Here is a 57,671-nt window from a genome sequence, read left to right as displayed (position 1 = left end):
TGCCGGCTCCGTCGATTCTGCGCGCTCGTCGGACGGGCCCAGCGTATCGGCAGCGCGATCGCGCTGCGAAGGCTCGAAGAAGGCCTGCCGACCGTGGATGGCCGTTGCGGCACTCGGTTGCGGAGCCGGCGGCAATTCCTTGAACCATTGCACCGGCCCGGGCGGCTCGAATACGTAACCGCTCTTGGCCACCGTGCGGATCCAATTCTTGCGCTCTTCTCCCAGGGCCTTGCGCAGCAGCCACACGTTCTGCGACAGGTTGGTGTCTTCGACGATCGTCCTCGCCCACAAGCGGTCGAACAGCTCGGTGCGGGTATGCAGGCGGTTGGGCTCGCTGAGGAACAGCAAGCACAGGTCGAACACCCGCTGCGGCAGCTCGAGGCTCTGGCCGGAATGGATCAGCCGGCGAAAACGCAGATCGATGGTCAGATCGGCCAGTTGCAGGTACCAGGCATCCGCGGGCCATGGCGTCGTCATCGAGTTCTTTACCTTGGTGTCGCCGTTGTGCGGCGCAAGATCGTCAGGAACGTTGGACGCGGGTACCGGAGTAGCTCGCGCATCGCCGTCTTGGCCATCCGAGCGGCCGTTGGCGGTAAAGATGCTGAACAATCATGCGGCCGATATTCGTGCTCGGCAAGTCCCGCGGTGCATCGGCGCTCGGGAGGCGCCGAACGCCTTCCCGAAGGTCGCTGCCGGGGCTCAGCCGAGGTCGCGCGAATGCAAGTCCGCCCTGCTCAGCAAGCCAGTACGACGAAGTCGCGCGGGTCTCGCCGGTTCACGCACTCGGTCACAGGACAAGTGTCGTACAGGCGTTCCCGGCAAATCCAGGTCGCCCCGGTCACGCTGATCCGCACGCTCGCACCGCCCTCTCGCGCGCTGCTCGCAAATATCGCTCGCCGACCAGGTTCGCTCGTGGGCAGGCGACTGCGCAGGCTGGACAGAGGCGGCCTTCACGGCCGGGCCGTTCGACGTCGAACCGCTGTCGACGAATTCGATGCCGTCGATGGCCGTGGCGTGAGCATCGCCGATGGAATACAGAGCAAAGACGACCAGGGCCAAGTAAAGAAAGCTGGAGACGGCGATTTCTTCATGGGTGGTTTTCGATCGATCAAATTGTCGCTTCGCGCAGCGCCCGATCGGTGGCCGAAGCATCGGCGGCTACCAGATCCGGCCAGGCCACGAAAAGAGCGTCGAACCGTCCGCGAACTGCGAGGGAGGGATCGGCCCGACGCAACACTGCAAAGCGGCCCGCGAGCCTGGGGGCCGGTCGGGGCGCCGCTGAACGCCGCACGGGGTTGCGGCATACCGAGAACACCGAAGGCGTCGAACCTGGCTCAGCAGGCCTTCAAAATTCCCCAGGGCCTGGCAATGCCGCCGAGCTCGCGCTCCGCGTCGGACGTCGCCGCCGACGATTTGGTCCGCTTGCGACGCCAGCGATTGCTCGCGCGATAGCGTTCGACGCGCTCGCGCAGGCTGGCGGCCAGGCGGCTGTCCATGCCGATCGCCCGCTCCACCGCGATCCAGTGCTCGCCTTCGCACCAGCGCAGGAAACGCACGTAGATCGCCCGCCACGAGCCGTATCCCTGAGGAACGCTGGTCCACGGCGCATTATTTTCAACCGCCCACAGCACCGCCTCGATGAAGGCGCGGTAGTCGCCGGTGTTGTTGATGATCCGCGCCTGATATTGGCGGGGAAGATACGAGGCGACGATGCGCCATTGTTCGTCGGTGAGCTGGAACTGCCGCGATTCGACCAAGGATAAGGTCATACCGAAAACTCCGATGGAAGGTATTGCGGGTGCGCTGCGAAGGCAGGGCAACACCCCGCGCCGCAAGTTCGCGGCGCAGGTGGAGCGAAACGCCGTGCCGGCCGAGCCAGCGGGCGGCAACCGGCCCGCCTTGCATTCGACGCAAAACGGGCCGAAACGCGACCTGCTCAGTCGCCGAGCACGCCGCTCACGCCGATGTAGGCGCCGATGCCGTCGCTGTTGCTCGACGCTCCGCCCTCCAGGCTCCAGCGACCGTTGTCTGCGGTGCGCCGCAGGCTGACGCCGAACGCCGCTTCGCTCTTGTAGGCGCCGAAGCCCGCGTAGTACGTCGTCCTACCGGCCACGTAGGGCGCCGGCTTGATCGCGATGGCCGTGGCGATGCCCGAGTGCATGTTGCGTTCCAGGCGACGGACGTCGGCATCGAGCTTCCACACGTCGTTGCGGACGGTGGCGATCTGGCCGTCGGTGTAGCTGTTGGCGGTGACCACCGCCTGGTCCAACTGGCTGACGTTGACCGCATCGGTCGGAGCCTTGCCGGCCGCAACGTTGTGCAGGGTGGTCTGGCCGGTGCCGTTCGGGTTGAAGGTCAGGCTGTTGGTGTTGTTGCTGCCGTCGGCGTTCTTGTCGTACTGCAGTCCGCCGGTGGTGAAGCCCTTCAACTGCGCGACATTGACCGCGTCGGTATCGGCGCTGCCGGCCGCGACGTTGGTCACCCGGCGTTCGCTACCGACCGAACCGACCGAGACGGTGCCGTCCTGGTTGGCCACCGAACCGGCGCCCAGGGCCACGGCGTTGTTCGCCGAGGCGATCGCACCGCTGCCGAGGGCGGTGCTGCCGGTGCCCGAAGCCACCGCACCCGCGCCGCCGGCCGAGGCATTGGCGCCGCTGGCGGTCGGGGCCGTGGTGTTGTCCTGGCTCACCTGGAACAGACCCGCCGAGCCGTTCTTGACGTTGTTGACGTCGCCTTCGACCGCGCTGATGCGGTTGTCGTACTGAGCCACATTGCCGGCGATCTGGTCGACGCGCGTGTCGGTGTAGGCATTGGCCTGGGTCACCGCATCGCTGACGCCGGCCTGCAACTGGGCGACGTTGACCGCGTCGTCGGCCGCCGAGCCCGCGGCCACGCCGCCGATGGTGCGGCCGCCGACCTGGACTTGGCCGGTCGAGTTGCTGCTGCCGACATAGGCCGCGTTGTAGCCGCTCTGCGCACCGGCGGTCGTCGACGAGCCGGCGCCGAGCGCGACCGAGTTGGCATGGCCAGCGACCGAATCGCGCCCCACCGCCACGGCGTTCCCGGCCGAGGCGGTGGCGTTGTAGCCCACCGCGCTCGCACCCGCCGCCTGCGCATGCGCATCCGCCTCGGCCAGGCCGGTGTCGTTGGTGCGCGCATAACGCGTACCGCGGCCGTTCTGACTGATGTAGGTCGCATCGTTCGGGCCGGCGACGTTGTAGAGCTGGGCGCCATTGACCGCATCGGTCGACGTGGCCGACACCTCGCCCTGGGCCAGGTTGGTGATCTTGCTGCCGCCGGTCACACCGCCGTCGGTGCTGGTCAGGCCGGCCAGGGTCGCCTTGCTGTAGTCGACTTCGCCCGGGTCGATCTCGCCGTCCGCATCGAGGTCGTTCCAGTCGTACTTCACCGAACGCTGCTCGGCCTGGGTGGCGCTGGTCGCCACCGCCTTGAGCTGGCCGACGTTGGCCGCATCGGTGTCTTCCGAACCCGCGGCGACCCCGGTCACGCGGCGGTTGCCGACGTTGACCTCGCCGGTCGCGGTGCCGCCGACCAAGTAGGCCGCATTGCCCAGCGTGCTGCCGTTGGCGACCGAACCGGCACCGAGCGCGACGCTGCCGGCGTGGCTGGCCTGGCTGTTGCGGCCGATCGCGACCGCATCGGCGGCCGAGCTGGTGGCGTTGTAGCCGACTGCGGTCGAACCGACGCCCTGGGCGTGCGCATCGTCCTCGGCCAGGCCGGTGTCGTTGGTGCGCGCATAACGCGTACCGCGGCCGTTCTGCTGCAGGTAGGCCGGATCGGTCGGGCCCATCTGGTTCTTGATGTTGGTGATGTCGCCTTCGTTGGTGGTCACGCGGTTGTCGAGGTTGGCGATGTCGCCTTCGTTGGTGGTCACGCGGCTGTCGAGCGCGGCCACGTCCTGGTTGGTCTGGAACAATTGCGAACCGTTGACCGCATCGGCGCTGGTCGCGCTGAGCTCGGCCGGAGCGACGTTGACGATCTTGTTCGGGCCGGTGCCGAGGTGGTTGGCGTTATACGCACCGGCACCGCCGTTCGCGGTCGGGTCCCACAGCAGCGAGTCCTGGCCCAACGAAGTGATCTTGCTGTCCACCGCCTTGAGCTGGCTGATGTTGGCCGCGTCGGTATCGACCGCGCCCGCTGCCACGTTGGTCAGGCGGCGTTCGCTGCCTACGCTGCCGATCGACACTTCACCGACCGGCGCCGTGCCGGCCACCGCGTAGGTCGAGGCCGGCGGCACGTAGGCGGCGGTGCCGAGGGTAGCGCCGTTGGCGATTGCATTGGCACCGAGCGCGACGCTGCCGGCGTGAGTAGCCTGACTATTGACGCCGAGGGCAACCGACGAATCCGCCGCGGCGTTTGCTTCGTTACCCACGGCCGTCGATCGGAAACCCGCGGCGGTGGCGAAGGTGCCAAACGCCGATCCGAGCGAGCCGCTGGCGTTGGCGCCGGCGCCAACCGCCACCGCCTGTCGGCCGGCTTCGGCTTGGTCGCCCATGGCCAGCGCGAAATCGGCGCTGGCCCGCGCGTTATCGCCGAAGGCAATGGCGTACTCCCCGGTCGCCTGCGCGCCGGAACCGATCGCCATGGCGCTGAGCTGGTTGGCGAGCGAATTTTCGCCGATCGCAAGCGTCTCTTCGGCCGAAGCCTGGGCGTTATAGCCGACCGCGGTGGAGTTGGCCCCGGTCGCGAAGGCATCCGACTCGGGCAAGCCGGTGTCGTTGGTGCGCACATAACGCACGCCGTGGCCGTTGGCGTCCTGGTAGGCCTGGTCGGTCGGGCCGACCACATTGTTGAGCGCGGCGATGTTGCTCTCGTTCGTGGTAACGCGATTGCCCAGCGCCACGGCGTCCTGGTTGGTCTGGAACAGTTGCGAACCGTTGACCGCCTCGGTGCTCGCCGCGCTCAGATCGGCCGCGGTGACGCCGCTGATCTTGCCGGTGCCGCCGTCGTTGACGATGATGTTGCCGAACTTGGGCGAATCGGCCAACTGCACGTTGATCGCGCCGGTGGTCGGGTCGGTCACCGTTCGGATGTTGTCGCCGCTGTAGCTACCGGCGGCGGTCGCGTCGCCGCGGATCGACAGGGTCTGGCCCAGGTCGCGATGGACATCGCCGGCGGTCGCGTCGTTGCCGGTGAAGTTCATGCCCAGCGTCGTGGAGCCGCCGGCCACGGCATCGAGCTGGCTCTTGTTGACGCCGTCGGTCCCGGCGACGCCCGCGGCGACATTAGTGATGACCTGACCGCCGGCATCGATGCCGGCCGCGGTCACGCTCGGGCCGCCGGCGATGGTCAGGCCGGTGTTGTTGAGCGTGGTGGCACCGGCGGTGACGCTGTTGACGGTGATGTCGTCGGCCAGGTCGAAGGCGACGTTATCGTCGGCACCGGTCTTGCTGACCACGATGTTGCCGTCGCTGTTGTTGAAGTCGACGGTCTCGCCCGGGGCCACGTTGGTGGCGTTGGCGCCCTGCGCGGAGACGTTGAAGCCCGCGTTCGCGGTCGCACCGACCGCATCGAGCTGGCTCTTGTTGACGCCGTCGGTCGCGGCGACGCCGGGAGCGACGTTGCTGATGACCTGTCCGCCGGCATCGATGCCGGCCGCGGTCACGCTTGGGCCGCCGGCGATGGTCAGGCCGGTGCTGTTGAGCGTGGTGGTACCGGCGGTAACGCTGTTGACGGTGATGTCGTCGGCCAGGTCGAAGGCGACGTTGTCGTCGGTGCCAGTCTTGCTGACGACGATGTTGCCGTCGGTGTTGTTGAGGTCGACGGTCTCGCCCGGGGCTACGTTGGTGGCGTTGGCGCCCTGCGCGCTCACATTGAAGCCCGCGTTCGCGGTCGCGCCGACCGCATCGAGCTGGCTCTTGTTGACGCCGTCGGTCGCGGCGACGCCGGGAGCGACGTTGCTGATGACCTGGCCGCCGGCATCGATGCCGGCCGAGGTCACGCTCGGGCCGCCGGCGATGGTCAGGCCGGTGTTGTTGAGCGTGGTGGCACCCGCGGTAACGCTGTTGACGGTGATGTCGTCGGCCAAGTCGAAGGCGACGTTATCGTCGGCGCCGGTCTTGCTGACCACGATGTTGCCGTCGCTGTTATTGAGGTCGACGGTCTCGCCCGGGGCTACGTTGGTGGCGTTGGCGCCCTGCGCGCTCACATTGAAGCCCGCGTTCGCGGTCGCGCCGACCGCATCGAGCTGGCTCTTGTTGACGCCGTCGGTCGCGGCGACGCCCGGGGCGACGTTGCTGATGACCTGGCCGCCGGCATTGATACCGGCCGTGGTCACGCTGGGGCCGCCGGTGATGACCAGGCCGGTGTTGTCGAGCCTGCTGTTGCCGGCGGTGACGCTGTTGACGGTGATGTTGTCGGCCAGGTCGAAGGCGACGTTATCGTCGGCGCCAGTCTTGCTGACCACGATGTTGCCGTCGCTGTTGTTGAAGTCGACGGTCTCGCCCGGGGCCACGTTAGTGGCGTTGGCGCCCTGCGCACTCACATTGAAGCCCGCGTTCGCAGTCGCACCGACCGCATCCAGCTGGCTCTTGTTGACGCCGTCGGTCCCGGCAACGCCCGCGGCGACATTGGTGATGACCTGTCCGCCGGCATCGATGCCGGCCGCGGTCACGCTCGGGCCGTCGGCGATGTTCAGGCCGGTGTTGTTGAGCGTGGTGGCACCGGCGGTGACGCTGTTGACGGTGATGTCGTCGGCCAGGTCGAAGGCGACGTTATCGTCGGCGCCGGTCTTGCTGACCACGATGTTGCCGTCGCTGTTGTTGAAGTCGACGGTCTCGCCTGGAGCCACGTTAGTGCTATTGGCGCCCTGCGCACTCACATTGAAGCCCGCGTTCGCAGTCGCACCGACCGCATCCAGCTGGCTCTTGTTGACGCCGTCGGTCCCGGCGACGCCCGCGGCGACATTGGTGATGACCTGTCCGCCGGCATCGATGCCGGCCGCGGTCACGCTCGGGCCGCCGGCGATGGTCAGGCCGGTGCTGTTGAGCGTGGTGGCGCCGGCGGTGACGCTGTTGACGGTGATGTCGTCGGCCAGGTCGAAGTTGACGTTGTTGTCGCCCGCGATCTTGCTGACGGCGATGTTGCCATCGGTGTTGCGCAGGTCGACTGCCTCGCTGGGGTCGACGTTGGAGCCGTTGGCGCCCTGCGCGGTCAAGCCGAAGCCGGCGCCGGCCGCCTGCACCGCCTGGTTGGTGGCGAACAACTGGCTGCCGTTGACCGCGTCGGTGCTGGTGCCGCTGAGGCGGCCGGCAGCGACGTTGGTGACGGTGCGTTCGGCACCGGCCGTGCCCACGCTGACCGTGCTGGTCGGCGCGGTGCCTGCGAAGTTGTAGGTGGTGCCGCGGATCACGGTGCTGGCGGTACCGACCGCGGCGGCGGTCGTCGAACCGCTGCCTAGTGCGACGCTGCGCGCGATGCCGGCCGAGGCGCCGTCGCCGATGGCGACCGCGCCGGCGGCGCCGGCCGAGCTCGAATTGCCGAGGGCCACCGAGCCCTGCCCGGTCGCGGTGTTGAGGTTGCCTAGGGCCACGGCGCCCTGGCCGTTGGCGTTGTTGTCCGCACCTACCGCCACCGCGCCGGTGCCGGTCGCGGTATTCGGATCGCCGATGGCGACCGCACCGTTGCCGTTGGCGGTCTGGGCGCGGCCGATGGCCACGGCGCCGCCGATGGCGCTGCTGCTGTTGGCGGTGGTGCCGGTAGAACCGATGGCGACGTTGCGGCCTGTTGCGCCGGACACGACGCCATCGCCCTGGGCGATACCGAAGGCACCGTTGACGGTGGCGCCGCGGCCGAGGGCGATGCCGGAGGTGCCTGCAGCCGCGACCGAAGATTGACCGCCGATGGCCAGTGCATTGCTGGCTCGGGCGCGGGCGCCTACAGCCGTTCCGTCGCCACCAATAGCTACAGCGCCGGTCGCGCTGGCCTCGGTATCGTTGCCGAGGGCGACGCCCCCGATGGCCGCTGCGGTCGTCATCGCCTGGCCACCGATGGCGATACTCAGCACGGCCTTGGTTTGCGCGCCGCGGGTGCCGTCGGAACCGATCGCGATCGAGCCCGACCCCTCGGCACGGACCGCATTCGCTGCGGTGTGCGGAAGGTTGGCGGAACTGATTGCGCCACCGATCGCTACGCTATTGGATCCGGTCGCGAAGCTGCCGAAACCTGCTGCGGTCGCCCCGATTGCAGTGGCCGCGCTATCGATACCTAATGCCGTACCCCATTGACCGGCCTTAGCTTGAAACCCAAACGCGCTTCCGCCATGCCCGGTGACACTCGAGCCCCCGCCGAACAGTGTGACCGCGTTGAACCCGCCTCCGTTGGCGTTGCAGCCGGTAACTATCGAGTAATCGCCGCTGCCGTCGGTTATGCCGTTAGCAACGGTAAATCCCGGATCACGGCCTGGGGTGCTGGGCGTATAGGTGCTATCGACCGCAGCGCACCCTGATGGGGTCAGGGTGTCGGCGAATGCATTAGATCCAGCCAAAGACAGCAATACAAAGGAAGACACAAGAACGGCGCCGACGGTTTTCTTGCCGCCCTTGGCTTTCTTGCCGCCCTTCGCCAATTCCGAAGCGACCACCCAGGTCCCCAGGCTCTTGCTCCACACCTTGCAGTAAATAAAGTTCATCGGTCATTCCCCTTCGCCGTCCCGGCGAATCGATTTCAAAAGTTGAATATCGATTTCGAACCGATATTCGCCCGCGGTTGACACGCCCGACTAAGAGCGAACCGTGTAGTGGAGGGTTTTGAATGCCGATGTGTTGCCGTTCGATCGCTCGAACCGGGCCGCCCGGGGCGTGGCCGATGGCGAGGCGCCATCGAATCCCGCCGGGCAGCCAGCCAATCGGCCGCGTCGCTTGTCCCTGTGGCGGCCAGACTAGGCCGGCCGCTCGAAGCGGGCATCTAAGGAGATATATTTTTTTTATGATTTCTTCGCCGCCTGCAGACGGCCTGCTCGACCACAAAGCTGAACGCAGCCGCGCCGCAAGCCCGGTCGCTCAAAGCTTTGCGGGACAAGCCTTGCCGCAGGCAGACATCGGCGAGCCCAGCAGGAAAGCGCTTGAAAATAGTGACTTCAGTCACACGGAAACGTGACCCAAAACCACTGGAGAGATCGCCGAGAAAAAAAATTGATGTTTCCCAACAAGCGTTACGTCTCGAAATGAACGCTACTAGGCGACGGGCGCTGCGCCTAGCGTGACCGCCCGCCCTACCCCGTTACCGCCCCACCGGCATGCCGGCCTTCACGGCCAGCGTCGGCTCGCTTTGCAGTTGCTGACCGGAACCTTCCGCCGCCGCCCGGCCGTGCACGCGCGCCCATTACGAGACCGTCATGACCGAAGCCGAGTTCGAGATATTCATGGATTCACTTCGGGTGCCGGGCTCGATCCATATATCGCCGAAACGGGTGATCGCGGCGCTGGGTATCCGGGCCAAGGACCTGAACGCCATATCCAACCCGCAAGACCGCATGGCCGCTAAAACCCAGCAAGGCTCGGCCCGGCTGCAGACGGCCCTGCGCAACCTGGTGCGGATACTGTCGGCGGCCCGGGCCAACCATGAAAATTCCGAGCAGATGCTGTATTGGTTCATGAACTATCCGCTGGCGCAGTTTTATTACCGCACCCCATTCGAAATGTTCGCCGACGCGCGCGTCGAGGAATTGCTGTCGCTGCTGTCGGTGAACGCCCAACGCCAGCCGGTCGAAGAGGTTCCGCACCGGCGTCCTCGCTGAGTGCTGCAGCGGCATGCCGCGGCTACGTCGCGATCGGTCCGATCAGACGTCCGAGCGCCTTGACTGCTCAGCCGCGCCCCTCGAGGGGCCGGCCGACGCGAAACCGGTGCAGCCGAGCATGGCGTCAGCGCGCCGCGGCCTCGCCGACGCCCGGCTTCGCCTCGGCGCCATCGATGTCCTTCTCGCCAGCGGAGGCCGTCGCGGTATGGCGTTTATCGGCGGAGCTTGTCTGATCGAAATCGCCGGCGAGGTAAAAGCTGAACTGTTTCGGCTTGAGGTATTTGCGGATCGCGGCATTCACCGCCTCGGCGTTGAGCGCGGCGATTTTTTGGTCGTACTCGACCAGCAAATCCAATCCGCGGCGGTAGTACATGAGACTAACGAGCAGTGCCGCCAGGTCGGCGTCGCTCGCGCGGGCTTGCTCCTGCTCAGCGCGCATCGTCACCGTCACGGCGCGCACCTCATCGTCGCCCACGCCTTGGAGCAGCAGGCGTTCGAGTTCTTCGCGCACGCCGCGCTCGACCCGCGCTAGATTCTGCGGCGCGGCCGTCGCATGAATCGTCCAACTGCCGGCATCGTCGCGGCGGTCGAGGCCAAGCGGAGGGTCGAGCATGCTGGCCACGCTGTAGCTCAATCCTCCCCGGTCGCGAATCCGCTGCCCCAGACGCGAATCGATCGTGTGGCCGCCGAGAATCCGGTTCGCCACCCTCAGCGCGTACGCGTCGTCGGTGTATTCGACCAAGGGAATATTGACGCGCGCCAGCAGCACACCGCTGTCCTTGTCGGGCGTGGCGAAAACGCGATGCTCGGGCGGGACCGCAACGTGGCGCATGGGGGCCGCCGCGTGAGCGTGCGGGGCCTTCCAATCGGCGAACAGGCGGCGCAGCTCCCGCTCTGTCGCGACCGGATCGAAATCGCCGACCACGCTGATCACTCCGTTCGCGGTGCCGTAGAATTCCCGATGAAACGCCCGCACTTGTTCGCCGGTGAGGCCGCGAAGCGCGGCCAGCGATCCATCGGCATCGACTCGGCGCAGCGGATGACCGGCCGGCCAGGGTTCGAAATGACGCGCCATGGCATCGCCGACGATACGGTTCGCGTCCTGTCGGGCGGCTTGCAGGTCGAGCGTCGCGCGTTGTTTGTAATGCTCGACCTGAGCATCGCTGTAGCGCGGCGTCCGTATCAGGCGTTCGGCCAACACCAGGGCTTCGCGCAGTTGCCCCCGATGCGTGTTCAGCGACAGACTCGCCGATTGCAGGCCGCCGCCGAGTTCGATCGTGGAATTGAGTTTGCCCAGTTCCACCGCCAGATCCGCGGAGCTCATGGTGGAGTGTCCCTGACCCAGGAGTTCGCCGGCGGCCTGTGCCGCCGCATCGCGCCCGCGCAGCCTGTCGAGATCGCCGAAACTGAAGTAGGCCTCTACCACCACTTTGTTGCCGCGGCTCTTCTTCGGCAACAAGGCCAGGCGCAATCCGTCGCCGGAACCGGTGTCGATGTGCACGAACCGGGTACGTTGCCGGATATGGGCTGGCGATGTATCGAAGCGTTCGGCCGTGCCGGGCCCGGCCTTGCCGCTGTAGTCCGACAGCAGCGATTCGAGCGATGGCGCATCGGGAATGACGACCCGCTGCGGCGAGTCGGTCGCCAGCAGGCGCCCCAGGGTCCGGTTGGCTGGCCGCAGGTAAGTCCGCGCAACCCGGTTCACCTGTTCGGCGTCGACCTTCTCCAGGCTGTCGCGATAACGGAAATACAGGCGCCAGTCGCCGACGCCGATCGCGGGGGTAAGCGCCATCGCCAGTCGGCCGACGTCGCTGAGCTCGCGAGCGAAATTCTGTCGCAGCAGTTGCTTGGCCGCCTCCACCTCTTCGGCGCGTACCGGCCGCTGGCCCAGCTCCTCGACTTGAGTCAACAAGAGGCTTTCGGTAGCGACGATGTCCGATTCCTTCGCCAGGGTCGCGTAGGCCATCCACAATCCCGGGGCCCGCAACCATTGCGTGCTCGCGCCCGTACCGACGGCAGTCCGACTGCCTACCACCTTAGCAGAAAGGCGCTCGCCGACCGGCCCTTGCAGGATTTCACCCAGGATCTGCAAGGCCGGGGAATCGGCGTGGGCCGCCGCCGGCACGTGATACGCCGCCAACAGCTGGCTGTAGTCGCCGACGCGTCGCACCGTGACCTCGCGCTCGCCGGCTTGCGCGGGCTCGACCGTATACAGCGCCTGCATAGGCACGCGGGGCCGGGCGATCCTGCCGAAACGGCGAGCCACCGAGTGCAAGGTTTGCGCCGGATCGAAACCGCCGGCGATCACCAAGGTGGCATTGTCGGGCCGATACCAGGCGCGATAGAACGCTTGCAAGCGCTCGATGCGTACGTTTTCGACGTCGCTGCGCGTGCCGATGATTCGTTTGCCGTAGTGGTGCCACTGATAGGCAGTGGAGGCCACGCTTTCGTAGAGGACGGCCGACAGCTCGTCGTCGCGGTTTTCCATCTCGTTGCGGACGACGGTCATTTCCCGATCGAGGTCCTCGCGCGCGACGCGCGAATGAACCATGCGATCGGCTTCCATGCCGAGCAGCCAATCGAGTTTGGCGGCGTCGGCGGGGAACGAAGCGTAGTAGTTGGTGTGGTCGGTCGACGTGGCGGCATTGGCGTCGATGCCGCGCCTGCCCAGTTCGGCGAAGATGTCGCGGTGAGTGGGCGTACCCTTGAACAGCATGTGCTCGAGCAGATGCGCCATGCCGGCTTCGCCATAGTTCTCATGCGCCGAACCGACGCCGTAGACCAGGTTGACGGTGAGCTTCGATACGCTCGCATCGGGAAGCAACAGCACGCGCATGCCGTTATCGAGCCGGTACTCGCAAACGCCTTCGATGCAGGCGCCGGCGGACGTACCCTTCGGCACCTCGATCGTGGCTGCAGGCGCGGCGAACGCGGGGGACGACAGGCCGGCGAACAAGTACGCCGCCAACAGCCAGGATTTATTCGATGACATGGGCTTTCCTAAAATCTAACGAGACGCCCGGACCGTGCGGGCGAGGTTCGCGATAGACGGAAAGCCATCGGGGATAGTTCCCGCGCCCAGGCCACCACAACTGTGATTCCATAGGCGGGACATTCAGCCACGCAACGCGTGGTAACCGATATTTAACGGCCGGCATCGACGGCCCGGCGATGAAACCGTTCGAGGTGCCGCGACGCAGCCCTGGCTTCAGGACTGCGCCTGCGCCGTCGATGCGCCAGGGCATCGGCAACGCGATGATTCAAAAACACGGTGCTCGAGCGCGATGCTTCAGAACACTTCGCGGATATCGGTGACCTTGCCCTCTACGACCGTGATCAACACGCTCTTGCGGGGAAGGTAATACTCGAAGCGTTCGGCGACGGTCGCGCCGTATTTGTTTTGTATCGGCACGATGCGGTCCGGCTTGCCGGCGACTTGCTGGACCGTGCCGACGGTGTCGCCGACGTTGATCAGTTTGCTGCCGAAAGAGACCGACTGGGCCCAGGCCGGGGCGGCCAGGCAGGTGGCCAATACCAGGGCGATGACGAGGCTGCGCATGGAAACTCCCTTTCTCGTGGGGGAAAGCCGAACCGTGTCGGTGCGGCCGGGATTAAACCGACGACCCTAACGCAATGCGGCCCCGGGCCGTCGTTGGATTTTGTAAAACTGCGACACGGTCCGCATACAGGCCTCGCGCGTCCCGGTAACCGGCATTGACGAGCGCCGGAGCCGATCGTAGGCGCGAGTCGATGAATGCCTGCTCCAATCCCGAGCCCCGACCGACAAGTCCGACTCCCGACTCCCGACTCCCGAGTCCCGAGTCCCGAGTCCCGAGTCCCCAGAATGATCAAGTCCGGCGCCGCGCCAGCCGCCGCCGGTTCGCCGATACCGTGCGCGCGACCGGCGCGAGCCCGGCCGACAGGATGCGCTCGCCGCTCTGGGCGCCGCGCACCCACCAGTCGGCCGGCGACGGCACCGACCACGGCGTCCAGGCGCCGCTCATGGCATTGAACCAAGCCTCGCAGTAGGCCTCCCACACGGCGCCCGACATCGCCCATGAACCCTGCACGGCGGCGGTCCATTTCTCGTCGAGCATGCGCTGCCATTCGCGTTGGTCGAGGGCCGAAGGGTTCGGACCGGCCATGGCGAAGCGCAGCAGGCGGTCGGCGATGACGAAGGGCGCGGCGTACGCGACCTGGGACAGTTGCGTGGTCGAATGCGATCGGCGCGTCATGGCTCTTCCTGGCGTTGCGAGAACCCCAGTCTGCCAGGGCCATGCGTTGCTTGAGTGACGGCGCTTCGCATTCCCGACGCCGGGTGCAGGCTGAACGATTCAGCCTCACCGCGTTTGGTTTCCGCTCCTGAAAACCAAAAAAAAGCCCGCCGTTGCCGGCGAGCCCAAGGAAACGAGAGAGATGAGGAGGACGGCGGACGACGGATTACGCGGCGGGCCACTGCGGCTCGTCGGAGCCGTCGACACGATTGAACAGGTGGTCCACGCGCTGGAAGAAATCGGAAATGCTCTCGAACACTTCATGACGCAGCACCAGCCCGGTGTCTTCGCGAGTGAAGTACTTGAACACCCATCCGTTGTCGGCGCGCTCGAATTCGCCGGTCTTTTCCGCGGGGGTCGGGGTCATGTCGGTCTCCTGGCAGTGCCGGCATCCATCCCTGCCGGCGGGGCGTAGGCGTCGGGCCCGATGCAGTATCGCAAGCCGCCCTCGCACCGCCTGAGATGGCCGAAAACGCGAAAACCCCGGCTTGGGCCGGGGCTTCGGAGTCGTTGCGTCGTGATGCGCGAGGATCTCATGGGCTGGCCAGCGCCTGGGAGCTGCGGCCGGAGACGGGCCGGATCAGCGCACCATGCGACCGCGGAACGCCGGCACCAGGGCTCCTTCGGCCAGCTTGCCGTTCGGCTTCCAGACCACGGTCTGGCTGGGGAAGGATTGGTCCTTGGCATAGGCCGCGGCTTTGCCCGCGAGCAATTTCGCCGAGCCGCGCGCGGCAGGATTCCAGGCGAACACGCCCTCGCGGCCGTACCAGACCACCGGCGTCTGCGAATCCAGCCGGCGGTCCGGGCACAGAGTGTAGTTGCGCTGCTCGATCACCCGCAGGGCGGCCACGGGGATGCTCTTGATGCCGGGCCCGGTGCGCTCGGGCGAGTGGTCGGGGCATATGCGCGATGCGCGCGCGATGGCGGCCTCGTAGACCTGGCGGTCGCCCGGAGCCGCCTGCGCCGCGGACGCCGCGGCCATGGCCAGCCCGAAGCCGGTTGCGAAGATCTGCGATTGGCGGTTCATGCGGACTCCTTACGTTTAACGATTGCGGTGCAGCGTCTTGCGGCCGGCAGAAAACGCCGGCCATGCAGAGCATAGCAACCGCAAATGGCCCTTCGATGCAGTACCAATGGCGGATGGACTCCATCGCAAAACAACGCGGAACAGCCGCGATGCAGGCCCTGCGGACGGCACGGCCGGGCGCTGCGTCGGTCGCGACGACGCTACCCGAAGAATCGGGCGCAGCATGTGAAACCGGGGTTTCGAGCGCCGGCCGCGGGCTCGCCGAGCCGTCGCTCAGCCGATGAAGCGGCGTGCGATCAATCTACGGCGCAGCCGTCTCAAGGCCTGCGCCCTCGCTCGCGGCCGCATCGATGTCCGGCACGCGTTTATCGGCCAGGTAGATGTCCGGGACATAGCGCTCCATCAGCGTGTGCGGATGACGCGGCGTAGCGAAGCCGAAACGGGCATACAGGCCGTGCGCATCGGCGGTCGCCAGGGTGAAGCGGCGCAGCCCCTGCAACTGCGGGTGCGCCAGTACCGCCTCGACCAGTTGCTTGCTGTAGCCCAGGCCGCGGCATTCGGGCAACACGAACACGTCGACCAGGTTGGCGAAGGTGGCGTAATCGGACACCACGCGCGCGAATGCGACCTGGCGGCCGCCGAGGAAGCCGCCGAAACACAGCGAGTGGGCGATCGATTTTTCGACGACCGTCAGGGGAATGCCCCGGGCCCAAGTGCTGTGCTCGGACAAGAACCGATGCACGAACCCCACGTCGATGCGTGCGCGCTCCGAGCTGATGCTTAATTCGTTCATGCCCCCGCCTCTGCAGAGGATCGCCGCAGCGACCCGATGACCGGACATTTTGCCGCAACGGCCGCAACGGCCGCATCCTGAGCTCTATTGCGGATACCAAACTCCGACGACCGCCCGACTCCGGCACCGGCCCCGGCACGGCGCCACTTGTGACGGCCGTCCAGTTTTGTGCTAAAGTGAGTCCCGATCCAGACAGAGCTCCGCCATGAGCAAAGCCGCCAAGAAGCCCTCGCCGGCCAAGCCGCTCGCCAAGCCGGCCGGCCGCGCGCAATCGAGCGTGCACGAAAGCAAGCTGGGCCTGCAGGAATCGCAGGCCTACCCGGCCTCGCAGCGCCCGCGCGGCCTGTCGGTGAAGGAACCTGCGCTGGAAGTCCATGGCGCGCCCGCCACGCTCAAGGGCTACGTCAGTTATCTGCGCTCGGCCACGCCGCTGCAGCGCGTGGCGGCCGAACGCCAGGGCGTGCCGGCTCAGGTCGTCAAGCACATGGCCGCGAGCATGGAGCTGCCGGCGGTGCGCATGTTCAACATCCTCGGCATCGCCAAGGCCACCGCCGAAAGCAAGGCCGCGCAGCAGGCGCGCATCGCCGGCGCCAGCGGCCAGGCCGCGCTCGGCATCATGCGCCTGCTCGGCATCACCGAGGCCATCGTCGATGCGAGCACCGCCGAAGGCGCGCGCGGTTTCGATGCGGCCAAGTGGCTGGGGCGCTGGATCGAGCAGCCGCAGCCGGCGCTGGGCGGCCGCAAGCCGGCCGACCTGCTCGACACCCCGACCGGTTTCGACGTCGTCGCGCGCTTGCTCGGCTCGCTCGAAAGCGGCTCCTACCAGTGACGCCCGGCGCAGCCGCAAGGACGAGGCCGGGCTCATGAAACTCTGGCGCATCGCCACCGAAACCCGTGCCTATCGCGCCGACGATCTCAGCGGCGCCGGCGCGGCGGCGCGTCCGGGGCGCTGGAACGACGACGGCCAGCGCGTGCTCTACACCGCCACCTCGCTGGCGCTGGCGGCGCTGGAAACCGCGGCCTATGTCGACGCGCACGGCCTGCCGTTGAACCGGCACGTGGTGTCGATCGAGGTGCCCGCCGCGGTGTGGAAGGCGCGCCTGCAGTTGTCGCCGCAGGAATTGCCCGGCGCCTGGGACGCGGTGCCGGCCGGCATGGCCAGCGTGCGGGTGGGTTCGCAATGGCTGGCGAGCCAGGCCTCGGCGATCCTGCTGGTGCCGTCGGTGATCGTGCCGGAGGAATACAACGCCCTGATCAATCCCGAACACCGCGACGCGAAGAAGCTGCGCGCGACCACCGGCCGGCGCTTCCACTACAACGTGTTGTTCCGGGTGGCCTGAGCCGCCTGCCTGGGACGCGGCGCTGCGCGATCCTGGCGCGGCGTCCTGCCCGCGCCAGGCCGTCCATGGCCCCTGCACCGTCCTTGTCGGCGCATCCCTGCGCCCTCCCCGGCGTGTCCTTCGCCGCTCAGCCCCGCGCCGCTTCCATGCGCTCGAAGGTTCCGTCCTGATGGAACAGCGGTCCGAACCACGGGTGCACGACATCGATCGTGACTTCGAAATGCGCTGCGTCGAGGTCTCTATGCACTAGAACGAAGCGGCCCGGCCAGAACGGCCGCGGCAGCGGCAAACGCAGGCCGCGCCAGTGCAGGAAGAACCCCTGGTCGACGAATACCAATCGGTTCGGCAGCACCTCCAGGCGCACGCGCATGCCCAGGCCGCCGCCGAAATGCTCGAGCAATTCGCCGTTTTCCCCGAGAATCATGCGAGAGCGGAAACTGAACACCTCATCGATGAAGTGATAGGTGCGGGTCTTGATCCAGCCCAGGCCGTTGCGCACGGGCTGCACGTCGAAACGGAACGGCACCTCGTCGGCGTTGTGGTGCGGCAGCACGCGCGCGTAACGGATCAGGCGCGCGAACAGACCGCCCAGCCGGGTGCAGCGCACCTGATGCATGTTGCCGACGTATTCGGCCTGGGTTTCGCCGTCGCCAAGGGTGAAACGCGCCTGGATGTGCGGATGCAGCAGCTTCCAGCGCGCGCCGAGCGCGGCGCGCAGCAACGCGGCGAGATCGGCCGATGCCTCGGGCAAACGCGTTTCGCTGCGCGGACCGGCAAGGCCACGGTCGCCCGCCGGGGCTGCGCTCACCGAGGCTGCGTTGGCGGGCGGCGTCGAAGGCAGCGGGCCGGTGCCGGCCGAATCGAGACCGGCGGGCTTAAAGCAGGCCGGAATGGATGCGGCCGGCTTCATGTCGACCGGCTTCATCCCGACCAAATTCAACAGTTCCATGTTGGTCCCTTGGGTGTTCGTCACCCGAATGAGTAGAACGGCAAGCGCGGTCGCGACCGGCGCTCAATGCGCTGTCCAGGTCGCGATGCAGGAAGCGGTAGCGCTGATCGAGCAGCCGGCGCGGTTCCACCTTCGGGCCGTCGAGCAGCATCGTCGACATTTCGCCGAGCGCGAGCCGCAGCGGCCAGGCCGGTATGCGCAGAAAGGCCGGGCGATGCAGATCGCGCGCCAACGCACGAGTGAACTCGGCCTGGCTGCAGCCGCCCGGCGCGACCAGGTTGTAGGGGCCGCGGGTGCCGGCATGCTCGACGGCTTGTTCGACGAAGCCCAGCACGTCGTCCAGGTGCACCCAGGCGAACCACTGTTTGCCGTCGCCGAGCACCGCGCCGGCGCCGAGCGAGGCCGACAGCGACAGCATCGGCAACACGCCGCCGCTGCGATGCAAAACCAGGCCCAGCCGCATCGTGACCAGGCGCAGGCCCATCTCGCTGACCGGCGCGGCGGCGCGTTCCCAATCGCGGCACAGCTCGCTGGCGAAGTCGCCGGCCTGCGCCGCGGGCTCGCGCAGCTCCGGGCCGCTGCGGGCGTGGGCGCCGTACAGCCCGACCGCGCTGGCCTGCAGCCACAGCGACGGCTTGCGCCGGGAACGCTCGCACCAGGCGCGCAGAGCGTGGGTGGTATCGATGCGGCTCGCGCGCAGCGCGCGCTTGCGCGCCGGCGACCAGCGCGGGCCCACCACCGGTGCGCCGGCCAGATTGACCACCACGTCGATGACCTCGTCGTCGCGCAATTCGGCGGTGTCGGCGATGCAGCGCGCGCGGCCGCCGAAGCGCAAGGCGGCGCGGCGCGGATCGCGGCTGAGCACGGTCACCCGGTGGCCGCCTGCGAGCAAGCCTTCGACCAGGGCGCTGCCGATGAAGCCGGTGCCGCCGCTGATCAGGAAACCGGTCTGCGGCCGGTCGGCGAGCAAGGCGCGCGGCGCCGGCTCGGCGGCGTTGACCCGCGCGGCGAACCCGTCGCGCACGGCCGACAGGCCGATGCCGAGCGCCGCGGCGGTCAGCGCCCACGAGGGCCAACCGTGCGACACCGGCAATAAGGCGCTCGGCGCGCTCCAGTCCTGCGCGGTCGCCAGCGCGTACACGGCGAACATCGCGCCGCCGTTGACCGCGAGGACGGTGTGCAGCACGCGCTCGGTCGGCGGCAGCAGGCGGGTCGCGTCCTCGACCACGAAGTCCCACAGGGTGATGCCGACTTCCACCAGCACCAGGCCCCACACCAGCGCCAGCCACAGGCCTTGCGGATGCAGCCAGGCGAACGCCAGGAACAGCGCGCCGTAGATGAAGGCGCGCGCCGAATGCAGTTTCAGCTCGAGCGCGGCGCTGCGGCGGTTGGCGAGTTTTTCCATCAGTTCGTGATGGGCGATGGTGTCGATCGCGCCGAGCACGACCTGGAGCAACAGCAAGGCGATGAAGACCCGTTGCATGATCGCGCTCCGCTCAGAAGTGGGTCGGGCAATGCCCGTTGTCGCAGCGCGGCGCAGGCTCGTGGCCGGCTTCGCGATAACCGAGCCAGCGCGACACGCGGTGACGGTTCGGCGCGATCCAGCGGTAGGCGCGGGCGGCCATGCGCCCCGCTCCGGGTACGCGCAGCGGCCAGGTCAGCCAGCCCAGGCCGACCGCGCGATAGGCCTCGGCGATGCCGGGCACGCCGATCCGCCATTCGCCGTTCGGCAGGCGCACGTGCAAGGCGTTGCGCAACGCCTCCAGTTCGAACCCCCACTGCGCGGCATCGAACTGCGGCGCGGCGATGTCGACCAGTTGCAGCCGGCCGCGGCGGTCGTGGGCCTTGAGCCGGTGCATCTCGGTGCGGCACAGCGGACAGGCGTGGTCGTACAGGGCGATGACGGCGTGCGGGACGGGATCGTGCTTGCTCATGGCCTGCGCCTACAGTTATTTCGGTAATTAGAGAAATTACTGGGCAAAAAAACACTCAGGACGGGTCGTCTCCGGCGCCTGCACGGCCGGCCCGCGCACGGCCGGCTTCGGGCTGAGCTACTTCGGGGTGGGCTTCGAGGTCGTCGGCCGCCTCGGCATAGGGCTCGACCGGCGGCGCCTGCGGCGGCGGCAGCGGCTTGACCGGGCCGCGCACGTACTGCTGGATGCGCGCGCCCATCTTGAGCAGCTTGATCAGGGTCTTGGGGTCGAGCCGGTTCATCTCGTCGATCCAGCTCGTGCCGGTCTCCATGAAGTCCAACACCTCGCGCATGCGCTCCAGGGTGCGCTGGTCGCGCGGATCGCCCGGGGCGGCTGCGCTGTCGAGCACCGAGCTGCGCAGCATGCTCAGGGTCGGCTCGATCTCGCGCCGGCGGCGCTCCTGGACCACGGCGCGGAAGATGTCCCAGACGTCCTTGTAGGTCTCGAAGTGGTCGCGGCGGTCGCCCAGCACGTGGGTGACCCGGGCCAGGTTCCAGCCCTGCAGTTCCTTGAGACTGGTGCTGACGTTCGAGCGCGCCAGGCTCAGGGTCTCGCAGATCTCGTCGGCGGTGATCGCACGCTCGGACAGGAACAGCAGCGCGTGGATCTGGGCGACGGTGCGGTTGACGCCCCAGCGGCTGCCCATCTCACCCCAGTGGAGGATGAATTTCTCTTGGAGCGGGCTGAGCTGCATGGGGCTTTCTCTTATTTCTGTTTAGACAGAAATTAAAGAACGATCCGGCCGGCGTCAATCTCCGTTCGTCGGGTCGTCGCCGCATTCCCTGCAGGATCGGCATGAGCCGCGACCGCTGGAAGCCGCCGGACACCCGGTCCCTTCGTGATCATTCCGAAGCCTACAGCCCTTGACCAACGACAACCTCCCGCTCAGAGGTCGCGGCTTACCGCTCCTGGGCTTCGTAGCTTCGGCCGTCTCAACCTGCGCGACCGGTCCGACCCAGGCTCGCGCTGCGAGCCGCCATCCGTCGGCCGCTTCGATCAAGTCTTACCGGCTTGTCCATTTGTTACTAAGATTAGTACATGAGCCTGACCGACACCCGCCGCGCCCTCCTCGCCTACCTGCGCGAGCGCATCGCCGCCGATGGCCTGCCGCCGTCGCAGCAGGAGATCGCCGCGCACTTCGGCTTCCGCCAGAACCGCTCGGCCGGCTACCACCTGCAGGCGCTGCAGGCCGAGGGGCTGATCGAGCTGCTGCCGGGCCGCGCCCGCGGCATCCGCCTGGTTCACGAGGCCGGCCTCGACGGCGAGTTCGGCGCGCACGGCTTAGACGACGGCGCCTTGCACGCTCCGGCCGCTCACGATCCGCGCCTGTCGCTGCCGGTCCTCGGCCGGGTCGCCGCCGGCCCGCCGATCGGCGCCGCCGCCGAAGTCGAGAGCCATGTGCTCATCGACCGCCTGCTGTTCTCGCCGCGCCCGGACTATCTGCTGCGGGTCAAGGGCGATTCGATGCGCGAGGACGGCATCCTCGACGGCGACCTGGTCGCCGTGCACCGCACCCGCGACGCCGCCAACGGCCAGACCGTGATCGCGCGCATCGGCGAGGAAATAACCATCAAGCGCCTGAAGATCACCGCCGACGGCATCGAGCTGCTGCCGCGCAATCCCGACTACGCGCCGATCGTGATCGCCGCCGACGCCGACTTCGCGATCGAAGGCATCTACTGCGGCCTGGTACGCCGGGCCTGAGCGCGGCCATGAGCCACATCGTCGCGCTCGACCGTTTGATCGACACCCGCCAGGTCTGGCGCGGGCAGTCGGCGAACCTGGCGCCCTCCTCGCAATCCACCGGCCACGCCGCGCTCGACGCCGCGCTGCCGACCGGCGGCTGGCCCGAGGCGGCGCTGAGCGAGTTGCTGCTGCCGGCCAACGGCGTCGGCGAGCTGGAACTGCTGTGGCCGGCGCTGGCGCGGCTGTCGCAGGACGATGCTCTGCACGGCGGCCGCATGATCGTGCTGGTCGATCCGCCGTTCGTGCCGTATGCGCCGGCCTGGCGCGATGCCGGGGTGGCGCCGGCGCGCTTGCAATGGGTCCGCGCCCAGCATCGCGACGCCTTGTGGGCGACCGAGCAATGCCTGCGCTCGGGCGCCTGCGCCGCGGTGCTGTGCTGGCCGCAGCGCGCCGACGACCGCGCGCTGCGCCGGCTGCAGGTCGCGGCCGAGACCGGGCAATGCCTGGGCTTCGCCCTGCGCGACAGCCGCGCCGCGTTGAACCCCTCGCCGGCGGCCTTACGCATCGCCATCGACACCGCGCCGCGGCAATTGCGCGTGCTCAAGTGCCGCGGCGGCAATGCGCCGACCCGGCCGATCGCGTTCGCGCATCGCACGCGCGAAGCCGCGATCGAGGCCATGGCGGCCGCACGCAACGAAGCGCTTCGCGACGACCCCGAGCTGGGCCGCGGCGCCCCCGTCGCCGTGCAGCCGATCCGCCTCGGCGCGCAGCCGAGCTCCGGCGCGGAGCAGGACCCGTCGCCGCCGGCGCGTCCCGCGCCGGTCCTGACTCTGCGCCCGCGTTGAGCCGGCCGCGATGCGCTGGGCCTGCCTGCTCTTGCCGCAACTGGCGCTGGACGTGGTCCTGCGCGGCCACCCGGAACCCGAGCGCGCGCTGGTCCTGGTCGACGGCCCGCAGGCGCGACGGCGCCTGTATGCGGTCAACGCCGGCGCGCGCGCGCTCGGCCTGAAACCGGGGATGCCGCTGATCGCCGCGCAGGCGATCGCCGACGGTTTCCAGACCGTCGACCACGACCCGCAAGCGGCCGAACAGGCGCGCCAGTTGCTCGCCGCCTGGGCCTACCGCTACAGCTCGCAGGTCAGCACCGTGTTCGCGCATGCGATCGTGCTCGAAGTCGGCCGCAGCCGGCGTTTGTTCGGGCCCTGGCCGCAGTTGCGCGAACGCCTGACCCAGGAATTGCGCGGGCTCGGCTTCCGCCACCGCATCGCCGCCGCGCCGAACCCGCATGCCGCGCGCGTGCTGAGCAACATCGCAGACGGTCTGTGCTGCGACGAGGACCGGCTCGATGCGATGCTGGCGAAGTTGCCGATCGAACGCTGCGGCTTCGACGCCGGCACGGTCGAAGCCCTGCAGCGCATGGGCCTGCGCAAACTCGGCGCGGTTTACGCCTTGCCGCGCGCGCCACTGGCGCGGCGTTTCGGCCAGGAGGTGCTGACTCGCCTGGACGCCTTGCGCGGCGCGGCCGCGCCGCCGCTGACCTATTTCCAGCCGCCGGACGCCTTCGACGCGCGCATCGAGCTCGGCCACGAAGTCGAATCCAGCCTGGCGCTGCTGTTTCCGCTGCGCCGGCTCACCGCCGACCTGTCGGCCTATCTGTCCGGCCGCGATGGCGGCGTCGAACGCTTCAAGCTGATCCTCGAACACGAGCGCCACGCCCACCATCGCAGCCATCCGCCGAGCGAGATCGCGGTCGGCCTGCTGGCGCCGGAACGCGATGCCACGATGCTGTTCGAACTCGCGCGCGGACGTTTGCAGCAGGCGCAGTTGCCGGCTGCAGTGGTCGGCCTACGCCTGCTCGCCGAGGCCTTGCCGCCGTTCGTGCCGGCGCGCCGCGACCTGTTCGACACCCGCCCGCAACAGGCGCTGCCGTGGACGCAGTTGCGCGAGCGCCTGCGCGCGCGGCTCGGCGACGACGGCGTGCAGGGTCTCGCGCCGCAGGCCGACCATCGCCCCGAGCGCGCCTGGCGCAGCCTGCCCGGCGACGTCGCCGCGCGCGCCGTCCCGCAGGCCGGGCAGCGGCTGCGCCCGGGTTGGCTGTTGCCTCAACCCGAACCGCTGCACGACAAGATCGCCCGCGTCCTGGCCGGCCCGGAGCGGATCGAATCGGGCTGGTGGGACGAGGACGACGTGCGCCGCGACTATTACCTGGTCGAAACCGTCAAGGGCCAGCGCGCCTGGGCCTACCGCAGCGCCGGCGGCGACGGCCCGCTGACCCTGCACGGCTGGTTCGCATGAAGACCTCGCCTGCCAAGGTCATGCCCGATGGGACCACGCCTGGCCGCGTCGCGCCCGGCGACGCCCTGCCCGACTATGCCGAACTGCATTGCCTGTCGGCTTTCAGCTTCCAGCGTGGCGCCTCGATCGCCAGCGAATTGTTCGAACGCGCGCAGGCGCTGGGCTATCGCGCCCTGGCGATTACCGACGAGTGCAGCCTGGCCGGGATCGTGCGCGCCTGGCAGGCATCCAGGCAGACCGGACTGGCGCTGATCGTCGGCAGCGAGATCCGCATCGACGACGGGCCGAAACTCGTGCTGCTGGTCGCCGAACCGGCCGGCTACGCCTCGCTGTGCGGCTTGATCACCACTGCGCGGCGGCGCGCGAAGAAAGGCGAATACCGTTCGCTGCGCGAGGATTTCGACGGCCGCTGCGAAGGCCTGCTGGCGCTGTGGCTGCCCGACGGCGACGGCCGCGACGACGCCCATGCGGCCTGGTTGCGCGAGCGTTTCGGCGCGCGGCTGTGGCTGGCGGTGGAACTGCACCGCGGCCCCGACGACGACGCGCGGCTGGCCGGATTGCAGGCGCTGGCCGCGCGCCATGGCCTGGCGACCGTCGCCGCCGGCGACGTGCACATGCACGAGCGCGCGCGGCGTCCGCTGCAGGACGTGCTGACCGCGATCCGCCATCGCACCACCGTCGCCGAGGCCGGCCACCGGCTGTTCCCGAACGGCGAGCGCCACCTGCGCATCCGCAAGGCGCTCGCGGCGATCTATCCGCGCGCGATGCTCGACGAAACGCTGCGGATCGCGGCGATGTGCCGCTTCGACCTCAAGCGCGATCTCGAATACCAATACCCGCACGAGCTGATTCCGGCCGGCCAGACGCCGAAGAGCTGGCTGCCGCGCCTGGTCGAGAAAGGCGCCGCGGTGCGCTGGCCCCTCGGCGTGCCGGACGATGCGCGAAAACAGATCGAGCACGAGTTGCGGGTCATCGCCCACCTCAACTACGAGTCGTATTTCCTCACCGTCCACGACATCGTCGCTTTCGCCCGTTCGCAGAAGATCCTGTGCCAGGGGCGCGGCTCGGCGGCGAACTCGGTGGTCTGCTATGCCCTGGGCATCACCGAGATCGACCCGGTGCGCATGGGCATGCTGTTCGAGCGCTTCATGTCGATCGAACGCAACGAACCGCCGGACATCGACGTCGACTTCGAGCACGAACGGCGCGAGGAAGTGCTGCAATACGTATTCAACCGCTACGGCCGCGAACGCGCGGCGCTGACCGCGGTGGCGATCAGCTACCGCGGCCGCAGCGCGGTGCGCAACGTCGCCGCGGCCCTGGGCATGCCGCAGGACCAGATCGGCGAACTGGCGCGCACGCTCGACCGCTGGAGCGAGGACGTGCCCTTGCCCGAGCACCTGCGCGAACGCGGCTTCGACCCGGAATCGCCGCTGCTGCAACGCGTGGTCGCGCTGTCCTCGCATCTGGTGCAGCACGGCTTCCCGCGCCATCTGTCGCAGCACCCGGGCGGCTTCGTGATCTCGGAACGGCCGCTGCACACGCTGGTCCCGGTCGAGAACGCGGCGATGGACGATCGCACCGTGGTGCAGTGGGACAAGGACGATCTCGACGCCCTGGGCATCCTCAAGGTCGACTGCCTGGCCCTGGGCATGCTGACCGCGGTGCGCAAGACCTTCGCTTCGCTCGAGCGCCAGGGCCACGGCCAGCTCGACATGGCCGGCATCCTCGAGCGCGGCGAAGATGCGGCGGTCTACGACATGATCTGCGAGGCCGACACCATCGGCGTGTTCCAGATCGAATCGCGCGCGCAGATGTCGATGCTGCCGCGGCTGCGGCCGCGCAGCTTCTACGACCTGGTGATCGAAATCGCGATCGTGCGGCCCGGGCCGATCCAGGGCGACATGGTCAATCCCTACCTGCTGCGGCGCAAGAACCCCGAACTGGTCGAATACCCGTCGGAAGCGCTGCGCACGGTGCTGGTGCGCACCCTGGGCGTGCCCCTGTTCCAGGAGCAGGTCATGCAGATCGCCATCGTCGCCGCCGGCTATAAGCCCGGCGAGGCCGACGAACTGCGCCGTTCGATGGCGGCGTGGAAACGCCACGGCGGGCTGGAGCCGCATCGCGACAAGTTGCGCGCGGGCATGCTCGAACGGGGCTATACGGAAGACTTCGCCCACCGCATCTTCGAGCAGATCAAGGGCTTCGGCAGCTACGGCTTTCCCGAGTCGCACGCAGCCAGCTTCGCCCTGATCACCTATGTCAGTTGCTGGCTCAAGCATCACCACCCGGCCGCGTTCGCCTGCGGGGTGATCAACTCGATGCCGATGGGCTTCTACACGCCCGGACAGATCCTGCACGATGCGCGCCGCCACGGCGTCGCGGTGCTGCCGGTCGACGTGCGCTACAGCGAATGGGACTGCACCCTGGAGCCGGTACACGGCCGGGTCGGCAAGCATCCGCATGCGATCCGCATGGGCTTGCGCCTGATCAACGGCTTCGACGAGGCCTCGGCCGAGCGCATCGCCGATGCGCGGGTGCGAGCGCCGTGGCGCGATGTCGAAGACCTGTGCGCGCGCGCCGCGATCGACGCGCGCGTGCGCGCGCTGCTTGCCGACTCGGGCGCGCTGCGCGCACTCGCCGGCCATCGCCACCGCGCGCGCTGGGCGGTCGCCGGCGTCGACAACCAATTGCCGCTGTTCGCCGGGGTCGCGCGCGACGAGGCGCCGGTGTCGCTGCCGCTGCCGACCGCCGGCGAAGACGTGCAGGCCGACTACGCCCTGCTCGGCACCACCCTCGGCCGCCATCCCTTGTCGCTGCTGCGCAGCACCCTGCATGCGCGGCGTTGCCGGCGTTCCTCGCAGCTGGCCAAGACCGAGAGCGGCACCCAGGTGCGTTTCGCCGGACTGGTGACCGTGCGCCAGCACCCGGAAACTTCCGGCGGGGTGACCTTCCTCAGCCTCGAGGACGAGGACGGCACGGTCAACGCGATCGTCTGGCGAGATCTCGCCCAGCGCCAGCGCCGGGTCCTGGTCGAAGCGCGGCTGATGGCGATCGACGCGCGCCTGGAACGCGTCGACGGCGTGCAGAACCTGATCGTCTCGCGCATGGAAGACCTGACCGCCCTGCTCGGCAGCCTGAGCACGCATTCGCGCGATTTCCATTGAGCGCCGCGATGACTTGCATGCCGGAAGGCTGATAGCAAAAACAAAAAAGCAAATCCCCTGCCCCCTTTCAAAGTGGGAACAGCAACAGCGGGGATGGGGCGCCGAGGAGTGCTGCGCCGTGGCCGGCGGCATCGGCCGGCCCGGCCAGATCGGTGCCCCAACGTTCTCCAGGCCTCTCCCCCCTTTGAAAGGGGGCTGGGGGGATTTTCTTGCCCGTCTAACACGCCCCGCCGAACACCCACTTCTGGCGTCGGCTCTCCCATCCGCTGACGACGCCGGTCAGGCGCGTACCCCGCCGACTTCGACGCAGCGCACGGCCGCGCGCGAGACTTCGCTCAGGGCTTGGGGATGCGCAAGGTCTTGCTGATCATCAGCGAGCCCGACAGGGCGAACATCAGCACCAGCGGGTGGAACTGCCAGGGGCCGAGCTTGAACATGCCCAGCCACAGGTCGGCGCCGATGGCGCCCTGCATCGCGGCGACGGCGAGCACGATCACCAGCAACAGGCTGGTCGGGATCGGCGTGCCCTCGAAGTACTTGACCTTGCCCTCGTCGCCGGCCAGCGCTTCGGCGGTGACGTTGTAGCGCGCCAGGCGGCTGACGCCGCAGCCGACGAAATAGCTCAGCACCACCCAGTCCCAGCCGCCCTGCAGGCCGCAGGCGTAGGCCAGCGCCGCCGGCGCGACGCCGAAGGAAATCACGTCGGCCAGCGAATCCAGTTCGCGCCCGAGCGTGGACGAGGACTTGCGCCAGCGCGCGACGCGTCCGTCGAGGGCGTCGAAGATGAAGGCCAGCGGGATCAGCGCCATGCCGATCATCAGGTCGCGCACGCCGCCTTCCTGCAGGAAACGCATCGCGGCGAAGATCGCGCCGGTGCCGCAGAAGGCGTTGGCGAGGGTGAACCAGTCCGCGAGATGGAATTCGCGGAGCATCGAGAAATGACGCGCCATGCGGTGCAGCTCCGTGGCGAACGGCGGTGAGGGCCGTCCAGGAAGGGCGTTCAGCCTGCCAAAGCCGGTGCGCCCGCCGCAAGGGGCGGAGGTCGCAAAGACATCGATTGTCGCCGCCGCATGGCCTCGTTCGGGCGAGCGCGGCCGGCGCCGAGCCGCGCCGGGCCTGGCGTCAGGCCGGCCTCGGCCGCGTTCGCGGTCGACTGGCGCGCAGATGAACGCCGCGATGGCGCTGCGCCATGATGGATCCCGCACACGTACGCCGCTGGCGTATGCGCGGACGAACGCGCGCCTGCCGGCGAGCGCGACGCCGCCACCAAGACCATGCCCCGCGCGGGCCTCAGCGCGGAATCGCCAGGTCGGCGGCCTTCAAGGCCTGCCCCTGCGCGCGCGGCGCGGTCTCGATCAGCGCGTCGGCCGGCAACGGCTGCTCCCGATCGAGATGCGCCTCGACGCGGTCGAGCGCCTCGTAGACATAGGGCAGCAGCGGCAGATAACGCGCGCTCAACGCCGGCAGGCCGAGGAAGGCGTCGAAGTGCTGGACGTTGCGCACCTGCCAGTAACGCACCTGCGCGCCGGCCTCGCGTGCCATCGCCACATAAGGCGCGCTGCTGAAGGCAGGCGGGATCAGGCCGTCGTCGAGGCCGTGCACGACCACGATCGGCAGGTCCTTGCGCGGCGCCGAAGCGCGGGTCGCCTCGATGCCCTTGCGCACGCGCTGCTGCGCGGCGGCGAGCGCGGCGCCGCGCCCGGCGTCTTGCTCGCCGCTCTGTTCGCCGAGGCGTTCGCCGCTCCACAACTCGCGCAGGCCGGCCAGCGGCGCGAGGCGCTGTTCGGTCGCCGCCGCCTCGGGGCCGAACAGATACACGCCCGCGCCGGGCGGAATGCCGCTGGCATCGGACCACCAGGCGGCGCGCTCGGTCTCGCTGGCGGCGCGTGCGCTGATCGGCGCGCCCGGAGCGATCTGGCCGGCGCTGTAGGCGTAGCGGACCCAGGGCTGATCGGGATTGCGCGTGCCCGGCGGCTGCGCGGCGCTGAAGCGGCCGTAGGCCGAGGCATAGGTCGCCGCGACCGCGCGCCACAGATCGAAGTTGACCGACAGGGCGCCGGCGCGCAGCGCTTCGTCGCTCCAGCCGCTGGCGCGCATGCGCTCGTAGGCGGCCTGCGCGCGCACCTCGGTGCCGGCCTCGCGGGCCGCATCGCCGAGCAGGCCGAGGCCGGCGGCATGAGTGCAGAACGATTCGGCGCTGTCGCCGCTGGCCGGCGCCACCGGCATCGCGCCGAGCGGCTTGTGCAGCAAGGCGCAGGGCATCAGCAAGGCGGCTTCGGTGGTGTAGTCGTACAAGGGCCGCGCGCCTTCGACGTAGACGTTCGGCTCGCCGGCCACTACCGCGTCGAGCCAGCCCTGCCCGGCCGCGCCCTCGTCGCCGAGTTCGGCCGCGCGCAACACCGCGCCGCCGCCGTTCGAAATGCCGACCGCGATCACCCGGGTGTCGGCGAAGGTGAAAGGCGCCTGCTGCGGAAAGGCCCGGTCGAGCGCGCGCAAGCCGAATTGCGCGGCCTGGCGCACGTGCCGGCCCCAGTCGGCCTCGGGGTTGTCGCGCGAATGCGCATGCTTGAAGGCGACGCCCTTGGCGGCCTCGCGTTCGCCCGCATCCGGGGCGAACGCCAGCCCGCCTTCGGCGACCGGGCCGGTGGTGCCGTCGGCGCGCACGCCGATGCCGGCGTCGAAATCGAAATAATCGGTGCCCGCGCCCTTGTCGGTGTAGGCCACCGCGCAGCCTTTCGGCAGGCCCCAGGCGCCGGCCACCGCGATCGAGCCGTAGATGCCGCGCGAGCCCGACGAGGCGCTGACCACCAGGCAACGCTTCTTGGCGTCGAACGCGTCGGGCACCTGCACCAGCACGCGATGCGGCTGCCTGGCGCCGCTCAAGGTCGCGAACGCGCTGAACTCGCGCCCGGGCACGCGCGCGACGCTGCCGTACAGCTCGCCATAGCCGCCGCCCGGGGCGAGATCGGCGATGCCGCGCCAGTTCGCCCACAGCGCGCGCCGGCGCAGCTCCGCGGCGGTCGGGTGCGCGGCATCGGCGAACGCCGGCGGCGCCATCGCGCGCAGGCCGTCGAGGCCGAGGCCGGCGCTGAGCAGGTCGTCGTGCTCGCCGCGGTGCTCGGTCTGGCGTTCGGCGCTGAACATCGAGGCGGCTTCCTGGCGGGTGTCCGGGACGGCGGGCTGCGGCTTGGCGGCGAACGCCATCGGCGAGGCCGCTCCAGCCAACAGGACGAGGGCGGCGCTGGCCGCGGCGGTGCGTAGGGATTGGGCGCTCATCCCCGCAGGCTAGCAAGTCGCGCGCGGCGCCTCATCGTACTTTGGTACAGCCGTGCGCGATCGCCGCGGGCCGGCGCGCCCGGCCTGCTAGGCTTGGCGCGATGCCGACCCTGCTGATCGCCGACGACCACCCGCTGTTCCGCGCCGCGCTGCGCCAGGCCGCGGCCGACGCCGTGCCCGACACCGCGATCCGCGAGGCCGGCACGCTCGACGACACCCTCGCCGCGCTCGAGGCCGAACCCGGCATCGACCTGGTCCTGCTCGATCTGCACATGCCCGGCAACCACGGCCTGGCCGGGCTCGCGGCGATCCGCGCGCAATACCCGGGCACCGCGGTCGCGGTGGTATCGGCCAACGACGATCCGCGCGTGGTGCGGCGCGCGCTCGATCACGGCGCCGCCGGTTATCTGCCCAAGAGTTCCGGGCTGGACGAATTGCGCGATGCGATCCGCGCGGTGCTGGCGTGCGAGCAGTGGCTGCCGGCGTCGTTGCGCGCCGCGGTCGCGCGCACCCACAGCGAACGCGGCGACGCCGACCTCGCCTCGCGCCTGGCCAGTCTGTCGCCGCAGCAGTTCCGGGTGCTGAGCCTGGTCGCTCAAGGCCTGCTCAACAAACAGATCGCCGATCGCCTCGACGTGCAGGAACGCACGGTCAAGGCGCATCTGTCGGCGATCTTCGACCGTCTCGGCGTGCGCAACCGCACCCAGGCCGGCGTGGTCTTGCGCGAACTCGAATTGTCCGATCCGGCGCGGCGAATCGAAGACTGAGCGCGCTCGTCGGCTTGGACGCGCGGCGTCCGCCGCGCCCCCTGCAATGCTCAGTGGCGCCTAGCGTCGGACACTCGCGTCGTCAAGACTGCGCACGCCATCGCGGATCGTGATAGGCCTTCGGCCGGGCGCGCGGCGGGAACGCCGGCACATTCAGGCTGTTTATCGTTTTCGCCGCCCGTGTTGTCCACACAGCCTGTGGACAAGCCTGCGGACAGTTGTGTTCGAACCCCTCGCGAGGCGTTGCTACACAAGCATTGCAATAGGGTTGGCTAGAAAATGACCACGGAATTTTCTTGACTTTGCTCACGCTTGGTCACCATCCAAAAGTGGGCGCCGCGACGGCGCTCAGCGCTCGATCGCGCCGGCGGCGAGCAGGCGGTCGAGCACCGATTTCAGGGCCAGCGGCTTGACCGGTTTGGCCAGCAGCGACCAGCCGGCGGCGTGCACCGATTGCCGCACCGCAGCACCGGTGTCGGCGCTCAGCAGCAGGCAGGGACGCGCGCCGAACTCCTCGCTGAGCCGCTGCGCCAGGGCCACGCCGGTGTCTTCGTGGTCGAGGTGGTAGTCGAACAGCCACAGCGCCGCGGGCTGCTCGCGCATCGCCTGGCGCGCCTGTTCGCCGCCGCTCGCGGCGACCACCGCGCAACCCCAGCGCCGCAAGGTTTCGCTCAATGCGCTCAGCGCCTGCGGATCGTTGTCGACCGCGAGCACGCGCAACCCGGCGATGCCGCGCGCCTGCCCGGCCGGCGCGATCGCCGGCGGCGCGGACAGGCACGGCACACGCACGCCGAACGCGGTGCCGCGGCCGACCCGGCTGTGCAGGCTCAGCGGCGCGTCGAGCAATTGCGCGATGCGGTCGGCGATCGACAGGCCCAGGCCGAGGCCCTGCCCCGGCGCGTCGGCGCCGCGGCGGAATTCTTCGAAGATCATCGTCCGCTGCTCCGGCGCGATGCCCGGGCCGCTGTCGTGCACTTCGATCGACAGGCCGCCGCCGCGCCGGCGCACGCCGATCAGCACCCGCCCCTGCGCGGTGTAGCGCACCGCATTGGCGAGAAAGTTCTGCAATACCCGGCGCAACAGCTGCGGGTCGCTGCGCGTCCACGCGCGCGAAGCGACATAGCGGAAACGCAGGCCGCGCGCGGCGGCGATCGCGCCGAACTCCGAGGCCAGCGGCTCCAGCACCTCGGCCAGCGGAAACTCGCGCGGTTGCGGCACCAGGCCGCCGGCTTGCAAACGCGACATGTCGAGCAGACCGGTCAACAGATCGCCGGTGGAATCGAGCGCGCCGCCGATCTGGGCCACGGTTTCGCGTTGCGCCGGTTCGACCAGCTGCTGCGCGAGCGCATCGGCGAACAACTGCGCGGCGTGCAGCGGTTGCATCAGGTCGTGGCCGACCGCGGCGAGAAAACGGCTCTTGGCTTCGTTGGCGCGTTCGGCTTCGCGGGTCGCGACTTCGAGATCGGCCGTGCGCTCGGCGACGCGCTGCTCCAGGGTCTCGTTGGCCTGGATCAGCCCGGCCTCGGCGCGCCGGAACGCGGTGACGTCGGTGAAGGTGGCGACGAAGCCGCCGCCGGGCATCGGGTTGCCGCGGATTTCGATGATGCTGCCGTCGGCGAGCACGCGCTCGGACAGATGCGCGGTGCCGGCGCGCATGAAGGCCAGGCGCCGTTGCAGCGAGTATTCGATATCGGCCTGCATCGGCAGGCGCTGCATCGCCCAGCGCGCGAGATCGGCGATCGGCCGGCCGACCTGGAGCAACTCGGCCGGATAACCGAACAATTCGGCGTAACGGCGGTTCCAGGCGACCAGGCGCAACTGCGCATCGACTACGCTGATCCCCTGGCTCATGTTCTGCAGCGCCGCTTCCAGCAGGCGCTGGTTGAAGCGCAGGTCGGCCGAGGCCTCGCCGACGATCGCCGCGACCGTGTCGAGGTCGCGCCCTGCCTCGCGGCGCGCCGCATCCAGCAGCACCCGCGCCGAGGCCGAGCCGAGCACTGCGGCGAGTTCGCGCTCGACCCCGGCTTCGACCGTCGCGTCGACCGCGCCGCCGGCCGGCACGCCGTCGAGCAATTGCGCGACTCGTTCGCGCGAGAGAAAGCGCAGGCCGGCGTCGCGCAAGGTCTGCGCATCGAGCCCGCGCCGCGCGTGGCGCGGCGATTCGCGCCGCCACAGCGCCATCAGTACGGTCGCCAGGGTGCCGATGAACAGGCTGACGCCGACCGCACGGCCGAGCCGGCTCCAACCGGTCAGACCGAACAGACGCTCCGGCGCCAGCCAATGCCAGCCGAACGGGCCCTCGTGCAGCCACGGCGGCGCCAGGCCGCGCGCCTCGTACAACATCGGCAGCAGCAATACCCAGGCCCAGGCGACAAAGCCGGCGACGATGCCGGCGAAGGCCGCGCGCGCCGGCGTCTGCGGCCGCCACACCGCGAAGGCGAGCGCCGGCGCGAGAGTCGCCAGGGCCGAGAACGACACCGCGCCGACATCGGCCAGCGCTTCGCTGCCTGCGATCAGCCGGCTATAGGCCCAGGCCAACAGCATGATCGCGACGATGCCGGCGCGGCGCAGCGCCAGCACGCGCCCGCGCAGGTCGTCGTTGCGCGCCCAGGCGCCGCGCAGCAGGCCCGGCGCGAACCAGTGGTTGCCGATCATCAGGCTCAGGGTGAGCGTGCTCACCACGACCATGCCGGTGGCGGCGCTGAGCCCGCCGAGAAATGCGAACAGCGCCAGCGACTCGTGCCCTTGCGCCAGCGGCAAGGCCAGCACGTACAGGTCCGAGGGCACCTGGCTGCCGAGCAGGGACTGGCCGAGCTTGGCCAGCGGCAGCACCGGCAACGCGATCAGCAGCAGGTACAGCGGAAACTGCCAGCGCGCGGTGCGCACGTCGGCCTCGTCCCGGCATTCGACCACCGCCACGTGGAACTGGTGCGGCAGGATGAACATCGCCAGCCCGCCGAGCAGCACCAGCGGCACGAAGCCGCCCGCCGGTTGCGCCGGCGCGGCGGCGGCGGTGGCCGCCTGCGGCAAGTCGCCGAGCCCGAACCAGACGAAGGCGCCCAGCGCGAGCATCGCCGCGAGCTTGAACACCGACTCGAACGCCATCGCCAGGACCAGGCCGCGGTTGTGCTCGGCCGCGCTGGCGCGGCGGGTGCCGAACAGCATCGCGAACAGGGCCATCGCCAAGGCCACGTACAGCGCGCTGTCGCGCCAGGCCGGCAGCGCGCCGCCGTCGGTCGCGCGCGTGGTCAGCATCGCGAAGCTCATCGCCACCGCTTTCAGCTGCAGGGCGATGTAGGGGATCAGGCCGAGCGCGGCGATCAGGGTCACCAGCGCGGCGAGCCAGGCGTCCTTGCCCAGGCGCGTGGCGATCAGGTCGGCGAGCGAGGTCGCGTTGGTTTCGCGCGCGAGCTTGACCAGCTTGACCATGAAGCCGAGCGCGAGCGCATAGAACAGGATCGAGCCGAGGAAGGTCGGCGGCAGCGGCCAGCCGTAGCGCGCCGCCTGGGTGACCGTGCCGTAGAAGGTCCACGAGGTGCAGTGCACCGCGAGCGACAGTGCGTAGATATGGCGCCAGTGCCGCGCCAGCACGTTCGGCCGGCGCTCGGCGAACAGCGCGGTGCCGAACATCAGCGCCAGCCAGGCCAGGCTGGCCAGCGCGACGACGGTAAGGCTCAGCATGAGGCGGCGACTGGACGCATCGGCGCAGGATAACGCAGCGGTTCGCCGCGGCGGATGGCGATGAGGCGGGACGGACGCCGGCTACGGCGGTGCGGCGACGGAGCCAGGAGCAGAAGCAAGGGCAAAGTCAGGAGCAAAGCCCCCTCCCCTGGTGGACAGCATGGGTTTCGGCGAGAACGAGCCTCCCTGGAGCACTCCTTCTACGGAACGGCACAAGTCTCCACAGCGGACGACCCCAAGGGCTTCCCCCTTGAAGAGGAGCCGAAGGGAATTTACGCCTTTGTCGTTGCCTTTACGCTCCTCGCTACTTGCTATTCGCTCTTCTCACCCGTTACTCGTTACTAGTTACTCACTACTCGCTATCGGTTACTCGCTACTGTCGCCAACTACCGGCTCCCCACCGTCCGACCTCACGCATCCCCGAAACGAATCCCCGCCATCCCTGGCAGAGGATTCACGCCACAACGGCGGCGTCGTCGGCCGCCGTGGCAACGCTCAGAACGCGTACTTCACCGACAGGGTGTATTGGCGCGGCGGGCCGTAGAAGCCGGTGTAGACGCCCAGGGCCGAGTTGAGGCTGTAGCCGGTGGTGCGGTACTCCTTGTCGGCCAGGTTGGTGCCCTGCAAGGACACCGTCCACGGACCCGGGCTCTTCCAGGTCACGCCGGCGTTGACCAGGCCGTAGCCGTCCTGGGTGATCGGCACCGCGCCGGTGCGCACGATCTCGGTGGTCGCCACCACGTCGCTCTGGTAGCTGTAGCCCACCCGCGCCGACAGGTTGCTGCCGTCGCTCAGGTCGGTGCGGTACTCGACGTTGAGCGCGCCGGAGAAATCCGGGGCGTTGGTGAACTCCTGCTCGTTGGCGATGTTGACGCCGGCGTAGATGAATTCGTCGTACTTGGCGTCGAGCCAGGCCAGGTTGCCCGAGATCAGCCAATGCTCGTTCGGCAGCCACTGGTACTCGACTTCCAGGCCCTGCACCGTGCCGGAACCGGCGTTGGTGAAATCGCCGAAGAAGGCGTCGTTGGTGCCGTCGCCGTTGCTGTCATAGGCGGTGAACACCGACAGCTGGATGTCCTTGTAGTCGTTGTGGAAATAGGCCAGGTTCAAGAACATGCGCTGGTCGAAGAAGGCCATCTTGCTGCCGACCTCGAAACTGTCGACGACCTCGTCGTCGAAGGGCTCGGCCGAACGCGGCACCGCCGCGGCCTGGGCGCGGATGTTGTAGCCGCCGGACTTGAAGCCGCGGGTGGCCAGGCCGTACAGCAGGATGTCCGGCGCGATCTGATAATCGAGCGAGATCTTCGGCGAGGTGTTCTTGAAATTGATCTTGCGGTCGAAATTCGCCGCGATCAGCCCGTTGGGGACGGTGAAGCTGGCGTCGCGGTAGCCGCGGTTGAGCACCTTGGCGCGCTTGTCCTCGTCGGTGTAGCGCACCCCGACGTCGAGCTTGAGCTTGTCGGTGAGGTCGAAGGTCCAATCGGCGTAGGCGGCGATGCTCTCGGTGAAGACCGTGCCCTGGGTGTCGCCGAAACTGGCATTGAAGAAATTGTTGAGCACCTGGCCGCCGGCCTCGCCGTCGAAGGCATAGACGCCCATGACGCCGCGGGCACGGCCGCCGCCGTCGTAATTCGCCTGCAATTCGTGGGTGATCTGCTGGTCGCTGTAGAACGCCTTCACGTCGGCGATCTTGTTCTGCAGGGTGTCGAAGTCGATGTTGGTCTCGGTGTCGGACTCGCGCTTGGCCAGCACGTACTTGAAGCTCCAGTCCTCGCTGGCGCGCCAGTTGACCGTCGCCGAGGCGCCCTTGATGGTGGTGTCGTTGATGTTCGGCATGCCGCTGCGGATGTCGTAGCGCGACTCCAGCGGCGCCTGGCCCGGGGCGAAGCGGTTGGCGGCGAGCATCCTGGCGCCGCGCACGCCGGACTGGTCGTCCATCCAGTCGAACGCGAACTGGATGTCGAGCGCGTCGCTGACATAGGCGCCGAGGCTGCCGCGCAGGGCGAGGATCTCCTTGTCGCTGACGTCCTGGCCGGTGACGGTGTTCTCGCCGAAGCCGTCGCGGTTGAGGCTGGCGACCGACAGGCGGCCGCGCAGGGTGGCATCGCCGCCCTGGGTGCTGCCGCCGATCGGGCCGGCGATCGCCGCCTTGACGTCGAGCTGGCCGTAGTTGCCGACGGTGACCGAAGCGAAGCCGTCGAGCGAAGTCGGCAGGCCGCGCGAGATGTACTTGATCGCGCCGCCGATGGTGTTCTTGCCGTACAGCGTGCCCTGCGGGCCGCGCAGCACCTCGATGCGCTCGACGTCGAACACGTCGAGCAAGGCGCCCTGCGGACGGGCGATGTAGACGTCGTCCATGTAGATGCCGACACCGGGGTCCACGCCCCACAGCGGGTCCGACTGGCCGACGCCGCGGATATAGGCGGTGATGGTGCTGCTGGAGCCGCGCGCGGCGTAGATGGTCAGGTTGGGCACCTGCGCGTCGAGGTCGCTGAGGTCCTCGACGTTGAGCCGGTCCAGCGCCTCGGGCGTGAACGCGGTGATCGCGACCGGCACGTCCTGCAAGGTCTCCTCGCGCTTGCGCGCGGTCACGGTGATCGAACCCAGCGTCTTGGCCTGCGCCTCGGCGGCCGGCGCGGCGTCCTGCGCCCAGGCGGCCGGCGCCAGCAACGCGCCGGCGATGGCCAGGCTCAGCGTGCTGTGACCGATCTTGCTGCGTGTTGGTTTGCCTTGCTTCACGTATGTCTCTCCCCTTGTAGCGGCCGGTCGTAGCGATCGCGATGGGCCGGTGTCCGCACCGCCGCCATTCCGCCCCCACGCGAGAATGGCGGCGGCGGCAGGACGAAGGCCCCCGTCATGCCGCGCAGACTAGGAGGACCCGGTCGGGACGGGCAGCTGTACCTTCGGACAATGCCCCGCCCGCGCGCGCTTGCCGACACTGCGCGCACCGACGGGCCTGGACGTTCGTCACTGGGAAAAAACCGATGGCGTTCGTGATCGTGCTGGCCGCGCTGTGCTTTCTGATGTATGTCGCCTACCGCGGCCACAGCGTGATCCTGTTCGCGCCGGTGGCGGCGCTCGGCGCGGTGTTGCTGACCGACCCCAGCCTGGTCGCGCCGATGTTCACCGGCCTGTTCATGGACAAGATGGTCGGCTTTCTCAAGCTGTATTTCCCCGTGTTCCTGCTCGGCGCGGTGTTCGGCAAGCTGATCGAGGTGTCGGGCTTCTCCAAATCGATCGTCGCCGCGACCATCCGACTGCTCGGGCGCGAACGCGCCATGCTCTCGATCGTCGCGGTCTGCGCCCTGCTCACCTACGGCGGCGTGTCGCTGTTCGTGGTGGTGTTCGCGGTGTATCCCTTCGCCGCCGAGCTGTTCCGCCAGAGCGACATCCCAAAGCGGCTGATTCCCGGCACCATCGCGCTGGGCGCCTTCAGCTTCACCATGGACGCGCTGCCGGGCACGCCGCAGATCCAGAACATCATCCCGACCGCGTTCTTCGGCACCGACACCTGGGCCGCGCCCTGGCTCGGCCTGATCGGCGGCGTGTTCATCCTGATCGTCGGCCTGCTGTATCTGAACTGGCGCCGCCGGGTCGCACTGCGCGCCGGCGAGGGCTACGGCGAGAACCTGCTCAACGAACCGGCGCCGTTCGCCGGCGGCCGGCTCGCCCACCCGGCCATCGCGATCCTGCCCTTGCTGCTGGTCGGTATCTCCAACAAGGCCTTCAGCGTATGGCTGCCGCAGGTCTACGGCGCCCGCCACAGCTTCGACCCGGCGGTGATCGGCGATGCCGCGCCGGTGGTCCAGGAGGTGTCGAAGATCGCCGCGATCTGGGCGGTCGAAGGCGCCTTGCTGATCGGCATCGCCGCGGTGATCGTCTGCGCCTGGAAGCCGGTGACGGGCAGCTTCGCCGAAGGCAGCAAGGCAGCGATCGGCGGCGCCCTGCTCGCCGCGATGAACACCGCCAGCGAGTACGGCTTCGGCGCGGTCATCGCCGCGCTGCCGGGCTTTCTGGTGGTGGCGAACGCCTTGGCCGCGATCCCGAACCCGCTGGTCAACGAAGCGGTCACGGTGACGGCCCTGGCCGGCATCACCGGTTCGGCCTCGGGCGGCATGAGCATCGCGCTCGCGGCGATGGCCGACAGCTTCATCGCCAACGCCAACGCCGCCGGCATCCCGATGGAAGTGCTGCACCGCGTCGCCGCGATGGCCTCCGGCGGCATGGACACCCTGCCGCACAACGGCGCGGTCATCACCCTGCTCGCGGTGACCGGCCTGACCCATCGCCAAGCCTACAAGGACGTGTTCGCGATCACCCTGATCAAGACCCTGGCGGTGTTCGTGGTGATCGCGACGTTTTATGCGACGGGAGTGGTGTGAGCTGGGCGTTCGCTCGCATCGGGACTTCGAGATACGCGAGCCTTCACCCCTGCCCCTCTCCCGCACGCGGGAGAGGGGTTCCGGAGCGTGCCCTCTTTCGCACGCGGGAAAGGGGTTCTGTACCGGTGAAGTGAATCCTCAGCCGGCGCAGTTGTAGCAGACCAGAGCGAAATCCTGGTCGGTGTCGTCGCCGGCGTTCGGCAATGCGTTGGAATTGATATCGGTCGCGCGCACTTCGACGTTCACGCTGCCGCCATGCTGCGAGGCCTGCAGGAACACGCCTTCGCCGTTGTTCCTTGTGTCGGCGCTGCCGCCGGCGACCGACCAGCCGCTGCTGGAGAAGACGTTGCCGAGGTAGGTGCTGGCGCCGGCGGTGACGCGCAGGTCGAGGTTGTTGTTCCAGGCCGGGGTGGTGCCGCCGAGGCCGTGGCCGGGCGCATCGGTCCAGACCAGCATGATCCGGATCGGCTGGCTCGGGTCGGCCGCGGTGAAGCTGCGCGTCCAGCTCTCGCCGCTGGCGTCGAACACCCGGCTCTGGTCGACGTACTGCACGCTCTGCGCCGGTTGCAGCACCGGTTTGATCAACATCCGTCCCCAACCCTGCTTGCTGTCGGGCGCGGTGCCGAGGGTGCCACCGTCGGCGTCGAGCCGGCCGATCAGGTTCTGCGCGACCGCGGTGAAGGCCGCCTTGGTCAGGGCCGGGCTCGGATCGACGCCGAAGCGGTTGCGGTAGTACTGCACGAACAGCGCGCTGGCGCCGGCGACCTGCGGCGAGGCCATGCTGGTGCCGCACATCAGGCCGTGGCCGCTCGCGCTGTTGGCCGAATCGATCGAACACCCGGGCGCGACCATGCTCGGGATGCGCCGGCCGTCGAGCGCCGGGCCGTGCGCTGTGTTGCCGGACAGGTCGTTGATCGCGGTGAGTTGCACCGTGGCCGAGGTCTGGCCCTTGGTCGAGCCGATGGTGAAGGTGTTCTTGGCTTCGTCCGGCGTGCCCTGGCTCTGGGTGCCGCCGTTGCCGTTCATGAACGACAGCACGTAGTTCAGCGGCTGATCGCCGGGTGCATCGGGGTCGGCATCGCGCACGCCGACATCGACCTGGCGGGTGGCGTTGTCGTAGCCGCGTGGCGTACCGGCCGGGCCCCAGCTGTTGCCGGAGATCACCGCGCGGTTGCGCACCGACTGGGTCATCAACAGCAGCATGCCGCCGGCCTGGCTGTAGGTCGGCGAATAACGCTGCTCGACGAGCTTGGCGCCGGGCGCCACGCCGAGGCCGCGACGGAAGCTGCCGTTGGCGGTGCTGACGCTGACGTTGGAAGCGCCGTCGCCGGCCATGATCGCCGCGGTATGGGTGCCGTGGGCGCTGCTCGCCGCGGCGCCGCAGGTGCTGCCTACGCAGGTGGTCATGCGCGCGGCCAGATCGGGATGGGTGTGGTAGATACCGCCGTCGACGTTGGCCATGGTCACGCCGCTGCCGTCGACGCCGATCGAGGTCAGATAGGCGCGATAGCCCGGCAAGGCGAGATTGCTCGCGTTGACGTTGCCGGCATTGATCTGGCTGCTGATCTCGCCGCGCAGGCCGCCGTCGGTCGGTACGCTCTGCACGCTGTACACGCCCGGGGTCTGCGCCAAGGCTGCGATGCGGTCGGCCGACAAGCGCAAGGTCTGCGCCTGCAGGTGGCGGTCGATCGCGCGCGCGTCGGCGCCGACCTTGCTCGCACCGAGCACTGTGAGCGCGGTGACGAAGCCGGAGTCGCCGCGGCGGCTGATGACGTCGACCTCGACCGGCCCGGCCGCGGCCTTGCGCAGTTCGGCCTTGCGCAGTTCGGGCTGCACCCGATAGGCCGGCAGGAAATCGCCGCTCCAGCGTACTTCGGGGCGGCCGGAAAGCCGCGCCAGGGCGTCGCGTCGGCCCCAGGCGACATAGGTGTAGGGGTGGATGTATTGCACCGGTTCCAGCCCGGCGCGGCGCAGTTCGTCGAGCCAAGCCTGACGGATCGGGCCGCCGAACTGGACCAGGCGCCAGTCTTCGCCGTCGGCGCGTGCCCGGCCCCAGGCGCTGCCGGGCTGCACCGGCGTCGAGGCGCGCGGGTCGAAGCGCAGTCCGCCCAGGTCGAGTTCGAAACGCGGGTCGGCGCCGGAGGATGCGGCCGGCGCGGACGAAGCGGTAGCGGCGAGGCCGATCGCGACGGCGATGGCGAGATGCAACAGACGACGGTCGGTCATGCGAGTTCTCCTGAAGTTCCATGGAACGCCGTCGTTGCCGGCGGCGGCTCGGGTAGAGAGTGCTGAAGCGACTGCGGGCGTCCCGGCGGCTGCATCGTGGGACGGCTACCGACACTGCGCCCGTGCCGGGGCGGCGTCCACGCGAATACGAACGGCGTTCCGGCGGCGACGTTGAGTGGCATCACAGAAAGCAAAGCGCGCCGTCGCGGACCCGGAATGCGGCGGCGCGGCCTGAGACGGCGGTCGCGGCTCGCGCAGAGTCGGGATCTTCTGAATGCCCATCTGCAAGCCGGCCAGGTCGGCGTCGGCGGATCCAAAAAAATCCAAACGAATCAAAAAATGTCCGCCCTCGACGCGGCGCCCGCAAACGCAGCCCCGAAATCGCCGGGCTGTCGATGCGTTTGGACGATTTCGACAAGGGCAAAACCGCGCGCCGCCGCGCTGCGGACGCTGTGCGCGGCGCTCGCGGCGCCCTATAGTCGGGCGGTCGTCGCTGCCCTGCTCGCCCATGCGCCTGTGTTTGCTGCGTTCCCTGTTGTCGCTCGTCTCGCTGCTGTCGCCCCTGCTCGCCGCGGCGGCCGATGCGCGACCGGCCCTGAACCCGCGCGCGATCGCCTTCTACTACAACTGGTACGGCAGCCCCAAGCTCGACGGCGCGCCGCTGCACTGGGCCCACGACGTGCTGCGCGAGAACGACCGCGACCGGACCGCCAAGCGCCTGCCCGGCGGCGGCGACATCTCGGCCAACTTCTATCCGCAGCTCGGCGAGTACAGCAGCGCCGACCCGGCGGTGATCGAGCGGCACATGGCGATGATCGCCTCAGCGCGGATCGGCGTGATCGCGGTGACCTGGCTCGGCGTCGACGACCCGAGCTTCAAGAGCCTGCACCCGCTGTTCGAGGCCGCGCAACGCCACGGCGTGCGCATCTGCTTCCAGATCGAGCCGGCCGCGCGCAAGACCGCCGCCGATGCGCGCGCCTCGATCCGTTATCTGGTCGAGACCTTCGGCGCGCACCCGGCCTTCTATCGCGATCCCGACAGCCGGCGCCCGCTGTTCTTCGTCTACGACTCCTACGTCATCGACGCCAAGGACTGGGCGCAGGTGCTGGGCCGCGACGGCGCCGACAGCATCCGCGGCACCGCCTTCGATGCCGACGTGCTCGGCCTGTGGGTCGGCGCCGACGAACACGCCTTCTTCGAGCAGTCCGGCTTCGACGGTTTCTACACCTACTTCGCCAGCCGCGGCTTCAGCTACGGCGCCACCCCGGAGCATTGGCCCGAGCTGCAGCGATGGGCCAAACAGCACGGCAAACTTTTCATTCCCTCGGTCGGCCCGGGCTACATCGACACCCGCGTGCGCCCCTGGAACGCCAAGAACACCCAGGACCGCGACGGCGGCGGCTATTACGACGCGATGTTCGAGGCGGCGATCGACAGCGGCGCGCCGTTCATCGGCATCACCTCGTTCAACGAATGGCACGAAGGCACCCAGATCGAACCCGCCGTGGCGTTCAAGCACCCGGCCTTCGAGTATCTGGATTACGCGCCGCGCGCGCCGGAGTACTACCTCGAACGCACCGCGCATTGGTTGCAGCGGTATAAGCCCACCGTCGAGTAGCGCCGTACCGTTTCAACGGCAGGAGCGGCGCAAGCCGCGATCGCGAATTGCAGCGCGCGGCGCTAACTGGAAACCCCGCGGTCGCGACTTGCGTCGCTCCTACAAGGGCCTGACGACTGCGCGGTTTTCCGGGATGCAGGTGAGTGGCTCCCTGTAGGAGCGGCGTGAGCCGCCACTGCATAGCGTGGCCTGCGGCGCGAGCTGGGAACACCGCGGTCGCGACTCACGTCGCTCCTACAAGGGGGGTTGGCGACCGCAAGCCGCGACAACGCCGCCGCAGAGCCGACGCGACACGATGAAAAGGGTCGGGGCTGGAGCGCTCTCCACCAGACCGGCCCGACGAGGCCGCCCGAAATGGCGCGGGCGCGGCTTGCGCCGCTCCTGCCCTTGGAGCGCGAGCAGTTCGGCTAGCGCTCGCGCACCGGCCGCTTGGCCAGGCGCCGCTGCAGGGTGCGGCGGTCGACCCCGAGCACGCGCGCGGCGGCGGACACATTGCCGCCGCATTCGCTGAGCACGCGCTGCACGTGCTCCCAACCCTGGCGCCGCAAAGATTGTGGGTCGAGCGGCGGTTCCGGCGGCGGCGCTTCCGCCGCGGCCGACTCGAACGACTGCGTCAGCGCTTCGATGTCGAAGGGCTTGGGCAGGTAGTTCCAGGCGCCGCGGCGCATCGCGTCGACTGCGGTGGCGATGCTGGCATAGCCGGTGGCGAGCACGATCCGCGCCTGCGGGCAACGCTCGCGCAGGCCGCGGATCAGCAGCAGGCCGTTGTCGGCGCCGAGCTTGAGGTCGAGCACGATGCCCTCGGGCGCGAATCCGTCCAGCGCCGCCAGCGCGCTCGCTGCGTCGTGGCGGGCCTGCACCTCGACGCCGCGGCGCTGCAGCAGCCGCGCCAGCACTTGGCAGAACGCCAGGTCGTCGTCGATCAACAGCAAGCGCGCGGGCAGGCTCACGGCGCCCCGGTCAGCGGCAGGTCGACTTCGGTGACGCAGCCGCCGCCGTCGCGCTCGAACTGGCGCACGCGGCCGCGGCTGCGTTCGATGCTGGCCTTGGAGATCATCAGGCCGATGCCGAGCCCCGGGCCCTCGGCGTCGTGGCGCGGGCGCGCGGCGATACCGGCCGGGCCCGCGCCGCGGTCGAGAATCGTCACCACCAGCCAGCCCTCGCGTACCTGGGTGCTCACCTCGACCGGCTCGTCGCGGCCGCGCGCGGCATTGGCGTCGGCGGCGTTGTTGATCAGGTTGATCAGCGCCTGCGGCAAGGCCGCGTCGATGCGTACTTCGCGATCGGCCGCGCCGCCGCGGAACACCGCGGTCGCATTCGGCCGCAGCAGGCGCCAGCGGTCGACACAGGCATGGACGAAGCGGTCGGCATCCTCGACGGTGGCTTCGCCGGCGGCGCCGCGGCGCGCCATTTCGGCCAGCGCGCGCACATGCTCGCGGCAATGCGCGAGCTGGTCGCGCAACAGTTCGACGTCCTCGCGCGCCGGCGGCGCCTCGCTGGCGATCCAGTCGTCGATCAGCAGGCTCATCGTCGCCAGCGGCGTATTGAGTTCGTGCGCGGTGCCGGCGGCGAGCGAGCCGAGCGCCGACAGCGACTCGTCGCGGATCGCGCGTTCGCGCGCCTCCGACAAGCGCCGGCGCTGGTCGCGCACGATCGCCATGAAGCGGCTCAACACCACCCCCATGATCCCGGCCGAGAGCAGAAAGTTGACCCACATGCCGGTGACGTGCAGTTCGAAATCGCTGCCGTGCACGTGCGGCAGCGGCACGTGATGCCGCAGCAGCCAGGTGTAGAGCGCCGCGGTCAGCACGGTCAGGCCGAGCATCGGCGCGATTTCCAGGCCGATCGCCGCCATCGCCACCGGCACCAGGTACAGGGACACGAAGGGATTGGCCGGGCCGCCGGAGAAATACAGCAGCGCGGTCAGGCTCAGCAGATCGACCAGCAACTGCAGGATCAGCGCGCGCGTGCCGGGGTGGCGATGGCGCAGCCACCAGACATGACTGACCAGGTTGAAGAGCAACAAGCCGGCCGAAATCGCCAGCAGCGGCCTGGCCGGAATCGGCAGGTTCAGGCGCTCGACCACGTAGGCGACCGTGAGCACCTGCCCGGCCACCGCCATGTATCGCAGGTAGATCAGCAGGTGCAGCAAGACGGTGTCCGTGAACGCGATGCGGCGATTATCGCATCGCGCCAACCGGCCACGCGACGCACCACACCGCCTGGGGGCGAGTTCGCAGCCGCGTGCGTCAATCGGTCGCAGCCCAGGACGGCCCAGCGCCTGTCAGTTCCGACAATCCGCGATCCCGGCCGTTGCCTGCGCGCTATTCTCGGCCGGCCAGAATGGTCTGGCATCTCAGGAACGGACCTCATGAAATCAAAGGGATCGGCTCTCATGAACACCGTGTTCGGCGGCGTCTTCGTCGCCGCCTCCGCCTTCGCACCGGTCGCGGCGCAGCCCGGCGCCCAGGCCATCACCGGGCCGGTGCTGTATTGCTTCGTCAGCCCGAACGATCAGCCGCCGGTGGGCAACTTCGGCCGTTGTACTTCGTTTTATCCGGCCAGCAGCTACACCGCCGAGTTCGAGATCCGCAATCTGCCGGCCGGCAGCTACAGCTATGTCTGGACCACCGAGCTGGGCCTGGTGCTGCCCTGCACCACCTCGCGCTGCAGCCAGCGATACCGCGGCGGCATGGCGATCTCGGACATCGTCAACGTGACCTACACCAACCTGGCCACCGGCGAGGCCAAGACCTTGAGCCGCTCGCTGGCGATCAACGGGCCGTTCTGAGCGCACGCTCGGCTGCATCGGCTGGATGCGAGAAAGCGGGCCGAGGCCCGCTTTCTCTTTGCCCTCGCGCTATCCGCCGACGACGCGCGTCCTGCGCGTGCGCCGGTGCCGCGTCCTCAGCGGAAGCGGTAGTCGAGTTCCAGCCAGAACTGGCGGCCGTAGGGGTCGTAGTTGCCGACCGGATAGAACGGCCAGCCGCCGCCGCTGCGGTCCGCCGGCGGTCTGGAGTCGCGCAGGTTGTTGACGATGAAGGCGATCGAGCCGCGCTCGTTGAAGCGATAGGACACGCTGCCGTTGTAACGCGTGTACGGGGCGATGCGGCCGCTGCCGTCGCTGTTGGGCAGGCTGCCGTAACGCAGGGCGACCAGGTTCGAGGTCCAGGGGCCGATGTTCCAGGTCACCCCGGCGTTGACCTTGCTGCGCCAGTCGGTCGCGTCGAGCGAATCGCGGCGGTCGGTCTTCTCGTCGTCGGAGAACTGCTGGTAGTCGTGCTTGAGTACCAGGGTATAGCCCAAACGGCTGCTGAAATCGCCGTAGCGGCCGGCGCTCCAGCGGAAGTTGCTCTTCAGGTCGATGCCGTCGGTGCGCTCGGAAGCGGCGTTGATCGCGTTGATCAACACGCGACGCACCTGGTTCGGCTGCACAGCGGCATCGGCCGGGTTGCGCAGCACGCGGCTCAACGCGTTGCGGCATAACGGCGAGTCGATGTCGCGGCTCTCGCCGCCGACGGTCGTGCCGAGACGGCAGTCGGCCTCCTCGCGCAGGATGCGGCTGCTGCTGAGATTGGTGACTTCGTCCTCGAGGCGGATGCTGTAGTAGTCGAGCGACACGTCGAAGCGTTCCGACGGCGACCAGACCAGGCCCAGCCCATAGGACTTGCCGTTTTCCGGCTTCAGGTCGCGATTTCCGGCGCTGGTGTAGTCGATCGCCAGGCCCGAGTAATCGCAATCGTCGTAAGGCTGGCCGGCGGTGCGGCAACGCCAGTAGTCGGTCATGCCCGGGTTATAGCCGCGCGTCTCCGCGGCGAAGATGTAGTTCATGTCCGGTGCGCGGAAGCTGGTCGAAGCGCTGCCGCGCAACAGCAGATTGTCGAACGGGCGGTATTCGAGGCCGAGGTTCCAGGTGCCCTTGCCGGATTTGCGCCCGGCGAAGCGGAACTCGTCGTAGCGCGCCGCCGCCGATGCGGTCAGGCGGCTGAAGAGCGGCACGTTGATTTCCGCGCCGATGGCGTAGCGGTCGCGCTCGCCTTCGGCGCGCGTGCCCGAGCTGGTGTTCCAGAAGGTGCCGTTGCCCAGGCGCGCATCGGGACGGTTGCTGTAGCCCTGGTTGCCGGCTTCGAGCACACCGGCGAATCCGACCGTGCCGGCCGGCAACTCGAACAGGTCGCCGTTGACGGTGAAGCTGAGGTTCTGGATCCAGGCCGCGTTCTGGCTTTCGTAGAAGCCGGTCAGGCGTTGGTAGTCGGCCGGGGTCAGCGGTTGGTACAGGCGCGCGGGATCGGGGTTGTACACGCCGATGCCGTTGCGCGTGCCCAGGCGCGGGCCCAGGTAGAACTCGTTGATGCCGCTGAGAAACTGGCGGCGCTTGGTGCGGTTTTCGTAGCGGCCGCGGTTGTAGGCGAGCTCATAGTCCCAGCCCGACTCGCCGAAGCTGCCGCGCAGGCCGGTGGTGAAGGCCCAGGAGCGTTCGAGGAAGCGGTTGTTGTTGGCGTGCGCCGAGCCGATCTCTTCGGGCGCGATGCGTCGGTACCAGATTTCGTTGAGGCCGCTGGCCTGGTTGTAGAAGTAGTTGTTGTCCGAGGTCCAGCTCGGCGCGCGGGTGTTGTTCTCGATGCTGGACACGCCCAACTGCAGGTCGGCGAACACCTCGGTGCGATCGCTCAGGCGCCAGGTCAGCGAACCGTAGGCATCGGCGTTCTTCTTCTGGGTCTGCACCGTCCAGAACGCCGGCGAGGCTTCGTTGCTGCCGCAGTACCAGCCCTGGCGCGGATTGCGCGTGCGCTGCACCGAGCCGTGATACAGCCCGGAGACCGCATCGCAACCCGCTCCGGGGTCGATGAACCCGTTGCTTTGCGCGTTGCGCCGGAACGCCACCTGGGTCGGCAACAGCGCCGTGCCGGCAGGCTGGTCGAGCAAGGAATCCATAAAGTCGCGCTGATCGCCCCAGATCGCCTGGCGATGCAGCAGCTCGATGCCGAACACTGCGTCGAACCGGTCGCCCGACGCGCCGCTGACCACCTGCAGCCGCTGGTTCTGGCCGCCGCCCTGCTCGGTGCCGCCGACGCGCAAGTTGACCTCGGTGCCTTCGAACTTGTCCTTGAGGATGATGTTGACCACGCCGGCGACCGCGTCCGAGCCGTAGATCGCCGAGGCGCCGCCGGCCAGCACTTCGATGCGCTTGATCAGCGCAGTCGGGATGTTGGCGAGGTTGACGACGTTGACCGAGCCTTCGTAGGCGAGCGGGTAGTCGACCAGGCGCCGGCCGTTGACCAGCACCAGGGTGTGGTTGGGGCCGAAGCCTCGCAGGTTGATGGTGTTGGCCGCCGGGGTGAAGGTATTGCCGAAGTCCTCGCCCTGCACCGAGCCGGTGTTCTGGGTCAGCGCGCTGATCGCATCGAAGGCGCTGCGATAGCCCTGCGCGTCGATCTCTTCCTTGCTGATGACGGTGACCGGCGAGGGCCCTTCCAGGGTCGCGCGCGGAATGCGCGAGCCTGTCACCACGACTTGTTCGAGGTCGGTCGCGGCCCGCTCGGCGGGCGGAGCGTCCTGGGCCATGGCGGCGCCGGACGCGGCGATCGCCGGCAGGGCCAGGGCAAGAAGAACGGAAAGCGGTCGGCGTCGCAGCCGCAGGACAGCGTGCATGGGAAATCCTTGGCAGAAGGGGGTGGCAGGCCGCGGGGCATTGCTTTCCCCGGCGTCGCGGCTGGCGTGCGATTCATCTTTGTTGCTCTGCAGCAGACACTGAAATGAAGGCGCTGCATCTGCATATGGCGACCGGGAATTTGCCTTGCGCCGCAGAGCCTGCCGGCCGCGCGGGCACGGCGTTGTGCGCTCGCGCACGAACCCGCTGCGAGCCGCTCGTGAAGACGGCGCCGGCAATTCGACAGAATCGGCAAAACCGCACGCTCTGCGTTCGCACACGTTCTCCTTGCTCGCGTGACGGCTCGCACGTCCATGCCGATAACTGCGCCATCGAGGTGAATTCGTCTTCACGGGTACGCACTCGAACAGTGACGCAGCGCATCCCAGGCCGGAATGATCTGTGACGCAACCGGGACTTTGCCGCTTGCCCGCGGCATAAGCTCGCGCTCCCCGACACGACCACGACAGGAGCGCGCCGATGACCCGCTCGATTACCGCCTCCGAACAGGCCGCGATCCGCGCTCGATTGCAGGATCGGTACGGCACGCTCGGACGCAGCACGCCGTCGAAAGCCGCGCGCGCCAAACTCGAGGCGACGCGCGGCCCCGCGCCCGACGTGCAGGCCTCGCCGATGCTGGTCTCGCCGCTGGACCTGCCGCGTCCGCCGTTCGTGGTGCGCGCGCTCGCCAGCCTCAGCTACGGCGCCACCGCGCAATCGATCAGCGAGTTCAACGCGCTCGGCACCACCGACACCCAGCGCCTGGCCAACTACGTCGACTGGCAACTGGACTGGGCCAACATCGACGACAGCGCGGTCGAGACGCGCTTGCTCAACGCCGGCTACACCACCCTGGGCAAGTCGCTGACCCAATTGTGGGCCGACCACGTCAAGCCGAACCCGGTCTACGAAGTGCGCATGCGCCCGGCCTGGGAAGCGCAGCGCGCCGCGCTGGTGCGCGCAGTGCATTCCAAGCGCCAGCTGCGCGAGGTCATGGTCAATTTCTGGCACGACCATTTCAACGTCACCGCGAGCGACTACGACGCCGGCCCGGTCTACGTGCACTACCAGCGCGACGTGCTGCGCCCGCACGCGTTCGGCAATTTCCGCGCGATGCTCGAGGAAGTCGCCAAGAGCACCTCGATGCTCTACTACCTCGACAACGCCTCCAACACCCGCGCCGGCCCGAACGAAAACTTCGCCCGCGAGTTGCTGGAACTGCATACGCTCGGCGCCGAGCATTACCTGGGCTTCATGGACCCGTTCCAGGTCCCGCCGGATGCCGAAGACCCGACCTATCCGGCCGGCTACACCGACATCGACGTTTACGAAACCGCCTCGGCCTTCACCGGCTGGTCGATCAAGAACGGCCACTGGCAGTACCCGACCGAGAACGACGGCAGCTTCGTCTATCGCCAGGCCTGGCACGACGCCGGCCCGAAGTTCCTGCTCGGCCGCATGCTCTATCCCGAGCAGCCGGCCTTGAAGGACGGGCGCGACGTGCTCGACCGTCTCGCCAGCCACCCGGGCGTGGCCCGCTTCATCTGCAAGAAACTGATCCGCCGCTTCGTCAGCGACACGCCCAGCCCGACCCTGGTGGCCAGCGCGGCGGCGATCTTCCGCCAGAACTGGCGCAGCCCCGACCAGATCGCGCTGACCGTTCGCCACATCGTCCTGTCGAGCGCGTTCGCGCAGGCCTGGGGGATGAAATCGCGGCGCCCGTTCGAAGCCGTCGCCGCGGCGATGCGCACGCTCGGCAGCGACTGGACGATCGCGGTCGGCACGCCGAAGAGCGACGAATTCGCCTGGCGCATGGGCTTCACCGGTCATGCGCCTTACGAATGGCCGGCGCCGAACGGCTATCCCGACACCCAGGCCGCGTGGTCGGGTTCGGGCAGTTACGCGATGACCTGGAAGATCCTCAACTGGATCACCGAAGCCCAGGACGGCGGCGTGCCGATGGCGCCGATCCTGGCGACCACGCGCAGCAAGGTGCCGTCGTGGACGCCGACCAAGCTGGTCGATTTCTGGTGCAAGCGCATCCTCGGCTATCTGCCGACCGCGGCTCGGCGCCAGACCCTGATCGCCTTCATGGCCCAGAACGGCGACCCGCTCAGCTACGTGGTCACCGACACCAACGCCTGGGCGGCGAACGACCTCAAGCGCCACTACAACCAGGACCGGTTGCGCAGCATGGTCTCGCTGATCCTGATGTCGCCCGAATTCCTCAGCCGCTAGCAGGCCGCCGACATGACGCTGACCCGACGCGAGTTTCTCAAAGGCACCGCCGCCCTCACCGCCGGAGCGGTGGGCGGCCCCGCCCTGCTGTTCGCCAACCCCGCCTTCGCCGCCGCCAACGGCCACGACACCGTCGTGCACCTGTTCCTGCGCGGCGGCCTGGACGGCCTCAACCTGGTCGTGCCGATCAGCGGCAACGACCGCAGCTTCTACGAACAGGCGCGGCCTAACCTGTCGATCGCCGCGACCGGCACCTACGGCGCGCTGCCGTTGACGCTCGGCACCGGCGCGGCGACCGGCTTCGGCCTGCACCCTTCCGCGAGCGGCCTGCGCGATCTGTGGAACGCCGGCCATCTCGCCATCGTGCACGGCTGCGGCCTCGCCACCAGCGTGACCCGCAGTCACTTCGACGCGCAGTTGTACATCGACCTGGGCACGCCCGGGCAACAAGGCATCGGCAGCGGTTGGCTGACGCGCGCGATGAACACCCAGCCCAACCTCAGCGGCGCGGAAAAACTGCCGGCGCTCGGGGTGGCCTCGCGGCAACCGGCCGGGCTGCTCGCGTCGGTGCAGGCGCTGACCATGGCCAGCCCGAGCGATTTCGCCCTCAATGCCGGCGCCTGGTCGTGGCAGACCGCGCGGCCGGATTCGCCGGTGGGCTTCCGCGGGGTCAACGAAACCCTGGCCGGCCTGTGGACGGGCACGACCGCGCTCGAACTCGGCGGCCAACGCGCCGACCGCGCCTTGCAGGTGATCGCGCGCCAGTCCTACAGCGCGCCGCCGGCCGGCTGGCCGACCAGCGGTTTCGCGCAACAGCTATGGACCATCGCCCAGTCGATCCAGTTCGACCTCGGCCTGCACTACGCCACCTTGGATCTGGGCGGTTGGGACACCCACGACGGCCAGGGCACCGCCGGCAGCGGCTACCACTACTACCAGAACAAGATCGCCGAACTCTCGCAGGCCTTGTCGGCGTTCTATGCCGCGCTCGATGCGAGCGGACACGCCTCGCGCGTGACCGTGGTGGTGCAGTCCGAATTCGGCCGCCGCGTGCGCGCCAACGCCAACGGCGGCACCGACCACGGCTACGGCAACCCGGTGCTGGTGCTCGGCGGCCCGGTCAACGGCCGGCGTTTCTACGGCACCTGGTCCGGGCTCGATCCGGAAATCCTGTCGCCGCATTTCGGCGATGTGCCGGTGACCACCGATCACCGCCAGGTGCTGTCGGAGATCCTGGTGCGGCGGATGGGAAATACCGACCTCGCCACGGTATTCCCCGGCTACACCGGCTACGCGCCGCTCGGCCTCGTGCGCGACTTCGGCACGGTGGCGAAACCGCTGCCGGAGCTGCGCCGGCTGTACAAACCGGCGGCGAAGCCGGCCGCGGTGGACGACCCGGATCTGCTGGAGCGCTTGCTGCGCTACGTGCGGGAACTGGTGGACTGAGCGAGAGCGCGAGCGCTCGCTGTCTGTTCGCTTTCCTTGTCGCAACCCGAGTTTCCCCTTCCCCCTTTGAAAGGGGCCCAAGGGGAATTGCGGTTGCTCCAAACGACCGACTACGCCCCTGCGAACTTCTCCGCGAACAGCACCGACACCCAATCCACGAACACGCGCACGCGCGGCGACAGCTGCCGGTGCTGCGGGTACAGCACCGACACCGGCACGCCGGCGCTGCGGTAGTCGCCTAGCACTTCCACCAGGCGGCCATCGCGCAGATAGGGTTCGATGTGATGCCGCGGCAACTGGATCAGGCCGCAGCCGCGCAAGGCCGCGGCGACATAGCATCCGGCCTCGTCGACCGAAATCCACGAGCTCAACGCGACCTCGCGCGGCTCGCCGTCGACGATGAACTCGAACGGATAACGCAGCTCGCGATCGCGCGAGAAGAACCCCACCGCCTGGTGCGCCGACAACTCGTCCGGATGCCGCGGGGTACCGAACTGCGCCAGATACTCGGGGCTCGCGCAGGTCGCTTCCGGCATCACCGCCAAGCGCTTGGCCACCAGCGAGGAATCGCGCGGATTACCGGAGCGCACCACGCAGTCGATGCCCTCGCGGACCAGATCGACCAGGCGGTCGCCGCTGCTGATCGCCAGGTCGACGAGCGGGTAGCGGGCGCGGAATTCGTCGATGCGCGGCAGGATGATCCCGGTCGCGTGCGAGCCGTGCAGGTCCAGGCGCAAGGTGCCGCGCGGATGGCTCGCGAGCGAGCGCAGCGCCGAATCGGCGTCGTCGAGTTCGGCGAGCACGTGCACGCAACGTTCGTAATAGGCCCGGCCGTCGAGGGTCGGCCGCACCTGGCGCGTAGTGCGTTCGAGCAGGCGCACGCCCAGGTTCGCTTCCAGCTCCTTGATCGCATGAGTCGCGGTGGCCTTGGGCAGGTCGAGCACGCCGGCGGCGCGGGTGAAGCTGCCGAGTTCGACGATGCGGGTGAACAGGCGCAGGGCCTCGAGACGGTCCATGGCGTGCTCCGATGCGGGCCGTGGCGACGATTGTTGGCGATTATTGAATTGTATTGCCAATCAGGCCTGATTTATCCAACCCTAGCCAATCAGCAGACTGCCTCCACCGCGGCACCTGGCATCCCGCCGCCGCCCATCGGAGCCCAGCCATGTCGACTACTCAGCCTGCCTCGAATCCATCGGCCAAGACCCAGTCGGGGCATACCCGGTCAGCGCTGGTCACCGGCGCCTCGCGCGGCATCGGCCGCGCCATCGCCCTGCGCCTGGCCGTCGACGGCTACGCTGTGATCGTCAACTACGCCGGCAACGCCGCCGCGGCCGAGGCCGTGGTCGCGCAGATCGGCGACGCCGGCGGCCAGGCCATCGCCGCCCAGGGCGATGTCGCCGATCCGGCCGCGATGGAGCGCGTGTTCGCCCTCGCCCTGCAGACCTACGGCCGCCTCGATGCGGTGGTCAACAGCGCCGGCGTCATGCCCTACGTGCCGATCCAGGGCGGCGACCTGGCCGAGTTCGACCGCGTCGTCGACACCAACCTGCGCGGCAGCTTCGTCGTGCTCGGCCTGGCCGCGCAGCACCTGCGCGACGGCGGCCGCATCGTCGCCCTGTCGACCAGCGTGATCGGCAAGGCCTTTCCGACCTACGGCCCCTACATCGCCTCCAAGGCCGGCGTCGAAGGCCTGGTACACGTGCTCGCCAACGAACTGCGCGGCCGCAACATCACCGTCAATGCGGTCGCTCCCGGCCCGGTCGCGACCGAACTGTTCCTCAACGGCAAGAGCGAAGAGCAGATCGCCCATTTCCGCGGGCTGTCCCATTGGAACGGCTCGGCACGCCGGAGGAAATCGCCGCGGCCGTGTCCTTCCTCGCCGGCCCGGACGGCAGTTGGGTGAACTCGCAGGTGCTGCGGGTCAACGGCGGCTATGTTTTCTGAGCGTCCTCGCCGCGGCCGCAGGCGCAAGCCTGCCCGCGGCAGCGCCGTCGCCTCAGTTATCGGGCTTGGACGCGTCGCGCTCGAAGCAATGCTCGCCGGCCGGATGGCGCCAGCTGCGCGGGTAGCCGACGGCCGCGGCGCGACGCCCGGCGTCCTCGCGTCCGGTGTCGGTGGCGAAGGTCGCGCACAACCGGAAGCGGCCGGCCTCGCCGGCAAGATAGCGATACGGCGCGGCGGTGACCGGGTCGACCGTGCTGAGGGCCACGCCCGGCTGGTTCGCCAGGCTCGCCAGGTCCGGCGGCAGGCGCGTGTGCCGTTTCCAATAATCGCGCACCTCATTGTCGATGCGGTCGAGCTCCTGGGTACGACGTTGGTCGAGCCTGACGTCGCGCTGCGCGCCCGGGCCGCCCATGACCGTGACCGCGGCCGTCACCGCCGCCGCGATCGCCACTGCGGCTGCGATCAGCAGCCATCGTCCGACCGGTGCGCTCATGCCGTGTCCTCCTCGCGGCGCAGGTCCCACAGGTAGTAACCGAACACGCTGCCGGCGATGCCAGCGACCACCAGCACCTTCAGCACGAAACGCAGGCTCAGCTCGCCGCCGAGCAGGTTGAAGACCAGCGCGGTCATGTCGCCGATCAACACGGTCGCGGCAATGAATAAGGTCAGGTAGGTCAACCAGCGCCGCACCGGCGACAGCCGCTTGATCGGATGCCGGGCGACGTCCCGCGCGACCCGGTGGGCGACGAAGACGAACACCGGGAAAGCGATCACCAGCGCCGACACCGACCAGCGCAGCGAGTCGTCGACGCTCTTGCGCCAGAATTCGTAGCTGGTGTCGGCGGCGTCGGGCCGGGCGAGGTTGATCAGGTCGAACAACAGGCTGCCCAGGTTGTAGGCGACGAAATACAGGGTGCTGAACATCACCAGGTAGGCGAAGGCCTCGCGCGCCGACAGCGAGGCGCGCGGCTTCGGCACCGGCAACACGAAACCGACGTCGGCATAGGCGTCGAGCGCACCGCGGGTCTGCTCGGCGCTCCAGCCGGCCGCCGCCAGGGCCTGCGCCGTCGCCTCCTTGGTTTGCCCGCGCAACAAGGCTTCGCGTACGAAGTTCTCCAGTTCCAGACTTCCCGAGGCCATGGCCGAGGCTCCTTAGAGGACGGCCGAATGTAGCAGCGCCGCGGCCGCTGTGCGCAACTGCCGACGAAGTAGCGGAAAACGCTACCCACAGGACCGGGCGTCGCTACGCCGAGTGCTTGTCGCCGTGCCGGGCTTCTGCGGCGGCGCGTGCCGCCGTTCGTCGACAGTGGCCACGACCGCGCCGGAATGCGGCTATATTCCGCGAAAGCGCGATCGAAGGCCCGGCGGAACCGCGCCGAGCCATCGCCGCCGCCCGCAGATGCACGCCGACCACCGCACGCCCGCCACAGCACGCCCACCACAGGCCGAGCCATGCGCCATACAGACGATCCAAGGCCCGCACGGCGCTCGATACTGGCAGCGGTACTGGCCCTGTCGCTGCCCTGGTACGGCGCCGCGGCGCAAGCCCTGGCGCTGCCCTCGCCCGCGCCGGAAACGAGCAAGCGCGTGCCCGCGGCATCCATGGAAGACTACGCCGCGATTCGCAAGGTGCTCGAGCGTTACCTCCAGGCCGGCCGCGAGGGCAACAGCGAACTCATGCGCGCCGCGTTCCTGCCGCAGGCGACCATCCATGGCCTCGCGGCCGACGGCAGCCTCAGCGGCGGCCCGATCCGCAGCCTGTTCGACTACATCGACAGCGCGCCCGCGGCCGGGCAACTGCAGGCGCAGATCGTCTCGATCGAGATCGTCGGCACTGTCGCCCAGGCGCGGGTCGAGTCCGACCGGTGGAACGGCGCGCGCTACAGCGACCTGTTCCAACTGTTGAAGGTCGGCGGCGAGTGGAAGATCCTCAGCAAGGTCTACCACACCCACTGAGGGCGGCCGCTCCATCAGGGCGTCGCCACGACACTCTCCTGCAGCAGCGGCGCAAGCCGCGGCCGCGCTGCGACGGCCATCGACGCAGCGATCCATCGCCATCGATCACCGCGGCGGACTTCAGGCGCTGCCCGGTTCCGAAGCCTCGCGATTGCGCACCGGCCGCATCACCTGCTTTTCCACGCACGGCGGCAAGCCTTCGGTCGTCAGCGCCGCCTCGCGCCGGTAGACGCTCGGCGGCATGCCGACCAGTTCGGCGAAGCGCGTGCTGAAGGTGCCCAGCGACGAGCAACCCACTTCGAAGCAAACCTCGGTGACGCTGAGGTCGCCGCGGCGCAGCAGCGCCATCGCCCGCTCGATGCGCCGGGTCATCAGGTACGAGTACGGCGATTCGCCGTAGGCGGCGCGGAACTGCCGGCTCAGATGCCCGGCCGACATGCCTATGCCCTGGGCCAGCGCCTCGACATCGAGCGGTTGCGCGTACTCGCGGTCGATGCGGTCGCGCACGCGCCGCAATCGCACGAGGTCGCGCAAGTGAGTCGCGGTGTCGGAGCCGTTGGTCATCGGCGCGATCGTGCCATGGCGCGCGCCGGTGCGACCAGCGCCGCGAACGCGGCGCGCCATGAGCCGCAGCCGCGACGCGGCGCGCCACGAGCCGCGGCCGCGACGGGGCGCGCCATGAGCCTACGTCGTGGACGAGGCACGCCTGTGAGCCTGCGCCGCGAGCGCAGCACGCCGGTGCGGCCGGCGCGCTCGCCCGCCGGCCGATCGAGCCGCGATCCGAAACTGCGGACGAGTGCTCTTAAATCGTCCCCCGAGCGGGCCTGCCGCCGGCATGTGCGCCCCGGTGCTGCCCTAACCTCGGATTTGGATCGATCTAAACCATTCGATCTCCGCCGCGGCGGCCCCCGCGGTTTTCGGGCCGCCCGATTCGCCCCTCGCCGCGCGACCGTCGCGGCGGCCGATCGTCGAGCCGGCCTCCTTCGCACACTCAAGGACATCCTCATGCCATCGAGATTGAGCGCTCCACTACCCCGGCCGATCCTGCACCCGGCCCTGCCGTTCGCGAGCCTGCTGCTGTGCCTGGGTTTCGCCGGCACCGCCTCGGCCGCCAACCTCGCCTTGAACCGGCCCGCCACCGGTTCGGCCGCCTGCAACGCCAACGAAGCGCCGGCGAAAGCCTTCAACGGCAGCACTGCCGGCGGCAACAGCGACAAGTTCTG

41 protein-coding genes and 3 pseudogenes (2 of these 44 only partly in view) are annotated in these 57,671 nt (G+C 68.9%); 17 read left to right on the top strand and 27 right to left on the bottom strand.

The window, feature by feature from the left end:
* The 5 genes and pseudogenes from AC6CH2_RS01660 to AC6CH2_RS01640 all read right to left on the bottom strand — a co-directional run.
* A protein-coding gene (locus tag AC6CH2_RS01660) for a winged helix-turn-helix domain-containing protein (RefSeq protein WP_498267651.1) crosses the window boundary here: on the bottom strand, positions 1 to 609 show its 5' portion. It extends 2,466 nt beyond the left edge of the window; the window shows 609 of its 3,075 coding nt (coding positions 1–609); the start codon lies at positions 607 to 609; its stop codon lies beyond the left edge, outside the window.
* Positions 610 to 699: 90 nt separating this feature from the next.
* Positions 700 to 1,152 (bottom strand): hypothetical protein, encoded by a 453-nt coding sequence (locus AC6CH2_RS01655; RefSeq protein ID WP_498267650.1) that lies wholly within the window; start codon positions 1,150 to 1,152, stop codon positions 700 to 702.
* Between the two features lie 182 nt (positions 1,153 to 1,334).
* Positions 1,335 to 1,769, bottom strand: coding sequence for a transposase (locus tag AC6CH2_RS01650; protein WP_498267649.1), 435 nt, complete (start codon positions 1,767 to 1,769; stop codon positions 1,335 to 1,337).
* 167 nt (positions 1,770 to 1,936) lie between these two features.
* Complete coding sequence (locus tag AC6CH2_RS01645; protein ID WP_498268186.1) at positions 1,937 to 7,996, bottom strand: beta strand repeat-containing protein; 6,060 nt, start codon at positions 7,994 to 7,996, stop codon at positions 1,937 to 1,939.
* A gap of 525 nt (positions 7,997 to 8,521) precedes the next feature.
* A pseudogene (locus tag AC6CH2_RS01640) lies at positions 8,522 to 8,650 on the bottom strand (ESPR-type extended signal peptide-containing protein); the annotation flags it as partial.
* 296 nt (positions 8,651 to 8,946) lie between these two features.
* On the opposite strand from AC6CH2_RS01640, the gene AC6CH2_RS01635 reads away from it, so the two are divergent.
* Both AC6CH2_RS01635 and AC6CH2_RS01630 read left to right on the top strand, forming a co-directional pair.
* On the top strand, positions 8,947 to 9,117 hold the full coding sequence (locus AC6CH2_RS01635; RefSeq protein WP_498267648.1) for a hypothetical protein: 171 nt from the start codon (positions 8,947 to 8,949) through the stop codon (positions 9,115 to 9,117).
* A 238-nt stretch (positions 9,118 to 9,355) separates the two neighbouring features.
* A complete protein-coding gene (locus AC6CH2_RS01630; RefSeq protein ID WP_498267647.1) occupies positions 9,356 to 9,757 on the top strand; it encodes a hypothetical protein in 402 nt (133 codons plus the stop codon).
* Between the two features lie 124 nt (positions 9,758 to 9,881).
* On the opposite strand, the gene AC6CH2_RS01625 is transcribed toward AC6CH2_RS01630, so the two are convergent.
* The 6 genes from AC6CH2_RS01625 to AC6CH2_RS01600 form a co-directional block, all read right to left on the bottom strand.
* Positions 9,882 to 12,713 (bottom strand): M16 family metallopeptidase, encoded by a 2,832-nt coding sequence (locus AC6CH2_RS01625; RefSeq protein ID WP_498267646.1) that lies wholly within the window; start codon positions 12,711 to 12,713, stop codon positions 9,882 to 9,884.
* Between the two features lie 333 nt (positions 12,714 to 13,046).
* Positions 13,047 to 13,316, bottom strand: coding sequence for a DUF2845 domain-containing protein (locus tag AC6CH2_RS01620; protein WP_435394839.1), 270 nt, complete (start codon positions 13,314 to 13,316; stop codon positions 13,047 to 13,049).
* 289 nt (positions 13,317 to 13,605) lie between these two features.
* Entirely contained in the window at positions 13,606 to 13,992 is a 387-nt protein-coding gene (locus tag AC6CH2_RS01615; protein ID WP_498267645.1) for a hypothetical protein, read from the bottom strand.
* 205 nt (positions 13,993 to 14,197) lie between these two features.
* Positions 14,198 to 14,398: a hypothetical protein gene (locus AC6CH2_RS01610; protein WP_498267644.1), complete on the bottom strand. Its 201-nt coding sequence runs from the start codon at positions 14,396 to 14,398 to the stop codon at positions 14,198 to 14,200.
* 213 nt (positions 14,399 to 14,611) lie between these two features.
* Positions 14,612 to 15,058: a hypothetical protein gene (locus AC6CH2_RS01605; protein WP_498267643.1), complete on the bottom strand. Its 447-nt coding sequence runs from the start codon at positions 15,056 to 15,058 to the stop codon at positions 14,612 to 14,614.
* 301 nt (positions 15,059 to 15,359) lie between these two features.
* The gene (locus tag AC6CH2_RS01600) at positions 15,360 to 15,851 is read right to left on the bottom strand and encodes a GNAT family N-acetyltransferase (protein WP_498267642.1); all 492 of its coding nucleotides are present in this window, start codon (positions 15,849 to 15,851) and stop codon (positions 15,360 to 15,362) included.
* Between the two features lie 205 nt (positions 15,852 to 16,056).
* On the opposite strand from AC6CH2_RS01600, the gene AC6CH2_RS01595 reads away from it, so the two are divergent.
* A complete protein-coding gene (locus AC6CH2_RS01595) occupies positions 16,057 to 16,680 on the top strand; it encodes an Xre family toxin-antitoxin system antitoxin (protein ID WP_498267641.1) in 624 nt (207 codons plus the stop codon).
* A gap of 34 nt (positions 16,681 to 16,714) precedes the next feature.
* Positions 16,715 to 17,191 (top strand): RES family NAD+ phosphorylase, encoded by a 477-nt coding sequence (locus tag AC6CH2_RS01590; RefSeq protein ID WP_031370827.1) that lies wholly within the window; start codon positions 16,715 to 16,717, stop codon positions 17,189 to 17,191.
* Positions 17,192 to 17,318: 127 nt separating this feature from the next.
* On the opposite strand, the gene AC6CH2_RS01585 is transcribed toward AC6CH2_RS01590, so the two are convergent.
* The 4 genes from AC6CH2_RS01585 to AC6CH2_RS01570 all read right to left on the bottom strand — a co-directional run bounded on the left by AC6CH2_RS01585 (position 17,319) and on the right by AC6CH2_RS01570 (position 20,807).
* Positions 17,319 to 17,942, bottom strand: a complete 624-nt coding sequence (locus AC6CH2_RS01585) for a DUF4166 domain-containing protein (RefSeq protein ID WP_498267640.1) — start codon at positions 17,940 to 17,942, stop codon at positions 17,319 to 17,321.
* A 124-nt stretch (positions 17,943 to 18,066) separates the two neighbouring features.
* Complete coding sequence (locus AC6CH2_RS01580) at positions 18,067 to 19,623, bottom strand: TIGR01777 family oxidoreductase (RefSeq protein WP_498267639.1); 1,557 nt, start codon at positions 19,621 to 19,623, stop codon at positions 18,067 to 18,069.
* A 13-nt stretch (positions 19,624 to 19,636) separates the two neighbouring features.
* A complete protein-coding gene (locus tag AC6CH2_RS01575) occupies positions 19,637 to 20,074 on the bottom strand; it encodes a thiol-disulfide oxidoreductase DCC family protein (protein ID WP_435394831.1) in 438 nt (145 codons plus the stop codon).
* Between the two features lie 55 nt (positions 20,075 to 20,129).
* Positions 20,130 to 20,807, bottom strand: a complete 678-nt coding sequence (locus tag AC6CH2_RS01570; RefSeq protein WP_498267638.1) for a GbsR/MarR family transcriptional regulator — start codon at positions 20,805 to 20,807, stop codon at positions 20,130 to 20,132.
* A gap of 344 nt (positions 20,808 to 21,151) precedes the next feature.
* Between AC6CH2_RS01570 and lexA the strand changes: the two genes are divergently transcribed.
* The 4 genes and pseudogenes from lexA to AC6CH2_RS01550 all read left to right on the top strand — a co-directional run bounded on the left by lexA (position 21,152) and on the right by AC6CH2_RS01550 (position 27,261).
* The gene (lexA, locus tag AC6CH2_RS01565) at positions 21,152 to 21,817 is read left to right on the top strand and encodes a transcriptional repressor LexA (protein ID WP_498267637.1); all 666 of its coding nucleotides are present in this window, start codon (positions 21,152 to 21,154) and stop codon (positions 21,815 to 21,817) included.
* Positions 21,818 to 21,825: 8 nt separating this feature from the next.
* Positions 21,826 to 22,449 (top strand): annotated as a pseudogene (gene imuA / locus AC6CH2_RS01560) (translesion DNA synthesis-associated protein ImuA); the annotation flags it as partial.
* Between the two features lie 205 nt (positions 22,450 to 22,654).
* Positions 22,655 to 24,094, top strand: coding sequence for a Y-family DNA polymerase (locus AC6CH2_RS01555; RefSeq protein WP_498267636.1), 1,440 nt, complete (start codon positions 22,655 to 22,657; stop codon positions 24,092 to 24,094).
* Between the two features lie 20 nt (positions 24,095 to 24,114).
* Positions 24,115 to 27,261: an error-prone DNA polymerase gene (locus tag AC6CH2_RS01550; protein ID WP_498268185.1), complete on the top strand. Its 3,147-nt coding sequence runs from the start codon at positions 24,115 to 24,117 to the stop codon at positions 27,259 to 27,261.
* Positions 27,262 to 27,596: 335 nt separating this feature from the next.
* Here AC6CH2_RS01550 and pssA read toward each other — a convergent pair whose 3' ends face one another.
* Both pssA and AC6CH2_RS01540 read right to left on the bottom strand, forming a co-directional pair.
* Positions 27,597 to 28,211, bottom strand: coding sequence for a CDP-diacylglycerol--serine O-phosphatidyltransferase (pssA, locus tag AC6CH2_RS01545; protein WP_435395836.1), 615 nt, complete (start codon positions 28,209 to 28,211; stop codon positions 27,597 to 27,599).
* A 340-nt stretch (positions 28,212 to 28,551) separates the two neighbouring features.
* Entirely contained in the window at positions 28,552 to 30,537 is a 1,986-nt protein-coding gene (locus tag AC6CH2_RS01540) for a 3-hydroxybutyrate oligomer hydrolase family protein (protein ID WP_498267635.1), read from the bottom strand.
* Between the two features lie 101 nt (positions 30,538 to 30,638).
* Here AC6CH2_RS01540 and AC6CH2_RS01535 point away from each other — a divergent pair, with 101 nt between their 5' ends.
* Positions 30,639 to 31,304 carry a response regulator transcription factor gene (locus AC6CH2_RS01535; protein WP_435395834.1) on the top strand — a complete coding sequence of 222 codons (666 nt, stop codon included), beginning with the start codon at positions 30,639 to 30,641 and terminating at the stop codon, positions 31,302 to 31,304.
* Between the two features lie 348 nt (positions 31,305 to 31,652).
* Here the strand turns inward: AC6CH2_RS01535 and AC6CH2_RS01530 are convergent, their stop codons facing one another.
* Positions 31,653 to 34,985, bottom strand: a complete 3,333-nt coding sequence (locus AC6CH2_RS01530; RefSeq protein WP_498267634.1) for a hybrid sensor histidine kinase/response regulator — start codon at positions 34,983 to 34,985, stop codon at positions 31,653 to 31,655.
* Positions 34,986 to 35,480: 495 nt separating this feature from the next.
* The gene (locus AC6CH2_RS01525; RefSeq protein ID WP_498268184.1) at positions 35,481 to 37,667 is read right to left on the bottom strand and encodes a TonB-dependent receptor; all 2,187 of its coding nucleotides are present in this window, start codon (positions 37,665 to 37,667) and stop codon (positions 35,481 to 35,483) included.
* A gap of 302 nt (positions 37,668 to 37,969) precedes the next feature.
* Between AC6CH2_RS01525 and AC6CH2_RS01520 the strand changes: the two genes are divergently transcribed.
* On the top strand, positions 37,970 to 39,367 hold the full coding sequence (locus tag AC6CH2_RS01520) for a GntP family permease (protein ID WP_498267633.1): 1,398 nt from the start codon (positions 37,970 to 37,972) through the stop codon (positions 39,365 to 39,367).
* Between the two features lie 138 nt (positions 39,368 to 39,505).
* Here AC6CH2_RS01520 and AC6CH2_RS01515 read toward each other — a convergent pair whose 3' ends face one another.
* Positions 39,506 to 41,593, bottom strand: coding sequence for a S8 family serine peptidase (locus AC6CH2_RS01515; RefSeq protein WP_498267632.1), 2,088 nt, complete (start codon positions 41,591 to 41,593; stop codon positions 39,506 to 39,508).
* Positions 41,594 to 42,113: 520 nt separating this feature from the next.
* On the opposite strand from AC6CH2_RS01515, the gene AC6CH2_RS01510 reads away from it, so the two are divergent.
* Positions 42,114 to 43,211 carry a glycoside hydrolase family 99 protein gene (locus AC6CH2_RS01510; protein ID WP_498267631.1) on the top strand — a complete coding sequence of 366 codons (1,098 nt, stop codon included), beginning with the start codon at positions 42,114 to 42,116 and terminating at the stop codon, positions 43,209 to 43,211.
* 407 nt (positions 43,212 to 43,618) lie between these two features.
* Here AC6CH2_RS01510 and AC6CH2_RS01505 read toward each other — a convergent pair whose 3' ends face one another.
* Together AC6CH2_RS01505 and AC6CH2_RS01500 are read right to left on the bottom strand one after the other, a co-directional pair.
* The gene (locus AC6CH2_RS01505) at positions 43,619 to 44,161 is read right to left on the bottom strand and encodes a response regulator transcription factor (RefSeq protein ID WP_435395829.1); all 543 of its coding nucleotides are present in this window, start codon (positions 44,159 to 44,161) and stop codon (positions 43,619 to 43,621) included.
* Positions 44,158 to 45,363, bottom strand: coding sequence for an ATP-binding protein (locus tag AC6CH2_RS01500; RefSeq protein ID WP_498267630.1), 1,206 nt, complete (start codon positions 45,361 to 45,363; stop codon positions 44,158 to 44,160). Before AC6CH2_RS01500 ends, AC6CH2_RS01505 begins: the two co-directional genes overlap by 4 nt.
* 243 nt (positions 45,364 to 45,606) lie before the next feature.
* Between AC6CH2_RS01500 and AC6CH2_RS01495 the strand changes: the two genes are divergently transcribed.
* A complete protein-coding gene (locus AC6CH2_RS01495) occupies positions 45,607 to 46,002 on the top strand; it encodes a hypothetical protein (protein ID WP_498267629.1) in 396 nt (131 codons plus the stop codon).
* 116 nt (positions 46,003 to 46,118) lie between these two features.
* On the opposite strand, the gene AC6CH2_RS01490 is transcribed toward AC6CH2_RS01495, so the two are convergent.
* The gene (locus AC6CH2_RS01490; RefSeq protein WP_498267628.1) at positions 46,119 to 48,863 is read right to left on the bottom strand and encodes a TonB-dependent receptor plug domain-containing protein; all 2,745 of its coding nucleotides are present in this window, start codon (positions 48,861 to 48,863) and stop codon (positions 46,119 to 46,121) included.
* A 478-nt stretch (positions 48,864 to 49,341) separates the two neighbouring features.
* On the opposite strand from AC6CH2_RS01490, the gene AC6CH2_RS01485 reads away from it, so the two are divergent.
* Positions 49,342 to 51,099, top strand: a complete 1,758-nt coding sequence (locus AC6CH2_RS01485) for a DUF1800 domain-containing protein (protein WP_498267627.1) — start codon at positions 49,342 to 49,344, stop codon at positions 51,097 to 51,099.
* A gap of 12 nt (positions 51,100 to 51,111) precedes the next feature.
* Positions 51,112 to 52,545, top strand: a complete 1,434-nt coding sequence (locus tag AC6CH2_RS01480; RefSeq protein ID WP_498267626.1) for a DUF1501 domain-containing protein — start codon at positions 51,112 to 51,114, stop codon at positions 52,543 to 52,545.
* Positions 52,546 to 52,655: 110 nt separating this feature from the next.
* On the opposite strand, the gene AC6CH2_RS01475 is transcribed toward AC6CH2_RS01480, so the two are convergent.
* A complete protein-coding gene (locus AC6CH2_RS01475; protein WP_498267625.1) occupies positions 52,656 to 53,561 on the bottom strand; it encodes a LysR family transcriptional regulator in 906 nt (301 codons plus the stop codon).
* Positions 53,562 to 53,710: 149 nt separating this feature from the next.
* Between AC6CH2_RS01475 and AC6CH2_RS01470 the strand changes: the two are divergent.
* Positions 53,711 to 54,492 (top strand): annotated as a pseudogene (locus AC6CH2_RS01470) (SDR family oxidoreductase).
* A 52-nt stretch (positions 54,493 to 54,544) separates the two neighbouring features.
* Here AC6CH2_RS01470 and AC6CH2_RS01465 read toward each other — a convergent pair.
* Both AC6CH2_RS01465 and AC6CH2_RS01460 read right to left on the bottom strand, forming a co-directional pair.
* Entirely contained in the window at positions 54,545 to 54,985 is a 441-nt protein-coding gene (locus AC6CH2_RS01465; RefSeq protein ID WP_498267624.1) for a hypothetical protein, read from the bottom strand.
* The gene (locus AC6CH2_RS01460) at positions 54,982 to 55,632 is read right to left on the bottom strand and encodes a DUF5671 domain-containing protein (protein WP_498267623.1); all 651 of its coding nucleotides are present in this window, start codon (positions 55,630 to 55,632) and stop codon (positions 54,982 to 54,984) included. Before AC6CH2_RS01460 ends, AC6CH2_RS01465 begins: the two co-directional genes overlap by 4 nt.
* A gap of 312 nt (positions 55,633 to 55,944) precedes the next feature.
* On the opposite strand from AC6CH2_RS01460, the gene AC6CH2_RS01455 reads away from it, so the two are divergent.
* On the top strand, positions 55,945 to 56,448 hold the full coding sequence (locus tag AC6CH2_RS01455) for a nuclear transport factor 2 family protein (RefSeq protein WP_498267622.1): 504 nt from the start codon (positions 55,945 to 55,947) through the stop codon (positions 56,446 to 56,448).
* Between the two features lie 120 nt (positions 56,449 to 56,568).
* Here AC6CH2_RS01455 and AC6CH2_RS01450 read toward each other — a convergent pair whose 3' ends face one another.
* Entirely contained in the window at positions 56,569 to 57,012 is a 444-nt protein-coding gene (locus AC6CH2_RS01450; protein WP_498267621.1) for a helix-turn-helix transcriptional regulator, read from the bottom strand.
* 441 nt (positions 57,013 to 57,453) lie between these two features.
* Here AC6CH2_RS01450 and AC6CH2_RS01445 point away from each other — a divergent pair, with 441 nt between their 5' ends.
* On the top strand, positions 57,454 to 57,671 hold the beginning of the coding sequence (locus AC6CH2_RS01445; RefSeq protein WP_498267620.1) for a discoidin domain-containing protein. Its footprint extends 1,306 nt past the window's final position; 218 of the gene's 1,524 nt are visible here — the first part of the coding sequence; it begins with the start codon at positions 57,454 to 57,456; the stop codon falls past the right edge of the window.

The sequence above is a fragment of the Lysobacter sp. GQ73 genome (assembly GCF_059758755.1).
Note: the sequence above shows the minus strand (reverse complement) of the source record. Positions and strands in the feature narration are given on the sequence as shown.

Excerpts from the sequence above, each read along its gene's own strand:
- AC6CH2_RS01655 (WP_498267650.1), bottom strand. The coding sequence starts at position 1,152 with ATGCTTCGGCCACCGATCGGGCGCTGCGCGAAGCGACAATTTGATCGA.
- AC6CH2_RS01650 (WP_498267649.1), bottom strand. The coding sequence starts at position 1,769 with ATGACCTTATCCTTGGTCGAATCGCGGCAGTTCCAGCTCACCGACGAA.
- AC6CH2_RS01645 (WP_498268186.1), bottom strand. The coding sequence starts at position 7,996 with ATGACGACCGCAGCGGCCATCGGGGGCGTCGCCCTCGGCAACGATACC.
- AC6CH2_RS01635 (WP_498267648.1), top strand. The coding sequence starts at position 8,947 with ATGATTTCTTCGCCGCCTGCAGACGGCCTGCTCGACCACAAAGCTGAA.
- AC6CH2_RS01630 (WP_498267647.1), top strand. The coding sequence starts at position 9,356 with ATGACCGAAGCCGAGTTCGAGATATTCATGGATTCACTTCGGGTGCCG.
- AC6CH2_RS01620 (WP_435394839.1), bottom strand. The coding sequence starts at position 13,316 with ATGCGCAGCCTCGTCATCGCCCTGGTATTGGCCACCTGCCTGGCCGCC.
- AC6CH2_RS01615 (WP_498267645.1), bottom strand. The coding sequence starts at position 13,992 with ATGACGCGCCGATCGCATTCGACCACGCAACTGTCCCAGGTCGCGTAC.
- AC6CH2_RS01610 (WP_498267644.1), bottom strand. The coding sequence starts at position 14,398 with ATGACCCCGACCCCCGCGGAAAAGACCGGCGAATTCGAGCGCGCCGAC.
- AC6CH2_RS01605 (WP_498267643.1), bottom strand. The coding sequence starts at position 15,058 with ATGAACCGCCAATCGCAGATCTTCGCAACCGGCTTCGGGCTGGCCATG.
- AC6CH2_RS01600 (WP_498267642.1), bottom strand. The coding sequence starts at position 15,851 with ATGAACGAATTAAGCATCAGCTCGGAGCGCGCACGCATCGACGTGGGG.
- AC6CH2_RS01595 (WP_498267641.1), top strand. The coding sequence starts at position 16,057 with ATGAGCAAAGCCGCCAAGAAGCCCTCGCCGGCCAAGCCGCTCGCCAAG.
- AC6CH2_RS01590 (WP_031370827.1), top strand. The coding sequence starts at position 16,715 with ATGAAACTCTGGCGCATCGCCACCGAAACCCGTGCCTATCGCGCCGAC.
- AC6CH2_RS01580 (WP_498267639.1), bottom strand. The coding sequence starts at position 19,623 with ATGCAACGGGTCTTCATCGCCTTGCTGTTGCTCCAGGTCGTGCTCGGC.
- AC6CH2_RS01575 (WP_435394831.1), bottom strand. The coding sequence starts at position 20,074 with ATGAGCAAGCACGATCCCGTCCCGCACGCCGTCATCGCCCTGTACGAC.
- AC6CH2_RS01570 (WP_498267638.1), bottom strand. The coding sequence starts at position 20,807 with ATGCAGCTCAGCCCGCTCCAAGAGAAATTCATCCTCCACTGGGGTGAG.
- lexA (WP_498267637.1), top strand. The coding sequence starts at position 21,152 with ATGAGCCTGACCGACACCCGCCGCGCCCTCCTCGCCTACCTGCGCGAG.
- AC6CH2_RS01555 (WP_498267636.1), top strand. The coding sequence starts at position 22,655 with ATGCGCTGGGCCTGCCTGCTCTTGCCGCAACTGGCGCTGGACGTGGTC.
- AC6CH2_RS01550 (WP_498268185.1), top strand. The coding sequence starts at position 24,115 with ATGCCCGATGGGACCACGCCTGGCCGCGTCGCGCCCGGCGACGCCCTG.
- pssA (WP_435395836.1), bottom strand. The coding sequence starts at position 28,211 with ATGGCGCGTCATTTCTCGATGCTCCGCGAATTCCATCTCGCGGACTGG.
- AC6CH2_RS01540 (WP_498267635.1), bottom strand. The coding sequence starts at position 30,537 with ATGAGCGCCCAATCCCTACGCACCGCCGCGGCCAGCGCCGCCCTCGTC.
- AC6CH2_RS01535 (WP_435395834.1), top strand. The coding sequence starts at position 30,639 with ATGCCGACCCTGCTGATCGCCGACGACCACCCGCTGTTCCGCGCCGCG.
- AC6CH2_RS01530 (WP_498267634.1), bottom strand. The coding sequence starts at position 34,985 with ATGCTGAGCCTTACCGTCGTCGCGCTGGCCAGCCTGGCCTGGCTGGCG.
- AC6CH2_RS01520 (WP_498267633.1), top strand. The coding sequence starts at position 37,970 with ATGGCGTTCGTGATCGTGCTGGCCGCGCTGTGCTTTCTGATGTATGTC.
- AC6CH2_RS01515 (WP_498267632.1), bottom strand. The coding sequence starts at position 41,593 with ATGACCGACCGTCGTCTGTTGCATCTCGCCATCGCCGTCGCGATCGGC.
- AC6CH2_RS01495 (WP_498267629.1), top strand. The coding sequence starts at position 45,607 with ATGAACACCGTGTTCGGCGGCGTCTTCGTCGCCGCCTCCGCCTTCGCA.
- AC6CH2_RS01490 (WP_498267628.1), bottom strand. The coding sequence starts at position 48,863 with ATGCACGCTGTCCTGCGGCTGCGACGCCGACCGCTTTCCGTTCTTCTT.
- AC6CH2_RS01485 (WP_498267627.1), top strand. The coding sequence starts at position 49,342 with ATGACCCGCTCGATTACCGCCTCCGAACAGGCCGCGATCCGCGCTCGA.
- AC6CH2_RS01480 (WP_498267626.1), top strand. The coding sequence starts at position 51,112 with ATGACGCTGACCCGACGCGAGTTTCTCAAAGGCACCGCCGCCCTCACC.
- AC6CH2_RS01475 (WP_498267625.1), bottom strand. The coding sequence starts at position 53,561 with ATGGACCGTCTCGAGGCCCTGCGCCTGTTCACCCGCATCGTCGAACTC.
- AC6CH2_RS01465 (WP_498267624.1), bottom strand. The coding sequence starts at position 54,985 with ATGAGCGCACCGGTCGGACGATGGCTGCTGATCGCAGCCGCAGTGGCG.
- AC6CH2_RS01460 (WP_498267623.1), bottom strand. The coding sequence starts at position 55,632 with ATGGCCTCGGGAAGTCTGGAACTGGAGAACTTCGTACGCGAAGCCTTG.
- AC6CH2_RS01455 (WP_498267622.1), top strand. The coding sequence starts at position 55,945 with ATGCGCCATACAGACGATCCAAGGCCCGCACGGCGCTCGATACTGGCA.
- AC6CH2_RS01450 (WP_498267621.1), bottom strand. The coding sequence starts at position 57,012 with ATGACCAACGGCTCCGACACCGCGACTCACTTGCGCGACCTCGTGCGA.